Source organism: Vibrio sp. Vb1574 (genome assembly GCF_033338675.1).
In genome coordinates this window covers 57,198-107,287 of the sequence record NZ_JAWOTC010000013.1, presented here as the reverse complement: position 1 = coordinate 107,287, position 50,090 = coordinate 57,198, and the positions used below count along the sequence as shown (strand labels likewise).

Sequence of the window (50,090 nt, the reverse complement as noted above, 5' to 3'; positions counted from 1 at the left end):
TACGATGATTAACTGATGTAACCGATCAGATCGTAACTTCCTGATTTAGTTCCATCGAATTACGCAACAAAGCCTTGTAGGCCCACAGATACAGCGTAACGGCGAAATAATTGCCGACAATCTTGTTTATGTTGATGATCAATCTCAGAGTTATTTCAAATATGACGATACATCGCTTCATCGAGGCGGGCTCGTGCATCTGAGGTTCGTGTTTGAACAGTCCGGTGAAAGTAGTGTGTACCAACAAGATGTGCAGGTGTTAAATGTTCCGTAATCGTCAACAAGGCAATGTACTAATCGTGACTCTGTTTGTCATTCTTGTGATGGGCTATTTAGCGGCATCTTTGATGAAGGTGAGTTGGTCGAACCAAAGCGGAGTAACGCGGGAATTTTTGGGGACTAAAGCATGGTTTACCGCTCAGTCGAGTAATGACTGGCTGTTAACGCAGTTTTTCCCTTTAAGTAGTTCCGCTGCTGTTAAAACTCGTTGCGATGATATTGAAGCTAAAAGAGTTAAGCCTGACAGTGACTTGTTTGATAAAGCATGCAAAGTTACAACGATCGAATGTCAGGAGGCAGGTAAGCTACCAGGTGACTTTCCTGGTAAAGAAGTGGAGTTATATGTCGTTAAAAGTTTGGCTGTTTGTGGTTCAGGACTGTCTCAAGTACAGCGTCAGCAAGAAGTTTGGGTGAGGGAGTAAATGACCATGAACAGTATAAAGTTTGGCTCAGTTTTAACTTTTTTCTCGCTGATGATATCGTTTTCTGTTGGGGCGATACAGCCCAACCTTAAAGAGGTTAACTATGAATTTGGCTCTATTGAGGGTCTAGACTGTACTAATGGCTGTTCAATACCATTCCAATATGAATATGAGAATCCAGTTGTATTCTTAATGTCTACAATTGATCCTAATAATATTGAGAACTCACACCCAACTAAGACTAGTGCAGCAAGTATTTGGCCATCCAAAAGAGGAGCGACCATTGAAAGTGAAGGTGTCGTCAAGGATGAAAACGGTAAACTTAAATACGACCGAATGTCTCCCATTTATTATTTTGTTACCGAGCCAGGTAAAATAAAGTTCTTTGATACTAATGGGAATGAAAAATTCGGCGAGGTTGGGGTTGTAACAACACGTAAGTCTCAATGTACAAAGGGGTGTAATAAAAGTAATGATTGGGAGAATGTAAAGCTAAATTTAAACTACGACCGAAAACCAGTTGTACTCTCCCAAGTGCAAGGAAAAGATACTAATTGGTCAACAACAGCAGTATCTGGTGTTACCAGTAATAATTTTAAGTTAGCTTTGGAACGCGGAAGGCAAGGTCCTTTAAAACAGAATGAGTATACGAAAACTATCGCTTACTTAGTTATTTCAGAATTTTATGGAACTGATCGCGATAAAAAACACAATGTCGAGTTTGAAAGCCCCGATCGTACTTATGACCAAGAAAATGACCCAGGCAATCAATATTCAATAGTAAATGCATGTGAAGATAATATCGTAAACTTGCATCAAGGATTTGAAAAATATGGTGTCATTGCTAAAAAACAAACTCGTATAGGAGGACATGGAGGATGGTTGAGACGCTGTAAAACCAATTATGGCGATCAAGTCATCGCCCCATCATTTACTGTTGTATTTGATGAAGATATAGATAGTTTAAAAAATAGGCGTCATGCTGCAAATGAAAACATCGGGTATTTTGCATTTGAAATTCCGAAGCTAGCCATTGCAACAGAGAGTTGTGATTTGTTTCCCGAACCTATTCAAAGTTGGGAGCGCGATGATGGGAAGTTGAGTTCTCTATCCTTAGGTAACCCGATAAAAACCTATGGTTGGTCTCAAGATTACCTATCAAGATATTTGAAAGATAAAAACAAGGGATACGAACCGTACTACAAAAATGTCGGTGGTAGGGAATCAACAGAAAAGTATTTGCTCGTTGGGTTTGACGATACTCCTTCTGAATATCAATTATATGCAGAAGAAAACGTTGTTAATGAGATGGCTGGTGAAAAATATGCTTTTGATCTAGGAAATAACGATGGTCTTCAAACGTATCGAAAAGTTAAAAAAGAAAATGTGACTCCAGTTGTAAAAAAAGAAAATGTAAGATTTGATTTGTTAATCGAAAATTCTAGTTTAAATAATGTAAAATCTAAGTGTCATAGACATCCAAGTGACTGCCAATATAAGAAAGTTGGTGAGAATCATGAAGTAACAATTAAAGGCGATATTCGTGACCTTACCGTTAAGGGTAGTAGTGATGTTATTCGAATTGTTTTTTCTGGATCCCCTTATATCCAAGACTTTAAAGTAGAGAATAATAATAAAGTCGAGTTGGTATTTGAAGATGAAACCGAGGCTACTTTTGGTACATATCATGACCAAATGGCTAAAACATCTTATTTCTTCGGTAAGAGTGTTAGATTGAATATCATTGATAAAATTGAATTTACCAATTTTAGTGCTGCTCAAAATGATGTTTATCCAATTATTTATGCACCAGAAGGGAAAGTTATCTTTCATAGCGGTGAGAACCTTTTTAATGGCTTTATCTTAGGTGGTGAAGTTAGCATAAATTCAGCCGTTATTAATGGGGCGATTACGGCACAAAGCTTGAAATTTAATGGTGGTAATAACGTAATTAGGCATCCAATTGGTCAGTGCCCCACTCGACCTCCTCAAACGGGGATATTAAAGGTAACTCCTATTTCGCGAATAAGCCTGACGTGTGAAATGATTCCTGTTGAGTTTAAATTGATAGAAAAATATTCAGGTAAACTGATAAAATCTTCAGATAGTTTTACTCCACTTCCATCTTCTTCTGATGTTAAATGGTGTAATTCTGCGGATGATAGTAATTGTGATAACGGGTTATTTAACTTTGAACAAGGAAAGAAAACTCTATATTTAAGCTCCCAGATTATTCAGGAAATATATGTATCTGGTATGTACAATCAAGAGTTATCTGAGGCCACTTTAGTTAAATTTGTTCCTTATAGATTTTCTGCTGAAAATTTGCGAATGATCGCTGGTGAGAAGGATAGTAAAGTAACTGTTGTCGCATCTTCATGTAATGACGGTGAGGTATCACCAGTCAAAGGCTATAATCAGTCACTTAGTTTTGAAAGTGAGATATCTAAGTCCTTGAAAGTTCCAAACCAAAAAGGCGATATTGAAGAGTTAAAGATCAGTGATGCTTCAACTGAGAATAACGATGCACAGCTTAAGTTTGTTGATGGTGAAGCAACTATTAGTGTCGACTGGAACAATGTAGGACTCGTTGATATTACTTTAAAAGATCCTGAGTTTAGTTGTGAGAACTTTGGGGAGGATTGTCCAATTGATGGTAAAGCTGAGTTGGTCGGTTCATTCAGCATTAAATCAAGACCAGATAAGTTTTATCTTTGTACAGATACCGCCTCTGATGGTACCTCTAGTTCTGGTCATGGATTCGTCGCTTCGGGTGACGAGTTTAAACTTTATGTAAAACCAGCGGTGATTGGAGCTGACGTTAATAATGTTTGTAGCCGCAACATCGGAGTACCATCGAACTATCACCATATTGATACTAGTGTTGATTTTGATATTGAACTAGATAGCCCTCTAAAAGATAAAGGCGGAACTTTAGGTGCTTTAACTGGATTGCCGGAATTGATCTCTCCGAATGCTTACTTTGGTTACGAGCTAGAAAGTCTAGCGTATTCCGAGGCTGGAAGTATTAAAATAAAAGTTGATGAAGCTGGATTTTTTTCTAGTACCGTTGATAGCGATTGGAATGTGACGGGGAGCAAAACTATTGGCCGTTTTTATCCCAAGTACTTCCAAGTTACAGAAAGCGATTGGACCTATCCTAATGCTCAGAGTTTCTCTTATATGGGACAGCCCTTCGATGGCGTAACTTATAGTGTTGAAGCACTTAATTCCAATGAAAAATCTTTAAAAAACTATGCGCTGTTTGAATCTGGTGTTCAAGCTAAATTCAATATTGATGAGTTAGGTTCTCTAAGTGAGCGATTTGATGCTCCTAACTCAACTGGAAGATGGGATTTGCTTGATAAGGCGAAGAGTATTGGTTCATTTACGATAGATGGTAATTCATTTTGTGGAGCAGATTCTACGAACAGAGCCTTTGGTAGTGCATGCTTTATTAAAGATTTCGATAAGCTAAGTGATTCTAAAGATTATGCTGATGGCCCCTACAACATGGGAGGGGAGGTTACCAAGATTGGCTTAGTTGATGCTAAAAGTTCCGATCCAGTTTCATTCTTAAATGTAGATACTGTTAGTGACTCTCGGTTAATCTCACAGCCTGACATCCGTTTCGGTCGTGTTGACCTTGATGATGTAGGTGGACGTCAAGGGGACACCTTACATGTTCCACTACGTGTTGAATACTGGAATGGCAGCCGATTTGTTGTTAACTCAAATGATAGCCAAAGCGACGTAGCCGGTGTTACCGCTGCTCAAAGTCATATTTGGCCTATGGGAGCAAATGCTGATCCTAAAGCGGTTACACTAGGAGCTGGTGGTACCGTTTCTTCAGGTTCTTCTCGCTCTATTACTGCAACTCAAGCAGAACCATACCGTCAGCAAACACGCGTTTGGTTAGATCTTGATGACTCTGAAAATGGTTTACCATGGCTCAAATATGATTGGGACAATGATGGCTCCGAAGAAAACCCATCATCCGTCGTCACCTTTGGTATTCATCGTGGTAACGATCGCGTGATTTACCGTGGTGAGCCAGGGTTAACCGGACAGTAACAACTTAGGTTTTTGCCCTTAAGTTAGGAAACTGCAAGAAATTGAGGCTTTCTGCTCATGTTTGTGTACCAATACCTTGCTGTGACAGCGAGGCATTGGTACATTTAGAGCAATTTTTGTCTTCTATATTTTTGCAGGATGAGCGAAGAGTATGTTTAAGAAACTTCGTGGCATGTTTTCTAACGATCTATCTATCGATTTAGGTACAGCCAACACTCTAATTTACGTAAAAGGGCAAGGAATTGTCCTTGATGAACCTTCTGTAGTTGCTATTCGTCAAGATCGTGTAGGTTCTGCAAAAAGCGTTGCTGCAGTCGGTCACGCAGCAAAACAGATGCTTGGTCGTACACCTGGCAATATTTCCGCTATTCGCCCAATGAAAGACGGCGTAATTGCTGACTTCTACGTAACCGAAAAAATGCTTCAGCACTTTATCAAGCAAGTGCACGATAACAGCATCCTAAAGCCAAGCCCACGTGTTCTTGTTTGTGTTCCTTGTGGTTCTACCCAAGTTGAGCGTCGCGCAATTCGTGAATCAGCACTTGGTGCTGGTGCGCGTGAAGTTTACCTAATCGACGAGCCAATGGCGGCGGCAATTGGTGCTGGTTTACGCGTATCTGAGCCGACAGGTTCAATGGTGGTCGATATCGGTGGTGGTACAACTGAAGTTGCCGTTATCTCTCTAAACGGTGTGGTTTACTCATCGTCTGTACGTATCGGTGGTGACCGCTTTGATGAAGCTGTGATCAACTACGTACGTCGTAACTACGGCAGCTTGATTGGTGAAGCAACGGCTGAAAAGATCAAACACGAAATCGGTTCTGCTTACCCTGGCGATGAAGTTCAAGAGATTGAAGTTCGCGGTCGTAACCTTGCAGAGGGTGTGCCACGCAGCTTTAGCTTGAACTCAAACGAGATCCTAGAAGCGCTTCAAGAGCCGCTATCTGGCATCGTCTCAGCAGTCATGGTTGCACTAGAGCAGTGTCCACCAGAGCTTGCTTCAGACATTTCTGAAAACGGTATGGTACTAACCGGTGGTGGTGCACTACTTAAAGACCTAGACCGTCTACTAATGGAAGAAACTGGTATTCCTGTTGTTATCGCGGAAGATCCACTAACGTGTGTTGCGCGTGGTGGCGGTAAAGCTCTAGAAATGATCGACATGCACGGTGGCGATCTGTTCTCTGAAGAATAAAGGTTTAGGTGAAGCTCATGTCGGGCTTCACCTTCATTTCTGCTCTCTCTGTAATTCAAACATGCTCCATACCTAAAAGTATTTAGTTAAGTATTTTTAGGTTGCCAAGTAAGGCTCAATAATCATGGAAGCAATCAGGTCAAAAACAAGATGAAACCGATTTTCGGCAGAGGTCCGTCTCTGCAATTACGTCTGTTTTTTGCTGTCATCGTGTCGGCGAGCTTAATGCTGGCCGATAGTCGTCTAGATACGTTTTCCAACGTTCGATACCTACTAAACAGTATGGTTGCACCGATTCAGTACGCAGCGAATTTGCCTCGTAGTATGTTCGATGGCGTATTTGAACGTTTTAATTCTCATCAGGCATTAGTTGAAGGCAATCGCAGCTTAAAGCGAGAAGTGTTACGCCTGAAAAGCGAGCTTATCTTGCTCGACCAATATAAAGAAGAAAACCAACGCCTACGTAAGTTGTTAGGATCTTCATTTGTCCGTGATGAAAAGAAAGTCGTGACAGAAGTAATGGCGGTTGATACTTCACCTTATCGTCATCAAGTGGTGATCGATAAAGGCCGTATTGATGGTGTTTACGTTGGTCAGCCTGTTATCAACGAGAAAGGCATCGTTGGTCAGGTTACGTTTGTCGCAGCGCACAACGCACGTGTTCTGCTGCTAACGGACGCGAAAAATGCAATTCCTGTCCAGGTGATCCGCAATGATATCCGAGTGATCGCATCGGGCAATGGTGAAATGGATGAAATCCAACTGGAGCACATTCCAACCAGCACAGATATTCAGGTTGGTGATTTATTGGTGACATCCGGTTTAGGTGGTATTTACCCTGAGGGATACCCAGTCGCGACGGTTACCAATGTGGATCACGATACGCGTCAAGAGTTCGCTTCAATCAAGGCTGAGCCGGTTGTGGAGTTTGATCGCTTACGCTACCTACTGCTGATTTGGCCGAATGAAGACCGTCAACACAAAGTACTGCGGTCCAATGTAGATGAAGGGTTAGAGCAAGAACAAGAGGTAACCGATGGCCAATAATGTATTGAGTAGCCGAATGGTGATTGGCGTCAGTTTCTTCGTTGCGCTGGTACTGCAAACCATTCCATGGCCAGGTGTGTTAGATGTGTTACGTCCGTCATGGTTGTTCCTTGTCACGTGTTATTGGGTGTTGGCACTACCGCACCGAGTGAACGTCGGAACTGCGCTAGTGTTGGGCTTATTGTGGGATATCTTGATCGGCTCAACGCTTGGAATTCGTGGCATGATGATGTCGATCGTTATCTACCTCGTGGCGCTGAATTTCCTGTTGATTCGCAACATGGCTTTGTGGCAACAGTCGATTTTAATTGCCTTTTTTACTGCGTTATTGGAAGTTTTGATATTCTGTGGGGAATATTTGAACCAGGACGTAGTATTTAATCCATTATCTCTGTGGACGGCGGCAATAAACTGTATACTTTGGCCATGGATGTTTTTATTAATGCGACGAGTTCGTCGTGCATGGCACGTAAGGTAAAGCGGTGAAGAAAAGCTTATCTCTCGTTCTCGCATCGGGTTCTCCGAGAAGAAAAGAGCTGCTTGCTCAACTGGGTTATGATTTTGAGATCGTATTGCCTGATATTGAGGAAGCCAAACAGGCTCATGAGCAAGCACGAGATTACGTGTTGCGTCTTTCTTTGGAAAAAGCTCAGGCAGGCTTAGCGTTGGCTAAGCCTGATTCCGTTGTATTGGGCTCTGATACGGTCGTCGTATGCGATGACCGTGTGCTAGAAAAACCAAAAAGTTTTGAAGATTCAAAGCGTATGCTTACTGACTTATCGGGTCGTCGTCATCAAGTGATGACTGCGGTGAGCGTTGTATCATCGGAACAACAACATTCAGTGGTCGTTACCACTGACGTGTGGTTCAAACCACTGACTCACGAAGAAATCGAACAATATTGGCAGTCAGGAGAGCCATGCGATAAAGCTGGAAGTTATGGTATTCAGGGACTCGGAGGGCGATTTGTCACCCGAATCGAAGGCAGTTATCACGCTGTAGTAGGCTTACCTTTGTTCGAAACCGATCAGCTAATTCAAGAATTTTTATAATTGTTTTGAGGTGTGCACATGAGTGCAGAATTGCTGCTTAACGTGACCCCGAGTGAAACTCGTGTGGCCATGATTGAAGGTGGAGTACTACAAGAAATACATATCGAGCGCGAATCGCGTCGCGGTATTGTGGGCAATATATACAAAGGCAAAGTAAGCCGAGTGTTACCAGGTATGCAGGCGGCTTTCGTCGACATTGGTTTAGATAAAGCGGCGTTTTTACATGCGTCAGATATTGTTCCTCATACCGAATGTGTGGCAGAAAACGAAAAACAGCAGTTTCAAGTCCGTGATATCTCTGAACTGGTACGCCAGGGACAAGACATTGTTGTGCAAGTGGTCAAAGATCCGCTCGGCACGAAAGGTGCGCGTTTAACGACGGATATCACCTTACCTTCGCGTTATCTTGTTTTTATGCCGGGGGCCAGCCATGTCGGTGTTTCGCAGCGTATTGAAAGTGAAAAAGAGCGCGAGCGTTTGAAAAAGGTGGTGAACCATTACTGCGATGAGCACGGTGGTTTTATCATTCGTACCGCGGCAGAAGGCGCCGATGAAAAAGAGCTCTCTCAAGATGCGGCATTTTTAAAGCGTTTGTGGTTAAAAGTCATGGAGCGTCGCTCAAAATACAAAACGCGTTCAACACTTTACGGTGAACTCGGCTTAGCTCAACGCATTCTGCGTGACTTTGTTGGCACAGAGCTCGATAAGATCATGGTCGACTCCCGCCTTGAATATGAAAACCTGAAAGAATTCACTTCTGAGTATGTACCGGAGTTAACAGATAAGCTTGAGCTTTACGAAGGTGACAAGCCAATCTTTGACATGTACGACACCGAAAACGAAATTCAGCGTTCTTTAGAGCGCAAGGTCGAGCTAAAATCGGGCGGCTATTTGATCATCGATCAAACCGAAGCCATGACCACCATCGATATCAACACGGGTGCATTTGTTGGTCGTCGTAATCTCGAAGAGACTATCTTCAATACCAATATAGAGGCAACGCAAGCTATTGCGCGTCAGCTACGTTTACGTAACCTCGGCGGTATCATCATTATTGATTTTATCGATATGGCATCCGAAGAGCATCGTCAGCGAGTACTTACCTCACTGGAAACGGCGCTGGCGAAAGACCGAGTAAAAACCAACATCAACGGCTTTACCCAGCTTGGCTTAGTTGAAATGACGCGTAAGCGCACGCGAGAAAGTATTGAACATATCTTGTGTTCTGGCTGTCCTACTTGTGAAGGCCGTGGCAGCGTGAAAACGGTCGAAACCGTATGCTTTGAGATATTACGCGAGATTACTCGTGTGAACCGTGCTTACGACGCCGATAATTTTGTCGTGTACGCATCGCCGTTTGTTGCTGAAGCGCTATTGGGCGATGAGTCTCATGCGTTGGCTGAGCTCGAAGTATTTATTGGCAAGCAAGTGCGAGTTCAGGCTGAACCCCTGTACATTCAGGAACAGTTTGACGTCGTAATGATGTAATTTGGAACATTTGTGAATTCTGGTGTTAACCGTTTTGGGCGTTTTTGTGCGTGGAGTTTAGTTACTGTATTGGTGTTATTAGCCATATTAGTAACCACGCTTCGCGTCACACTGCCGCAACTTAACCACTTCCAAGATGAGATCAAAACCTGGGTCAAACAAGGCACAGGTTTTGACGTTTCTATTGCCAATGTCGCAGGGACGTGGCGCAATAATCATCCCTCAATTGCGTTACTGGGTTTAGAGGCAAATCTACCAAACGTGCAAGATGCGCGCTTCGCTGTTGAAGAAGTCCAAATTGAGTTCGACCTTATTCAATCTCTTTTTCAACTTAAACCTGTAGTTGCAGACCTTACCATTCATAACCTCGCTTTAGACATTCACACGGTAGACATTCTGCCGACTTCTCATCGTCAAGAATCGAAGCCTGAAGTGGATAAGAGCGAAGTGAAACTCATTGACCAACTCGACTCACTTCTTTTACGTCAGTTCGAAGACTTCACTATTAGCGATTCACGGATTTGGTATAAGTCGGTGTCTGGTGAAACTCGCCGTTTAGATATTGAGCACCTTCGTTGGAGCAATCAAGGGAAACGTCACGTAGCCGAAGGCACGGTTAGCATTGCCGATGTTCGCCTGAACTCGTTGTTAGTAAGCGCTAACTTTAAAGATCATGGCTCGTTGCGCGATGTATCTGGTGAGTTTTACGTGAGTGCTCAAGATGTCTCGGTCACACCTTGGCTGACCACTTACATGCAAGAAGAGTCAGGAGCAGAGTCGGGTAAAGTCAGCTTAAATACTTGGCTAACGCTCAAACATAGCCAACCGCATGATGCTTATGTTGAATTGCTGCCTTCCGAGTTGGTGTGGAATGAAGATGGACATCATGAGCTGTTTATTGAGTCTGGAATTTTCAATCTTCGACCAGATAAACAAGGCTGGAAAGTAAATGGCCACTCACTTCAGATCAGAACCGATAATACCCCTTGGCCAGAGCTAGACGTCGCGTTTGATTGGCAACCAAACGGCTGGATGCTTAATCTCTCTCAACTCGACATTGAAGCACTCATTCCGCTCATTAAGCTGGCTCCAGAGTCAGAGTCGACCAGTGACCTTATTAACAAACTAGCACCGAAAGGTCGGGTCGAAGATGTCCGATTGTCAATGAACGGTGGTTTAGACACCTTACGCTACTCGGCTGAACTGGATGAACTCGCGATGACACAATGGGAGCTTCTACCCGGGTTTCATCACGTAAAGGGCAGCGTATCGGGGGATGTGAATCAAGCTAAAGCAAAAGTCACCGTCATTGATGATGTATTTCCGTACGGCGATGTATTCCAAGCTCCGCTGAATATCAAACAAGGTGAAGTCGATATTATCTGGCAGCAAGATGAGAGCGGCTGGCGCTTGTGGTCGGATAAAGTGACGGCAGCAACGCCTGATCTTCAAGTCCTGGGGGCATTCCGTCTTGATTTTCCAAAAGAACAAAGCCCATTTTTATCGTTCTATGCCGAAGCGGATCTCTACAACGCGGGTGAGACATGGCGCTATCTACCGACTCTGGCACTTGGACAAGACTTGACCGACTATCTTTCGACCGCGATTCAGGGCGGTAAAGTGAACACAGCGAAATTGTTGTGGTATGGCGAGTTAGGTGATTTTCCTTACAAAGAACATAATGGCATGTTCCAAGCTTGGGTTGGATTAAAAGACGCGAAATTTAGCTTTGATACGGCATGGCCAACCATCACGGATTTGCAGCTAGACTTGCTGTTTGAAAATGATGCCATGTATTTGGATTCAAAATCAGCCACACTAAATGGCGTTCATGCCAAGCGTATCACTGGGCGAATCCCTGAGTTGGCAGAAGGTGGACACATCGAGATTGAAGCGAAAGCAAGCGCGCCGGGTAATGAAGTCCGTGACTACATGATGGCGACGCCATTAGTGGATTCAGTCGGTGCCGCATTGACAGCGCTGCAAGTGAGTGGTCCCGTTTACTCTGAGTTTCAACTCAATATACCGTTTGATTTTGAGAAAGAGTCTCGCGCTTGGGGTTATGCCGATTTAACAGAAAATCGTGTTGATGTTGAAGCGCCGCCAATGACGCTTGAAAACGCCACAGGGCGTATCACCTTCGACAATGATGTGGTTACCACATCGGGTTTGTCGGCCGAATTATTACAACAGCCTATCTCTCTTGATTTCCATGGAGAGAGTGCGGAGCAAGGCTACAACGTGACAATTAATACACTAGGAGATTGGGATGTCGAGCCTCTCAAACCCTATGTCGGTGAGCGTTGGTTAAACCTTGTTTCTGGCCATGCGCCGTGGCAAATGGACATTGACTTGCAACTCAATGATGTTGGTTTCACTTATCAGCTTGAAGTGCTGGCGCAGCTAAATCGTCTGGCTAGTCAATATCCTTATCCTTTAGCGAAACAAATTGGCGAGCCTGGGCAAGCGAAACTGCAAGCATCTGGCAATCAAGAGAGTATTTCAGCAAGACTACAGATCCCAAATGTGAAGTATCAAACTGAGATAGATATCGCTGGCGATGTCCCGGTTCTGACTGCGACTCATTTAATGGTTGGCAAAGGTGGCTTCCGGATTAGTCCTATTGTCGGGCACGATGCTTCGGTGCGTGTCGAAGAACTGAATTTAGACCAATGGGCGGAGCTTGCGCAGGTCTCTGAGAGCAAGCCTTCATCGTCTGTTTTGGCAAGCATGAAAACGCCGACCATTCCATTGCCGACACGCATTGAAGTTGAAACGCCAAACTTACAGCTCGGTGGGATTGAGTTTCATGATGTGGATTTTTCAGCAAGCAAGAAAAATTTGAGTTGGCAACTCGATGTGGACAGTCAAGAGGTTAAAGGGAAAGCTAACTATCTGAAACCCTATGATCTATCGGTCTCTTTAGAGCACTTGCATCTGTACATCCCAGGGTTTGAAGAGATGACCAAAGAGCGCAGCTCAATCTTTGCGAGTGAAGATCAAAACGCACCTTTGATTACCAATTTTGACCGCAAGTTTCACGCTGAGATGCCAAACTTAACTTTGAACATTGATGATTTTTGGCTGCAAGGCTACAAAGTGGGCAAAGTGAATGTTGATTTGCAGCGTCGCCAGAACCGCTTGGAGTGGAAAAATATCACCTTTAGTAGCGGCAAAAACCGCATTGATATGAGTGGTTGGTGGGACCTGACGAAAGAGAGTAGTCATTCCAACTTAACCATGAAAATGAAAGGTGATAACAACACCGATCTTATGGAGCGCTTTGGTATTACATCAGGCATTCAACAAGCACCATTTGAGATCAATGCCAATATGGAATGGGACGGCGCACCTTGGTCAATGAAGACACAAACCTTGCAAGGAAACGTCTCAACGGAATTTGGTAAAGGCGTGATCAGTGAAGTTAGTGGTGCGGCACGCTTGTTAGGCTTGTTCAGCTTGGATTCTATCATCCGTAAGATGCAGCTCGACTTTACCGATGTATTCGATAAAGGCATGGCATTCAACTCGATCACGGGAACGGGCAAAATCCAAGACGGTGTGTTTATCACCAATGATATCGTAATGGATGCGTTAGCAGGGGAAATGCAAATCCGCGGTATCGCTAATATGAACAGCAGAATGGTTGATGCGGAAGTGAAATTCACACCAGACATCACATCAGGCTTACCAATGCTGACTGCGTTTGCCGTTGCGCCTCAAACGGCTTTGTATGTCTTGGCCATCTCCACGGTGATATCTCCGGTGGTTGAGGTCTTCACTCAAGTCAATTATGAAGTGAAAGGCCCACTAGATTCACCAACGGTGAAAGAAATTTCGCGAAGTAAAGGTGAATACAAGCTACCAGAAAAACTGCGTGAACAGGCCAAATAATTCACCGAATATAATGGAATAGGGAGGAAACACATGGAACGTGTTGGCATTATTCAAATGACTTCGGGTCCGGATATTAACGCGAATTTGGACTTCATCGAAAAACAGTGTGCTTTAGCGAGCAAGCAAGGTGCCAAACTTGTCCTTACTCCTGAAAATACAGTGCTATTTGCCAGTCGCGAAGCTTATCATCAACATGCAGAGCCACTTGGCAGTGGCATGATTCAACAGCGGCTCTGTGAAATCGCAAGAAAGAACCAGTTAACACTGATTGTCGGAAGCATGCCCATTCAAACCGCAAAAGGTGTCACGACAACAACACTTGTATTGCCGCCGCACGGTAAATGCATTGCTCACTATGACAAACTGCATATGTTTGATGTCGACGTAGCCGATGGTTATGGTAGTTATCGTGAGTCGGATACGTTTATGGCGGGTAATCAAATAGTCGTTGCGGAAACTGATATCGGCAGTGTTGGATTGAGTATTTGTTATGATTTACGTTTCCCAGAACTTTATAAAGTATTGCGTCAAGAAGGGGCGGATATCATTGTGGTGCCCGCTGCGTTTACCGCTGTGACGGGGCAAGCTCACTGGGAAATACTATTGCGAGCTAGAGCGATTGAGACACAATGTTGGATTTTGGCAAGCGGACAAACTGGAACGCATCCATGTGGACGAAAAACATGGGGACACTCAATGGTCGTTGACCCTTGGGGACGTATCCATAAACAGCTTCAGGATGAAGTAGGCTTATTGGTGACAGAGATAGATTTGTCACAAAGCCAACAAGTAAGGCAGAATATGCCGCTGACTCAACACAGTCGCTTTCAAAATGAATTGAGACGGAAATAAAAGAGCTAACTATGAGCACAAACCAAATAGAACAGGCACTCCTTGCCCCAAATGGTCTGACAGAACAAGACATTGCTGACACGCTTGCCAGCATTGCTACGCGCCAGATCGATTATGCGGACATTTACTTTCAGTCCAGCTGGCATGAGTCTCTGGTTCTAGAAGACAGCATCATCAAAGATGGCTCTTTTAACATTGATTGTGGTGTTGGTGTCCGTGCAGTAACTGGCGAGAAAACCGGCTTTGCCTACTCTGATCAAATCCAGCCTGAAGGCCTGAAGCAGAGTGCAATCGCGGCGCGCGGTATTGCTCAGCAAGGGCAGAATGGTAAAGTCCAAGCGTTTAAACGCACCGAAAACCAAGCGTACTACGCCGCTGTGAATCCACTAGCTGAATGGGAAAAGCAGCAAAAAACAGAATTGCTCAAATCTCTAGATGCTTACATCCGCACTAAAGAACCATTGATTAAAGAAGTTTCGATTAGCATCAGCGGTGTGCATGAGCAGATGCTTGTTGCGGCAACAGACGGTACTTATGCAGGCGACATTCGTCCTTTGGTGCGTTTGTCTATTAGTGTGCTTGCACAAAAAGGCGAACGACGTGAACGCGGTAGTGCGGGGGGCGGCGGCCGTTTCGGTTACGATTTCTTTTTAACGGAAAGCAATGGTGTGAAACAAGCTTTTCATTACGCAGACGAAGCGATTCGCATGGCGTTAATCAACCTTGAAGCAGAAGCAGCACCAGCTGGCATGATGCCAGTGGTATTGGGTTCTGGCTGGCCTGGCGTGTTGCTACACGAAGCGGTAGGTCATGGCCTAGAAGGTGATTTTAACCGGAAGGAATCTTCGGTTTTCTCTGGCAAAATGGGTCAACAAGTGACGTCTTCACTATGTACCATCGTCGATGATGGCACGTTAAAAGACCTTCGTGGTTCATTGAATGTGGATGATGAAGGGGTAAACGGCCAGTACAACATGCTTATCGAGAATGGTGTGCTGAAAGGCTATATGCAAGACAAGCTAAACGCGCGGCTAATGGGTGTAAATCCAACGGGTAACGGTCGTCGTGAATCGTATGCACACTTGCCAATGCCTCGTATGACCAACACCTACATGCTTCCAGGTGAACATACGCCAGAAGAAATTATCTCGACGGTCGAGAAAGGGTTGTATGCGCCAAACTTTGGTGGCGGCCAGGTGGACATTACTTCGGGTAAGTTTGTGTTCTCTGCATCGGAAGCGTACTTGATTGAAAACGGTAAAATTACGCGCCCTGTTAAAGGTGCGACGTTGATTGGCTCAGGTATCGAAGCAATGCAGCAAGTCTCTATGGTCGGTAACGACCTAAGTATCGACAAGGGCGTTGGCGTATGTGGTAAAGCAGGTCAAAGTGTGCCAGTTGGTGTTGGTCAGCCGACCTTGAAGCTGGACTCACTGACAGTGGGTGGCACGGAGTAACTCAGTCGAATCGTTATAAAAAGAGCGCTCATTAGAGCGCTCTTTTGCTTTGTGAGTCGGTGTCAATTACAGGTTTTCTTCAGCAAATTCCGCCAAGCGGCTACGAACCACGCCGTTGAGGTGAATATTTGCGCTGCCTTCAAAGTTCTTGAAGCGCTCAACCATGTACGTCAATCCTGATGTCACTGGGGTGAGGTAATGAGAGTCAATCTGCGCCAAGTTACCGGAGCAGACGATTTTGGTTCCTTCGCCACAGCGGGTAATGATGGTTTTGATTTGTGATGCAGTGAGGTTTTGACACTCATCAAGCAGTACAAACGCATTTTGAATCGAACGGCCACGCATAAAGTTGATCGATTTAAATTGAATGTTGGCTTTATCGCAGATGTACTTCAATGAGCCTTCAGTGCAGTGATCGTGTTTATGTAGTGCTTCCAAGGTATCGGTCACCGCCGCTAACCACGGCATCATTTTCTCCTCTTCGGAGCCGGGTAAGAAGCCGATGGATTCACCGATATCTGGCGTGTTACGTGTTACGATAATTTTATCGAACATGCTTTTTTCAATGGTTTGCTCCAATGCTGCTGCCATTGCCAGTAATGTCTTACCACTACCCGCCGCACCCGTTAGAATCACCAAGTCAATTTCTGGATCGAGTAAGGCATCTAACGCCATTCCCTGGTAGATATTTTTAGGTGTGATGTCCCAAGCCTTACGATGCATTAGACGTTCGCGGCTCAGGTCGAGAAGCGTTAGCTTGTCTTCATTGATGGTTTCTACGCGACCAGCAAAGTCACTGTCTTCATCAATAACGTATTGGTTGATAAAGGTTGGGTCGAAGGGTTCGCGACTGAGTTTGTGGTAAGTTTTTCCGCCCAGAGCATAGCTTTCTACTTCCTCAATACCGCTCCAGAAATCACCTTCACGCAATTGAAAGCCTTTGGTTAGGTATTGAATGTCGTCAATCAGTTGGTCGGTTCTATAGTCCTCAACAAAGCGTACACCAGCCCCTTTGGCTCGCAGACGCATGTTGATGTCTTTCGTGATCAGTACCACTTCACGTGGTGCACGTTTATTTTGCAGATAAAGCACCGCGTTGAGAATACGGTTGTCACCGGCTTTGTCGGCGAAGGCTTTGACAGTTTCCTGCAGTTCAAAATCCGCCAAAATGGAAATAGTACCTTGGTCGGGGTTGTCTTTAGAAACAGGAATGCCTTCAGAGATTTCATCTGGCGTTGCTTCTTTAAACAAATCTTCCAAGGTGCGAATAGCCACGCGCGCATCTCTTGCAACGTCGCGCTTACTGTCTTTGATTCGGTCGAGTTCTTCCAACACGGTCATGGGGATAACGACATCGTGTTCTTGGAAAGAGAAGATGGCAAAGGGTTCATGAAGAAGAATGTTGGTATCGAGTACAAACAGTTTCCGATCGGTATCGCCCATAGCGTCTCCTTGCCGTAGTACGGCTCTGCATGCGAGTTGTTAGGTCGTTTCCAAATAGGTGTGAAGTGACCTAACTCTGATTGCTTGCAATAGAGGTTGTCGGGCTGATGTCGGCTAGTGTGCAACCGAGTAGCAAGACAACTTACTGCAAACCCGTGTTGATCCTAATCGTGTACTAACGCGCTTAAATCATATGCAATGGTTTTAAACGCCCCTCATTAGAAGTATACGTAATATTTACGTTCTACAACTTAATAATTGGCATGAGTATTTTACAATTTGATTGCATTTAGAGTTTGGGAAAAAAAGTTTCTGCTTGGTGCGGTTTCGGCGTGACCTAAATCACAGCTTCAAGTAAGATTATCGACCTTTTTCTGCGTATAGGCTATGTCCGATTTATCATGTTGAGCTGGCTTAAAAAATACTCAGTTCATACTGAAATGACGAATGCTATCGGCATAGCAGAAGCCAGAATCAGATCTAAACTATTATCCATGCCCACGGGCATGAGTAGACCAACAAGAAATACGAATCAAGAACTAATAACGAGGTAGTCAATTCATGACATTTGCTTTGGGGCAGCGCTGGATTAGCGATACGGAAAGCGATTTAGGTTTAGGTACCGTTGTAGCAATGGATGCTCGTACTGTGACATTGATGTTTGCAGCGTCAGAGGAAAACCGAGTTTACGCACGTAACGATGCACCTGTTACCCGAGTCACCTTTAATGTTGGGGATGTCATCGATTGCCAAGAAGGTTGGTCTCTAAAAGTAGAAGAAGTACTGGAAGATGAAGGTCTTTACACCTATTTCGGTACTCGTGAAGACACGCAAGAAACCGCTGTTGTTCTGCGTGAGATTTTCCTTAGCAACCAAATTCGTTTTAACAAACCTCAAGATAAGTTGTACGCCGGTCAAATCGACCGTATGGACAACTTTGTTCTGCGTTACCGTGCGCTAACCAACCAGTTTGAGCAGCATAAGAGCCCAATGCGTGGCCTATGTGGTATGCGTGCAGGTTTGATCCCTCATCAGCTTTACATCGCGCACGAAGTTGGCCGTCGTCACGCGCCACGCGTCTTGTTGGCGGATGAGGTAGGTTTGGGTAAAACCATCGAAGCGGGCATGATCATCCACCAACAAGTTCTGTCTGGTCGTGCCGAACGCATTTTGATTGTGGTGCCTGAAACACTGCAGCATCAATGGCTGGTTGAGATGATGCGTCGTTTCAATCTGCATTTCTCTATCTTTGACGAAGAGCGCTGTATCGAAGCTTTTGCGGATGCAGAAAACCCATTTGATACTCAGCAATATGTGCTGTGTTCTTTGGATTTCCTACGCAAGAGCCGCAAGCGTTTTGAACAAGCACTGGAAGGTGAATGGGACCTACTGGTTGTTGATGAAGCGCATCACCTTGAATGGAGCCAAGATAAACCGAGCCGTGAATACCAAGTGGTAGAAGGCTTGGCTGAACGTACTCCAGGTGTGTTGCTACTGACTGCAACGCCAGAGCAGCTTGGTCGTGAGAGTCACTTTGCTCGTCTGCGTTTGTTGGATCCAGACCGCTTCTATGATTACGAAGCATTCGTTGAGGAAGAAGAGCAATACGCGCCCGTAGCTGATGCGATTACTTCACTCTTTTCCGGTGAAAAGCTACCTAATGAAGCAAAAAACCAGATCACTGAGTTATTGTCTGAACAAGACGTAGAACCACTTTTCCGCATTATCGAAAGTGAAGCGGACGAAGAAGCTAAAGCGTCGGCACGCCAAGAGCTGATCGATAACTTGATGGATCGCCATGGTACAGGGCGTGTTCTGTTCCGTAACACGCGCGCGGCCATCAAAGGCTTCCCTACGCGTAACGTGCATCTGATGCCAATGGATATTCCACCGCAATACACTACATCAATGCGTGTTGCTGGGATGATTGGCGGTAAGATGAGTTCTGAAGCACGTGCGATGAAGAACCTTTACCCGGAAGAAATTTTCCAAGAATTTGAAGGCGATGACGCGAGCTGGTGGCAGTTTGACTCGCGTGTGAATTGGTTGCTTGAAAAAGTAAAAGAGAAGCGCAGCGAGAAAATCCTCGTGATTGCTTCTCGTGCGAGTACCGCGCTGCAATTGGAGCAAGCACTGCGTGAGCGTGAAGGTATCCGCGCCACTGTTTTCCACGAAGGTATGTCGATTCTTGAACGTGATAAAGCGGCGGCTTACTTTGCGCAAGAAGAAGGTGGAGCACAAGTTCTTATCTGTAGCGAAATCGGCTCTGAAGGTCGTAACTTCCAGTTTGCCAACCAACTTGTCATGTTCGACTTGCCATTTAACCCAGACTTGCTTGAGCAACGTATTGGTCGTTTGGACCGTATCGGTCAAAATCGCGATATCGACATTCATGTTCCTTACCTGAAAGGCACATCGCAAGCGATCCTAGCACGTTGGTTCGATGAAGGCCTGAACGCTTTTTCGGAAACCTGCCCAACAGGCCGTGCTGTTTACGATAAGTACTCCGATGATCTGATTGAAATTCTTGCCTCTGGTGATACCAGCACGCTAGATGAGATCATTGAAGCGTCAGCAAAAATGAATAAAGAGCTGAAATCCCAATTGGAGCAAGGCCGTGATCGCCTATTAGAAATGCATTCGAATGGCGGAGAAAAAGCACAACAAATCGTTGAGAAAATTGAATCAACTGACGGCGATACCAATCTGGTCACCTTCGCACTTTCTCTTTTTGACACGATTGGCTTGAATCAAGACGATAAAGGTGAAAACGCCCTGATTGTGACCCCATCTGAGCACATGATGGTGCCAAGCTACCCAGGTCTGCCATACGAAGGAGCGACGATCACGTTTGATCGTGATACAGCGTTATCTCGTGAAGATATGCACTTTATCAGTTGGGAACACCCAATGATCCAGGGTGGTATCGATCTTCTTATGAGTGAAGGGGTGGGGACGTCTGCGGTATCTCTATTGAAAAACAAAGCGTTACCAGTCGGGACTATTCTTCTTGAGTTGATTTACGCGGTAGATGCGCAAGCGCCAAAACGCAGTGGTATCGCGCGCTTCTTACCGAAAACGCCAATCCGTTTAATGATGGACTCGCGTGGTAATGATTTGTCTGCTCAAGTGGAGTTTGAAAGCTTTAACCGCCAGCTCAGCCCTGTAAACCGTCACTTAGGTAGCAAGTTGGTTACGTCGGTACAGAAAGACGTACACCGCTTAATTGAAGCTGGTGATGTTCTTATTGAAGAGAAGGTCGAAGAAGTACGCAAACAAGCTCATCAAGATATGCAGCACAGTTTGAATGCAGAGCTTGAGCGTTTGCAAGCACTGAAAGCGGTGAACCCAAATATTCGTGACGAAGAAATTGAAGCTATCGACGCACAAATTAAAGAGCTCACTGGTTACATCAACCAAGCTCAGGTTCAGCTCGACTCGCTGCGTTTGATTGTGGTGAGCCACAACTAAGTAAGTATTTATTGCTCATTAAAAAAGGTCTTCAGTTGAAGACCTTTTTCTTTATTTACGGTTTAGTTTCTTTAAGCGGAATGCATTAATCACTGATAGCTATCTCATTTACATCAACCACTTCCACCAGATAAATACAGCCAAGAAGCCAAACAAGTAAATCAGGCCTGCAATCGACAACCACTTTAGTTTAGGTCCAACAGCCAAAGGCTCAGGTAACTCAGTTTTGCTCACTAATGTGTAATTTAGCAGAGCAAAGAATGGCGTGGTCATAAAGGCGAGGATCATCGCAAAGTTCAGCATAGGCAATAACGCAGAAGCCCAGAAAACCACAATACCCAATGCAAGTAAGGAGACTACCAGCATGATCGCTGAAGTGGTTTTAGGGTTAGTGTCTGGTTGCGAGCGCAGTAGGCGTTGAGAATCCGAAATAACGCGCGAATAGCCATCAATAACGGTAATCGTGCTGCCAAAGATACAGAAAAACGCAATTACCGCGATCAAGTAACGAGACCATTCGCCAATCGTTGCCGCATATAAGCCAACCAATTGGTGGGAGAAGCCAACACCAGAGCTTTCAAGCGCAACGCCAGATCCATAAAGCATCAAAGAGCCTAGCGATACAAAGATAATGGCAAGAAACGCCGTGCCAATATAACCGACATTAAAGTCAAATAGAGCAGAGCGGTATGTTACTTCTTGCTGGCTTGATTGGCGTTTTAGCCACGCTGAGGTTAAACAGGAGATCTCAATCGGTGCAGGCATCCACCCCATTGTCACGACGATAAAACCAATAGCCGCAATAGACCAAGGTGATGGCGGCTCGAAGTTGGCTACTTGCTCAACAGGGTTTCCAACGGCGATAGAAACAGCGAGTAAAGTCGCGATGGTTAACACCGACATGATCACCTTAGATAGCGTATCGAGCGCTTTGTAATGGCCAGCAAATAATATAATCAGGCAGGTGACAATCACAATGATGCTGAGTGATGCCATTGATAGTGAAAACGGAATGAAGTAGCCCAGCAAGCTAGCGCTAAACATCAACAAAGCGGCGGTATTGATGACGGCCGATACCACGCTCAGAAATAGAAATAGCCATAGATAAGGTCGACCTAATTTCGCGTAGCCCTCAACCAAGGTGAGCCCTGTCCCCATGGTGTACTGTACGCCCGCTCGGAAAAAAGGGTATTTAAACAGGTTTACGAGCAGAATCAGTGCAGCCAATTGCCAACCATAAATCGCACCAGCCTTGGTTGATGCGACGAGGTGAGAGCCACCGACCGCAGCAGATGCCATTAATATGCCGGGGCCTAGCGAACGAAAAAATAAGGAAAGTTTGGATTGGGGTTTATCTATAACGGCGGAGTCCATTGCTTATTGTCCTTTTTATCTTATGTATCTTTCTAAAGAGATACATACCGCAGTACATGACAAGCTGAGCGCTCGCCCTATACTGCGCAACGGTAATGTCTTTTAAATGCTGTGTTTTGGTGTATTTATTTTAAGTATTCTTTGCGAATATCATGCTGTGTGCATCTAGCACTCTATTCAGTTATGCGTCTTGTTGTCAAACTAAATTTACAACGTGCTATTTTTAGTTTTTATGCTAAAGGATTGACTTTGTTTTATTGGGTTGAACTTTTCTTCAGAATCCTGCATCTGGGTGCTATTTGGGTATATAATCGCGGCGTTTTTATTTTGTAGAGATCTCCCATGGCAATGCTTGAATATACCCCTCCCACCGATCCTTGGGTCGATATCGTTTTTGAGGATGACGACATTCTGGCAGTGAATAAGCCATCAGGGCTGCTGTCTGTCCCTGGTCGCCTTGCAGAGCATTACGACAGCATGTGGAGCCGCCTCAAAGAGTTGCATCCAGAAATTCAAGTTGTGCATCGCTTGGATATGTCGACATCAGGGTTGATGCTGCTGGCGAAAAACAAACCCGCGGAGCGAGCATTAAAAAAGCAGTTCCAATATCGCCTCACTCACAAGGTGTATTACGCACGTGTTTGGGGGCATGTTGAGTCGCAAGAAGGGAATATTGATCTTCCATTAATTTGTGATTGGCCAAATCGTCCACGACAAAAAGTATGTTTTGACGACGGCAAACCATCTCAAACTTTATTCCAAGTAGTGAAGCGTGAAGTACACCCTGATGGCACCCATACGACCGTTGTGCGACTACTGCCCATTACTGGTCGATCGCATCAGTTACGCGTGCATTTGATGGCGATTGGTCATGCGATTGTGGGTGATGAGTTTTATGCAAGCGAAGAGGCGTATCAGTTTTCAGAACGTTTAGAGTTGCACGCTGCGGAGCTAAGTTTTTATCATCCAGCTACGGATCAGCTGAGCAGTATTTTTGTACCCTGTGACTTTTATTCTGAAGCCGAGGCGATGATCTTTAACTATTTTTCGCCAGAGCGTACATTGCCTGATTATAAAACGTTGCCACACCCTTAATGCCAATTGCACTCAACAGCAGTTCTTTCTAGTTCGCTATTTTTGGCTATTTCGTTACTGTGGTTGATGTATCCTGTCTTTCAGCCGTGAACAAGGAGTTGTTATGTCTTTGCCAAGCATCGTATTTTTAGACCGAGCGACCATCCCAGAACATATTGAGGTCCCACGACCTGGCTTTCCGCACCACTGGCGTGAGTACGACCTAACTGCGCCTGAGCAGGTAATAGAAAGGTTAGCAGATGCCGATATCGTGATTAGCAATAAAGTCCTGCTTGACCAACATGTATTAGAGCAACTACCAAAATTACGGATGATCGCGGTTGCCGCAACTGGTTTTAACAACGTCGATGTGAACTACTGTGCTAATCATGATATTGCGGTTGCTAATGTACGTGGTTACGCGACGCGTTCGGTGCCCGAGCACGTGATGGCAATGTTATTCGCTTTAAGACGGAATTTATTTGGGTACCACCAAGATATTGCCGCAGGTGAGTGGCAGCGTAACCAGCAGTTTTGTTTTTTTACGCACCCAATCGGGGATATTGGTGGTAGCACGTTAGGTGTTGTTGGTAGCGGGGCGCTAGGGCAAGCGACGGCGAATCTGGCTCAAGCGTTAGGAATGACCGTGTTGTTTTCTGAGCGTAAAGGGGCGGCAGAATGTCGGCCTGGTTATGTGCCGTTTGAGGAAGTATTAAAACGCTCCGATGCGCTGACCTTGCATTGCCCGCTCAACGATCATACTCAGAATTTAATTGGTCAAGCAGAGTTGCAACAAATGAAGTCCAACTCCATTTTGATTAATACAGGGCGTGGAGGTTTGGTGGATGAGAGCGCACTGGTGGATGCCTTAAAACAGCAAGAAATTGCAGCGGCTGGTTTTGATGTTTTTACACAAGAACCAGCTGATGAGAGCAATCCGCTGATTGCCAATATGAGTTTACCTAATTTGTTACTGACACCGCATGTTGCATGGGGCAGCGACTCTTCGATCCAACGTTTAGCGGAAATCCTGATTGAGAACATTAACGCTTTCGAGCGCGGAGACCGCGTTAATCGCTTAGTGTAACGCTGACTGTAAAATCAAAGATAAAAAAAGCAGACATTGACGTCTGCTTTTTGCGTTTAAATCGAATGCTCATTGCTTGAGCCGTCGAATTAAAACTCTTCTTCGTTTAGACCTTTAAGGATCTGAAAGATTTCGCGGTACGCTTTTGCTGGTTTCCCAGCTTTTTTCTCTTTCGCTGCTTGGCGAGCAAGTTGGCGTAGACGCTGACGATCCGCTTCTGGGTACATTTCCATTACGTCATCAATGGCTTTGTCACCTTCTTCCACTACGCGATCACGCAACGCTTCAAGTTTGTGGAATACAGCCGTTAATTGAGAGTGCTTATTACGAATTTTATCCAGTGCGGCTTGGATTGGCTCTGGATCTTCGTAACGCATCAATTTACCGATACGTTGCAATTGGCGACGACGCGCTTCATTTTTAAAGCGTTGCGCGTCAGCAATTGCTTCTCGCAAATCTTCGCTCAATGGAAACTTTTCTAGAACTGAAGGTTTGAGGCCGACAAGCTCCTCACCTAGCTTTTGCAGTTCTTCCATGTCTCGCTTCATCTCGGATTTACTTACCCAGATGATCTCTTCTTCTGGTTCCCATGGCGCTTTTTGATTCTTACGTGCCATTTCAGTTGCCTGTGTTTTGATTAATATTATGACTATTTTAACAAGAATCATGGGGAGAAAGCGAAATTCTTGTTATCCTATTGTTCATCAAAGACAAGATGTGAAAGACAATGGATATTAAACAGCAGGTTGCTGAGCAACGTACCGAGCTAGAGCAAGCCGTCGCAAGAGCCTTAAAGCTTGCATCGGCAAAATCTGACGCCGCCGAAGTCGCAATTACTAAAAGCACTGGTTTAAGTGTTTCAACTCGTATGGGTGAAGTAGAAAATGTCGAGTTCAACAGCGATGGTGCGCTGGGCATTACCGTTTACCGAGGTCAACGCAAAGGCAGTGCTTCCACGTCTGATTTAAGTGAAGCTGCAATCGAGCAAACCGTTATAGCGGCGCTAGATATTGCACATTACACATCTGAAGACCCATTTGCAGGCCCTGCAGCGAAAGAATACATGGTGCAAGAGATCCCTGAGCTTGATCTTTTCCACCCTGACGCACCCGATCCAGACTCTGCTGCCAATGTGGCGATTGCAGCAGAAAAAGAGGCGCTAAATTATAATAGTGCAATCAAACAAAGTGATGGCGCGAGTTATGATAGTCATTACGGCGTGAAAGTGTATGGCAATAGCCATGGCTTATTAGCTAGTTATGCGTCTAGCCGACATAGTACTAGCTGTTGTGTAATTGGCGTTGGTCAAAACGGCGAGATGGAACGTGATTACAGCTATACCGTGGCACGTCATCGTGATGACTTATGGACCCCAGAAACGGTGGGTCGTAAGGCGGCAGAGAATACGGTTAACCGCCTAGATGCGCAGCGTCTAAAAACAGGTCAATACCCAATCATGTTTGCGGCTGATGTTGCGACAGGCTTGATTGGCCATCTCGTTATGGCGATTAGCGGTGGTAACCTGTACCGAAAATCTTCTTTCTTACTTGACCATCTAGGCAAACAAGTGCTTCCTGAATGGTTCAATATCTCAGAACGTCCGCATGTATTGCGTGGTTTGGCATCAAGTCCATTCGATAGTGAAGGTGTGTACACTCAAGACCGTGAGATCATTACCGACGGTGTGCTAGCAACTTATCTGTTAACCAGTTATGCCGCACGTAAAATGAAGATGACGCCGACAGGTCACGCTGGTGGGATTCATAACTGGTACGTGAAGTCGACAGGCCAAAACTTCGAACAAATGCTTAAAGAGCTCGGTACTGGTCTTCTAGTGACTGAAGTCATGGGACAAGGTGTGAACGTGGTAACGGGTGATTACTCTCGCGGTGCCGCAGGCTTCTGGGTTGAGAATGGCGAAATCCAATACCCAGTATCAGAAATTACCATCGCAGGTAATCTAAAAGACATGTTCACCAAGATTGTGGCGGTTGGTAGTGATATTGAAACGCGCTCACAAATCCAAACGGGCTCTATCCTACTGGATACCATGAAAGTGGCGGGTGAATAAGCTTTTCTAGCAATTCAGAATCAAAAAAGCCTGATGTGTTCATCAGGCTTTTTCGTTTTTTCTGTTAGGTAATCAGTATTGTGGCAAGCCCTAAGAAGACAGATAAACCAATCACATCCGTCACCGTTGTTAATGCCATACCACCAGCTAAAGCAGGATCGATGTTCATTTTTTTCAATAGGATTGGAATCGTTACTCCTGCAATACCTGCGACCAATAAGTTGGTCAACATGGCGGCGGAAATGATTCCTCCGAGCATCCAGTTACCTTTCCAAGCAACAACAATACCGCCAATAATCAGCGCCCACATGATGCCGTTAAGTAAGCCGATCGAGGCTTCTTTCATTAACAGTTCGCGTTTGTTTGAGTCACCGATATGACCAAGAGCAAGACCACGAATCACTAGTGCGACGGTTTGGTTACCAGCGACACCACCCATGGACGGAACAATCGTCATCAATACCGCAATGGCCGCCATTTGATCTAATGTGGCCTCAAACATGTTAGAAACGGAAGCAGCAGCAAGGGCGGCTAATACGTTAGCGCCAAGCCAGATACTGCGTTTGCGAGCTGATTTTACAACAGGCGCGAAAGTATCTTCGTCATCGTCCATACCCGCCATACTCATCATCGAGTGTTCCGCGTCTTCACGAATAACGTCAACCACGTCATCGATGGTGATACGGCCGACCAAATGCAAGTTTTCATCAACAACAGGTGCAGATACCCAATTACGGCGTTCGAACAGACTCGCAACATCTGAGTCGCTAGTATCGACGGTGATGGCCTCGTCCGCGTCTTCCATTACATCAATGATTTTTACGTCTGGCTGAGTGGTAATAAGCGTCGTGATCGGCAGTTCACCGATGAGCTTACTCTCTTCATCGATCACATACAGGGCATCCGTAGCTTCTGGAAGCTCGCCTTTCATACGTAGATAACGCAAAACTACGTCCACATCGACGTCACCACGAATTGTGATGACGTCGGTGTTCATCAGTCCTCCCGCGGTGTCTTCTGGGTAGGATAGGGCAGTTTCGACCCGTAGACGGTCAGAGGAGTCCATTTGCGACAGGACTTCGCGTGACAGGTTGTCAGGCAAGCTACGCAGTACGTAAGCCACGTCATCGGTATCCATGCCTTCTGTCGCTTCTGCAAGCGCTTCTGGTGCCATTTTGGATACGAGGCTGTCTTTGACGTCTTCGTTCAGCTCGTCAAGGATTTCACCATAATCTTCAGGGTCGGTGAGTTGCCAAAGAACTTCACGGCTCTTACGTGGGGAGGCTTCTAAAAGGTGAGCGATATCCTCAGGTTCCATGTCCTGTAATTGACGACGAACATGGACGAAGCGGCCATTTTCTAGCGCTTCTGTGACTTCTTGGAGGGCTTGGTGAGCTTGGTCGAATTCAATTTGCTCTGCCATTCATTCCTCCCAATTCCTGATATTTACAATGCGTTGAATAATAACTTAATTCTAGGCGCCTTTTAATAACAACTTATGATACTAAGCAAATTTATTTATTAGGCCAGGGAAGAGAAAGATAATGGGAGGTAAGAAAAAAGCGAGTAAACTACTCGCCTTCATCAAATTTATCTTCGATCAAGTGGCAAACGGCATCCAGTGCTTCTTCCGCTTGCCCACCCGTTGCGTGGATCGTAACGTATTGCCCTTGAGCGGACTCTAGCATTAACAGGCCCATTACGCTGTCTGCTGTGGCGGTTTTGTCTTCTTCATTGTCGATGGTGATGACCGCTTCAAAGCTCTGTGCCAGTTCGACCAGTTTGACTGCTGCACGAGCATGTAAGCCAAGGCGGTTTTGAATCAATACTTTACGACTTAACTCCACGGCTACTCCTTAGCGTTTTTCTCTAGTGAGGTATGGCGAATTTGTACTTGGTGTCCTTTGTTGGCGAAGTATTCACCGATTTGCTGAGTTAAGTACACCGAGCGGTGCTTACCACCAGTACAACCGATTGCAACGGTCAGGTAGCTGCGGTTGTTTTTCTCAAGCAGAGGTAACCAATTCTCTATAAAGCTTTCAATTTGATATTTCAAACTTAACACCGATTGGTGTTGCTCTAAAAATGCGGCGATAGGAGCATCCAGACCTGTAAGCGGGCGTAGCGCTGGTTCCCAATGTGGGTTAGGTAAGAAGCGAACGTCGAATACGTAATCGGCATCGGAAGGCAGGCCGTATTTAAAACCAAAAGACTCAAATACCATAACGAGCCCTTTGCGATCTCTGCCTTCAACGCGCATACGCACGGTTTCACTCAATTCATGCAAAGACTGCCCACTACTATTTAGGACCAGATCTGCATGCGCTTTGAGTGGCGTCAAAATTTGCTTCTCTCGCTCGATGGCTTGATCGAGCGAGAGGGAGGTGCCACCTAAAGATAACGGGTGAATTCGGCGTGTTTCGCTGTAGCGTCTGAGTAGCGTTTCTTTATTGGCGTCCAAGAAAAGCACGGTCACATCAAGCTCAGTTTTTAACTGTTCTAGTGTACTCATCAGTTCTTTTAGCTTTTTAGGAATATTGCGAATATCAATGCTGACTGCAACATTCTGTTTGCTGTCAGCAACAGAATGAACAAATGCGTCCAGCAAGTTAACTGGCAGGTTATCAACACAGTAGTAACCTAAGTCTTCCAGTACACGAAGCGCAATACTTTTACCGGCACCTGAGTGCCCGCTAACAACGATTAGTCGCATGGAGTTAGTCCTGCTTATTGGTGAATCATGATGTCGTAAAGTTCTTCATCACTCTGAGCATTACGCAGTAGTTTTAATACTTGCTTATCGCTCAGACGTTCTGCCATAGAGGATAGAGTCTTGAGGTGCTCTTTGCACTGTTCTTCTGGTACAAGGAGCGCAAAAAGAAGATCGACAGGTCGATTGTCAATCGCATCAAATTCGATTGCTTCATCACATTGCAGTAAGACAGCAATGGCCTTGTCGCTTGATTGCATTCTCGCGTGAGGGATCGCAATACCGTTTCCGATACCGGTACTGCCCATTTTTTCTCTATTGAGCATGCATTCGAACAGCTCGGTAGAATCTTGGCCCGTTTGATCAGCAACGATACGGCTGATCATTTCAAGGGCGCGTTTTTTACTCGTGCAGTGGACCGCACTTTTGGTGCAGTCCAATGACAGTATTTCGCTCAGTTGCATGATTAATGACTGTTTAGTTTTTCTTTGTGCTTATTAAGTTGGCGAACCAATTTATCTACCAGCGAATCGATCGCGGCATACATATTTTCGTCATCGGCTGATGCGTGGATTTCGCCTTGATTTATGTGAAGCGTAGCTTCCGCGATTTGAGTAATTTTTTCAACTTTTAGTACAACATGCACTTGATTGATATGGTCGAAGAACCTTTCGAGCTTCTGAAACTTAGAATTTACATAGTCTTGCATTGAATCGGTAAGATCAACGTGATGGCCTTGAATATTGATTTGCATAGACTTTCCTTTTCAGTTAGTGCCTTATAATAGGCGTTTACGCTGACTTGAAGGGGCAATTCCCAAGGATTCGCGATATTTGGCTATCGTACGTCTTGCGACCTGAATCCCTTGGTCAGCCAGAAGAGCAGCAATCTTGCTATCACTCAGTGGTTTGGCAGTATTCTCTGCTGCGACCAGTTTTTTAATGAGTGCACGAATTGCTGTTGACGAACATTCTCCGCCGTTGTCAGTACTAACATGGCTAGAGAAGAAGTACTTCAATTCAAAAATACCACGTGGTGTATGCATAAACTTTTGCGTTGTTACACGAGAAATCGTGGATTCATGCATGTCCACAGCCAAAGCGACATCATTAAGCACCATTGGCTTCATGGCTTCCTCACCATACTCGAAGAAATCTTGTTGATGTTCAACAATACATCTTGCAACTTTGAGTAGCGTCTCGTTTCTACTCTCTAAGCTCTTAATTAACCATTTTGCCTCTTGCAAATTGCTGCGGATGTACTGGCTATCCGCGCTATTACCTTTGCCTAATTGAGCATATTGTTGATTTACTTTTAATTTTGGCACGCTATCCGGGTTTATAGAAACGGTCCATTTGCCATTGTCTTTAAAAACGGATACGTCTGGAATTACGTACTCGGTATCATCAGGAGTGATGCGACTACCTGGACGAGGATCTAACTGTTGGATAAGCTTTAAGACTTCACGAAGATCGGCTTCTTTCAGCTTAGTCTCTTTGATGACGAGCTTGTAGTCTCGGTTGCCTAGGTGATCAATGTGATCCGCAAGTATCATTTTGGCTTCAGCAAGCCACGGCGTGTCTTCTGGGAAGGTCGTCAATTGCAGTAACAAACATTCTTGTAAGTTACGCGATGCTACGCCAAGAGGATCGAATTGTTGAATGCGTTTACGAACGGCTTCTACTTCGTCTAAATCTATCTCTTCATTATCGAAGCTCTCATGAATCTCTTCAGGCGACAAAGTTAAATAGCCGTAGTCGTCAACAGCGTCAATAATCGCTAATGCAATCGTGCGGTCAGTTTCACTGAATGGTGTTAGGTCAAGCTGCCACATGAGGTAATCATGTAATGATTCAGTGGTTTCGCCTTGGTAGACGGGCATATCATCATCAAGAGCTAAGCCAGTGCTACCAGTATTCGCGCTGTAGACGTCATCCCAAGTCGTGTCGATTTCAAGCTCAGAGCTAATTTCTGATTTCTCTATCACATCGGAGCTATCTGGAACGTCAATTTCTGTTGGTTCGCTAGCACTGTTGCTATCAGCAGCCTCGACCGCTGACTTATCTTCACCGTTTGCTAGAGGCTCGTCTTGGCCTTCTTCAACTTCCAATAATGGGTTTGAGTCCAACGCTTCTTGGATTTCTTGTTGAAGATCGAGTGTCGACAATTGCAATAAGCGAATCGCTTGCTGCAACTGTGGCGTCATGGCTAACTGCTGACCTAGCTTGAGTTGTAATGAAGGTTTCATTCAGTGTTACTTACCTTGTAATGCTCAGAATCTTACCGTTCCTAATATAATCATAGACGGAATTGTTCGCCGAGATAAACTTGTTTCACCTGTTCATTATTGAGAACTTCTGCCGGAGTTCCCGATGCAATTAGGTGCCCTTGGCTCACGATATAGGCTTTTTCACATACGTCCAGTGTTTCACGTACATTATGGTCAGTGATTAACACTCCGAGACCACGATCGCGCAGATGCTCAATGATTTTCTTGATGTCATTAACCGAAATTGGGTCAACACCAGCGAAAGGTTCATCCAATAAAATGAACTGAGGGTTGGCCGCTAAAGCTCGAGCGATTTCCACCCTGCGTCGCTCACCCCCTGATAGTGCCATACCAGCACTGGTTCTGATGTGCTGGATGTGGAATTCTTCCAACAAATCTTCCAGTTTATCTTGGCGCTCTTCCCTCGTCATTTCTTGACGAGTTTCAAGTACGGCCATGATGTTATCTTCTACTGAAAGCTTACGGAAAATCGACGCTTCTTGCGGAAGATAGCCAATGCCAAGTCGTGAACGGCTATGCATCGGCAAAATACTGATGTCATTGTCGTCAATGGTAATGGTGCCTTCATCGCGAGGTACTAAGCCGACAATCATGTAAAACGAGGTGGTTTTACCCGCACCGTTTGGACCGAGTAGCCCAACAATCTGACCAGATTCAACTTCTAAGCTAACATCAGTGACGACTTTGCGTTTTTTGTAGCTTTTCGCCAAGTTTTTCGCACTCAGTACTGCCATATTAGTTCTCTATCTGATTGGGTTGCAAAATGGTCGTAACGCGCTCTTCCTTAGAGCTATCTGCGACTAGCTTTTGTTTACCAATTTGGTAACGAATCGAAGAACCTTTGATGGTGTTGTTGTCTTGCGCCAGCTGCGCTTGACCTTTCATGGTCAGTTCGTCTGTAGAAATACGGTAATCCAACTCCGTAGCTTGACCACTAAGTGTTTTACCATCGTCCATCAGCTGAGAAAACTTCGCAGGTTTACCAAATGCTTGAATCTGTTTAATTGCTTCGGTTTTAGGATCGCGAGTTACCACGATTCTATCAGCATCGATATTGATGCTCCCTTGCTTAAGAGATACATCGCCTTCAAAAACAACCTGGTTACTCTTCATATCCACCTGTTGGGTGTCAGAGTTTATGTAAACCGGCTGTTGAGTATCCGACTTGAGTGCCAGCGCTTGAGGCGCCGCCAATACCAGTGCCAGTAGGCTAAGGTGTAACGGTTTCATATCGACCTTGAACTTCATCTGTCAGAGTCGCAGTATGCTGTTTTAAGTTGCCTTGCATTGCGCCTCCAGTAGTTTCAAATTGTGGTCCAACCAACATCACTTGTTGGTCAGCTTTAAAATCACGATTGGTTAGATTAATGACCAATTTGTCTGTTGCCATGGTATCAAAACTCGCACCAGGCAGAAGATTTTGCATTAAGACTTTGTCATATAAAGTCAAAACTTGGTCTTCATCTAACACTGCTCTTGTGGCAGTCACCTTCCATTCAATGACGCTACCTTCACGGTAAACCATCAAAGTCGGGTTATTAAAAATAGTATCTCCACTCTTAGCATAATGGTCTAAGTTAGTGGAGCGAATGATGTAACTGCGGACACCATCTTCACCGTAGGTGATGTTTTCTAATCCAGAACCACTGAACATGGGCAGTTCAGAATCTGGTGCTACTTGAATTGCGTCGTTGCCTTTAGGGGTTAGTAGGTAATAACCGCACCACGCTACAACGAAGATCAAGAGCAAATAAATAAGGCGAGTAAAACTCATATAATGAAGGCCTATCGTTTAGCTCAGTACTTCCCTGACCATTGCCTTTATTCGTCTAATAAATGATTTAAATGTTTGTGCTGATATTACATCACGCCAGCTTTTAGTAAATCGTGCATGTTCAGTGCACCCACAATTTTTTCGTCTTTACATAAAATCAGAGCGTTAATGTTTTTATTCTGCATCAAGTTCAAACCTTCAACCGCCAGCATATCAGGGTGTGCTGTGGTTGGGTTTGTCGTCATGACCTCGCCAATTGCCGTCGTATGAATATCGATACGCTTGTCTAAGGTACGACGTAAATCACCATCGGTGAATATACCAAGCATAGCATCGTGCTCATCGACGATGGCTGTCATGCCTAGCCCCTTTTCTGAAATTTCAAGCAGGGCATCGCGAATTAATGCGTCAGGAGAAACTTTAGGTAACGCTTCTCCAAAGTGCATAATATCAGACAACTTAAGTAGCAGTTTTCTCCCCAGTGCACCACCTGGGTGAGATAGGGCAAAATCTTCGGCAGAAAAACCACGAGCTTGAAGCAGAGCTACGGCTAATGCATCTCCCATCACTAATGTGGCAGTCGTACTGCTAGTTGGCGCCAGGCCTAACGGACAAGCTTCTTGAGGTACCGTAATTTGCAGGTGTAAGTCAGACAGCTTGGCCATATTTGATTCTGGCTTACCTGTCATGCTGATGATCTTAATATTCAGGCGCTTTAATACTGGAAATAGAGACAGAATTTCGTTTGATTCACCAGAGTTAGAAATTGCCAGCACAATGTCACCAGGGCTAATCATACCCAAGTCACCATGTGCGGCTTCGCCTGGATGAACGAAAAACGCCGAAGTCCCAGTGCTTGCCAGAGTGGCGGCAATCTTGTTACCAATATGGCCTGACTTGCCAATACCCATAACGACAACTTTGCCGTTGTTGGAAAGGATAAGTTCACACGCTTTTTCAAATTGATCATCAAAGTAGGTATCTAGCTCTTGCAGAGCAGCAACTTCGATATCAAGAACTTGTTTAGCAGCAGCGCGAAAATCAAATTGATTGGACATATCAGATCTCTACTTATTGATCGTGGTAATTAAGCGGTCATGTTTGCGAATAAGTACACTTGGTAACCTAAGAAGCACACAAACAAGATGGCACCTTCAATACGGTTAATACTGCGTGATTTACCCAAACACATCGCGACAAGTAACAATGAAACGCCTAACATGACCCAGAAGTCACGTCCCATCGCGTACTCACTGAGCACCGATGGATTAATGATGCCAGGAATCCCCATTACCGCCAGAATGTTAAACACATTCGAACCGATAATGTTACCGACAGCCATGTCGTCTTCACCCTTTAAAACTCCCGCAAGTGATGCGGCTAGTTCTGGCAGGCTAGTGCCAATGGCGATAATAGTTAGACCGATAACAAGGTCGCTCATACCAAAGTGTTTAGCAATAATTACCGCGTTATCAACCAGCATGCTGGCTGCCAAAGGAAGCAGTATCAAGCCAATAACCACCCACATGATTGCTTTAGGGTTACTGACGCCTTCTGGGATCTCTGACTCTTGGTCATCAAGAAAAACATCACCTGATTTTTGCTCTTTGCGGCTGATTTGCAACATAGCAAATAAAAATGCCCCAAAGAGTACAAACAATAAGACACCCTCATAAAAACCGAGATGGCTATTCCAAAGCAGAATACCAGCGAGTACGGTTACGGCTATCATGAGTGGAAGTTCTCGGCGGATGACGGCGGAGCTAATCGACAAAGGCTTGATCAGCGCTGTAATACCTAGGATTAACGCAATGTTCGCTATGTTTGAGCCTAATACGTTACCCACCGCTGTATCTGTTTTACCATCCCAAGCAGCGGTTGCAGATACCATCATCTCAGGGGCAGATGAGCCCATCGCAAGGATTGTCATGCCGATGACAAGTGGGGAAATACCGACGTTGCGGGCTATCGCTGCAGAGCCAAAAACAAGTTTATCTGCACTCCAAACAAGCAAAACAAGACCGACTATAAGCAACGCAACGGCTTCGAGCATGAGAATTCCTAAGTATTAAATAAGTAAAATGAATAACCGCTAATTTTGACCTTTTGCGGCCTAAAATGGAAGATAAACGAAGAATAAATTAAAGGTTAGTAACGAAAATGTATGTAAATCTCACTCATTTAAATGAGCAATTCTGGTCTAGGATTTAAACACTTCGTGCTAATTCGGTCATAAACCATGAGAAATTGCAGGGATATACTCGACTTTATTTAATTGAACAGTGCTTTAAATTCAACGCCAATGTGCTTATGATTGCAGCCTAATAAATGTACCGACGTTACTTTATTAAACGTAGAATTCAACTCCGATGAGTATCTGCTTGATGATTCCGTGAGTTGCAACGCTCCTACAGTAGAAGAGATGATATGTCGAACAACGATTTAGTCACCGTGAACAACCTCACTTTTTCACGGGGAGAACGCATGATCTTTGATGATATTGATCTGCATGTTCCTGAGGGCAAAGTGACGGCCATTATGGGACCATCGGGAATTGGTAAAACAACACTGCTGCGTTTGATTGGTGGTCAGTTGTATCCCGAGCAAGGAGAGATCTGGTTTGATGGCGACAATATTCCCTCTCTCTCGCGTAAAAAACTCTACCATGCTCGAAAGAAAATGAGCATGTTGTTCCAGTCAGGGGCTTTATTCACTGATTTGAATGTTTTTGATAATGTCGCCTTTCCATTGAGAGAGCATACCGATTTATCGGAAGATTTGATTCGCACCATGGTGTTACTCAAGCTCGAAGCTGTCGGTCTGCGCGGCGCGGCGCAATTAATGCCGAGTGAGCTTTCAGGTGGTATGGCAAGACGCGCTGCTTTGGCTCGTGCAATCGCACTTGATCCTGACCTGATCATGTACGATGAGCCGTTTGTGGGGCAAGACCCAATCACTATGGGCGTTTTGGTTGAGCTAATTAGCAATCTAAACCAAGCGTTAGGTTTGACCTCTATTGTGGTTTCTCACGACGTACCTGAAGTCATGAGTATTGCTGACTGGGTATACCTGATGGCCGATGGAAAAATCATCGCCTATGGTACGCCAGAAGAGCTGACTCAAAACTCTGATCCTCGTGTCCAGCAGTTCTTACAAGGTGATGCCGACGGTCCTGTACCGTTTCGTTTCCCTTCTCAAAGTATCGAAAAGGACTTATTTGATGGTCGATAACTTCATTCACTTTGTCGCCTCGCTGGGTCGACGCACGCTTTCTATTTGCGGAGCATTTGGTCGTGCGACTTTCATGTTGATTGGGGCGCTATTTTCTAAGCCACAACCGATCAGAAGCTTTCCTCTGCTTGTTAAGCAACTTTATTCTGTTGGTGTTCAGTCGCTGGCGATCATCGTCGTATCTGGTCTGTTCATTGGAATGGTTTTGAGTCTACAAGGCTATGTTGTGTTGGTGGATTACGGCGCAGAAGGCAGTTTGGGGCAAATGGTAGCGCTTTCGTTACTCCGTGAATTAGGACCCGTTGTTACTGCACTTTTGTTTGCTGGTCGTGCCGGTTCTGCGTTAACCGCAGAGATAGGTCTAATGAAAGCAACGGAACAACTGTCTAGCCTTGAAATGATGGCGGTAGACCCATTGAAACGAGTGATTGCACCACGGTTTTGGGCTGGGGTTATCTCAATGCCTTTACTGGCTATGATTTTCATGGCTGTGGGAATTTGGGGAGCTCAGCTTGTTGGTGTTGACTGGAAAGGCGTTGATCACGGCAGTTTTTGGTCAGCGATGCAGTCCTCTGTTGAGCTAGGACAAGACATTGGTAACAGTATGATCAAATGTTTTGCGTTTGCAATTACGGTTACTTGGGTCGCTCTATTTAACGGTTATGATGCTATTCCAACATCGGAAGGGATCAGCCGAGCAACTACGCGCACTGTTGTGCATTCTTCTTTAGCAGTACTAGGATTAGACTTTGTACTGACCGCATTGATGTTTGGGAATTAATCATGCAACAAACACGTAAAACTGAATTATGGGTTGGCAGCTTTGTATTAGCGGGAATTTGCGCGATTCTTGTGATGATTTTTCAAGTTGCTGACGTAAAAAGCATTGGCTCTGGTGATACTTATACCCTCAAAGCCGAGTTCGATAATATTGGCAGTTTAAAAGTTCGTTCTCCCGTAAAAGTGGGGGGCGTTGTGATTGGTCGAGTAAGTAGTATTTCGCTTAACCCAGACAACTTATTGCCAGTTGTAACACTATCTATCAATAGCAAATACAATCAGTTCCCAGAAACGTCGAGCGTACAAATTTTGACATCTGGCCTGATTGGTGAGCAATACATTGGTTTAGTACCTGGCTTCGTTTTTGATGAAGAAGTCATGCTGGTGGATGGTGATACCATCGAAGACACCAAATCGGCGCTTGTGCTTGAAGACTTAATTGGTCAAGTACTATACAGCGTAGGTGGTTCAGACGACTCAAGTAAGGAATAACTATGTTAGCGAGATTACTACTTTCAGTTTGTGCTGTGTTTAGCGTCTTTGGAGCAACAGCAGCAGAGGTGGATAAAACTGAACCTTATAAGATGATGAAGCAGGTAGCTGAAGTCACGTTTGAAAGATTGAAAGCCGAACAGCCGAAAATCAAACAAGATCCAAATTTACTTAAAGTGATCGTTGAAGAAGAGCTAATGCCTTACGTCAACTACCGCTATGCAGGGTTAAAACTTCTTGGTCCAAACTTAAAAGGTGCTAAGCGTGAAGATGTACTTGAGTTTATCGATGCATTTCGTGCGTACCTGATTGCGTCTTATGCACAAGTGTTGACGCAATACTCTGACCAAAAAATTGAGTTTGGTCCTGAGCCTAGCATTGATGACTCTAAGCGTATTACAAGCATTAAAGTTGATATCATCGATACTCCGCGTCCAAACATCAAACTTGAGTTTAAACTGCGTAAAGACAACCAGTCTGGAGAGTGGGAAGCATTCGATATGATTGCAGAGGGCATTAGTTTACTTTCTAGTAAACAATCCGAATGGAACAGTAAAATTCGTCAAGAAGGCATTCTATCTGTTGCTAAAGACTTAGAAAAATTGGCCGCAGAACCGATCCGTTTCGAGGCGAAGAAATAATGGCCCAGACTCCCGTTCAGTGGCAATTGGATCAAAACATTCTTAAGCTAACAGGGGCACTTGATAGAGATACAGTGCCTTCATTGTGGGCGTATGCACAGCAATGGCAACCTGCTCAATCGGAGCTGGAATGCTCGCTAAAAGAGATAGAGCGCGTCGACTCTGCAGGAATGGTGATGTTAATCCACTTATTAGAGCATGCAAAAAAGCAAAACTGTCATATAATGCTCAGTTTCGTGCCGGCGCAACTGCGCACTTTGTTTCAACTGAGCAATGTTGAATCTTTAGTGGCCAAACACATACAGAATTATCAGGGGTAAATTGTGGATAGCGCAAAAGTACAACAGTTATTAGAAGAAGCACTAAACCTTCAAGAAGTGCATGTGAAAGGTGAAGGTAGCCACTATGAAGTGGTTGCTGTTGATGCTTGTTTCGATGGAATGAGCCGCGTTAAGAAGCAGCAGCTAATTTATGCTCCTCTGATGGAATACATCCAGCGTAACGACATTCACGCATTATCAATCAAAGCGTTCACACCAGAAGAGTGGGCTCGTGATAAGAAATTGATGTCGCTTTAAGGTTTATTGATGGAAAAGTTTCGAGTTATTGGGTCAGATAAACCACTAGTTGGTGAAGTGACCATTTCAGGTGCAAAAAACGCAGCACTGCCGATTTTATTTGCGTCTATCTTGGCGGAAGAGCCAGTAGAAGTGGCAAACGTACCACACCTTCGTGATATCGATACAACCATGGAATTGCTTAAGCGTTTAGGTGCGAAAGTAAGCCGCAATGGCTCTGTTCATGTTGATCCAAGCAGTATTACAGAATACTGCGCGCCTTATGATTTAGTGAAAACCATGCGTGCCTCTATTTGGGCTTTAGGTCCTTTGGTGGCGCGCTTTGGTCAAGGTCAGGTTTCTTTACCAGGCGGTTGTGCCATCGGTGCCCGTCCTGTGGATCTGCATATTTCTGGTTTAGAGCAGCTTGGCGCAACCATTACATTAGAAGATGGTTATGTGAAAGCAGAAGTGGATGGTCGTCTAAAAGGCGCGCACATCGTGATGGATAAAGTCAGCGTAGGCGCGACGATCACCATCATGTGTGCTGCAGCGCTAGCGGAAGGCACAACAACACTAGATAACGCTGCGCGTGAGCCTGAAATCGTCGATACCGCTGATTTCCTAAATAAGCTTGGCGCAAAAATCTCTGGCGCTGGCACAGATACCATTACGATTGAAGGTGTTGAGCGCCTAGGCGGTTGTAAACACAACGTGGTTGCTGACCGTATTGAGACGGGAACATTCCTTGTCGCAGCAGCAGTATCTGGCGGTAAAGTGGTATGTCGCAACACTAATGCTCATTTGCTTGAAGCGGTTCTCGCCAAGTTGGAAGAAGCTGGCGCGCTTGTCGAAACGGGTGAAGATTGGATCTCCGTTGATATGACCGACCGCGAGCTAAAAGCGGTAAGTGTACGTACTGCGCCACATCCTGGTTTCCCGACGGATATGCAAGCTCAATTTACGCTACTGAACATGATGGCGAAAGGTGGAGGCGTGATCACAGAGACTATCTTTGAAAACCGCTTTATGCACGTACCAGAACTCATGCGTATGGGCGCTAAAGCTGAGATCGAAGGCAATACGGTTATCTGTGGTGATGTTGAGTCACTCAGCGGTGCGCAAGTGATGGCAACCGATCTACGAGCTTCGGCTAGTTTGGTTATTGCAGGTTGCATTGCTAAAGGCGAAACCGTCGTTGATCGTATTTACCATATCGACCGTGGTTACGACAAAATCGAAAATAAACTGGCTGCACTTGGCGCAAATATTGAGCGAGTGAGCTAGGCAAGTTAAACTGCTCCGCAGGTAACTTGGATATCAAGAGAGCCGAAACCTGAGTTTCGGCTTTTTTATATCACTCTCATGACCATATTTTCCCTTTATGGAAAGAGAGATATTAATAGCTGTATCTGGCAAAAGCCGGTTCCTGGAGAACAAGAATGATTGCACTGTTACGTGTATTTGCTGTCGCTATCTTTGCGATTGTTATGTTTATTGGTGGTTGTGGTTACTGCCTATTAAGCCCTAGAAACCCTAAGCACGTTTTCACTTTTGGCCGTTTGTTTGCCAAGATGTCTCGTGTGTTTGGGATTAAGTTAGAGTTGCGTATCCCTGAAGATGCGTATTCACGCGGCCAACATGTTTACATTGCTAACCACCAGAACAACTGGGACATGTTTACTGTTTCTGCGGCTGTGACTCCGAAAGTTGTGACAGTAGGTAAAAAGAGCTTGGCTTGGATGCCACTGTTTGGTCAGCTTTACTGGCTTACGGGTAACATTCTGATTGACCGAGCGAATCGCTCTAAAGCAAAAGGTACTATCGATCAGGTCGTGAGCAGCATGAAAGAAAGTGATGTTTCGGTGTGGATGTTCCCAGAAGGCACGCGTTCTCGTGGGCGTGGTTTGCTGCCATTCAAAACAGGTGCTTTTCATGCGGCAATTGGTGCAGGTGTGCCAATCATTCCTATCGTATGTAGCTCGACGAATAAAATTAAGCTGAACCGTTGGAACAATGGTCATGTGATTGTTGAAATGCTACCTCCAATCAGCACTGAAGGCTATGGTAAAGAGGGCATTCGCGAGTTAGCGAATATCTGTCGTGAACAGATGAAAGAGAAGCTTGAATCGTTAGATGAAGAAGTCAAACAGCGTAATGCTGCTTAAGTTTTACTGCGATATCATCACGAAAAGACAATAAAAAACGGGTAGCCTGAGCTACCCGTTTTTTATGTTTGTCAGCAAGTACAATTATTTGCGAACTGCAATTGCTTCAATCTCGATGCCAACATCTTTTGGTAGGCGAGCCACTTCTACACAAGAGCGTGCAGGGTAGTTTGCTACGCCGTGCTCATCAAAGAACTTGCCGTAAACTTCGTTCACTGTGCCAAAGTCATTTAGGTCTTTAACAAAAACCGTTAGCTTTACAATATCAGATACTTTAAGACCTGAAGATTCAACTACAGCCTTTACGTTTTCTAGAGACTGACGAGCTTGTTCTGCGATATCAGCAGACACTTCACCTGTCGCTGGGTTTACTGGGATTTGGCCTGAAGTAAGAACCATGTTACCTAGATCTACGCCTTGAACGTAAGGACCGATTGCTGCTGGTGCAGACTCAGTGTGAAGTACTTTCGTCATTTGATTTTTTCCATCAGTTGTAGGGAATAAAGATTCTCAGTTTGCCTCTAAACCCTCGGTAGGTAAAGAGCAAAATACCCTGACATTGCAGGGTATTTTAAACGTATCACAGCCTAGTCGTGCGGCGTGTTTATCGCTCGGTTACGATCTCGCGTGAGAACACTTTCTCGCAGTATTTACACTTTAGGCGGATTTCTTGTTTCTTCTCGAACACGCTAAAGCTGCTTTCTACTGGTTCATTATGAGAAATACAGTTTGAATTCGGGCATTCAAATACATCATTGATGCGCTCAGGAAGCTCTAACGCGAGCTTTTTCACCACTTCATAATTCTCGATTTGATTCACGGTCGCGTGAGGAGCATACAACGCTAGCTTGCTCGCTTGCTCTTCATTGATAAACACATTTTCGATTTTGAGTAGATCTTTATGACCGAGTGCTGATGATGGCAAGTTCAGTCCAATCGTTACGCGTTGTGATGAATTGTGCATATCGAACAGTCTTAATACTTTGATGCCGATTTGCGCAGGGATGTGGTCGATGACCGTACCATTTTTGATTGCTTCTACCTGCAATTGAGTTTCTTTAGCCATGATTTTTCCCCTCGATTACAGTGTTTCGTTTAGAACAAGTGCCAGCAGTGCTTGGCGAGCATACACGCCATTTTGAGCTTGCTGGAAGAAGTAAGCATGAGGCGTTTTATCAACATCAGTTGTGATTTCATCCACACGTGGTAGTGGGTGCAGCACTTTCAAGTTCTCACGCGCGCCTTCTAGTAGTGCCGCCGTTAGGATGTAAGCCGACTTAATATGTGCGTATTCCGATTCGTCAAAACGTTCTTTCTGTACGCGTGTCATGTACAGAATATCCAGTTCAGGAATCACACTTTCCATGTCTGTGTGTAGGCTATATTGAATGCCAGATTCGTCTAGTTCTTCGCAGATGTAATCTGGCATTGCCAGCGCATCTGGTGCAACAAAGAAGAAGCGGATGTTGTTAAACTTTGCTAAGGCTTGAGTCAGTGAGTGCACTGTGCGGCCATATTTTAGGTCACCTACGAATGCGACGTTCAGGTTGTCTAGACGCCCTTGTGTTTCCGCGATGGTGTATAGGTCGAGTAGCGTTTGAGTTGGGTGTTGGTTTGCACCGTCGCCCGCGTTGATCACTGGCACGCCATTTGAAAATTCAGATGCCAAGCGAGCGGCGCCTTCTTGTGGATGACGCATCACAAAGGCATCGACGTAAGAAGAGATGACTTGTACTGAATCTGCGAGTGTTTCGCCTTTTTTCGCCAGAGAGGTATTACCATCATTATCAAAGCCAATCACGTCACCACCAATGCGCTGAATCGCTGTTTCAAACGATAAACGTGTACGTGTTGATGGTTCAAAGAAACAACTTGCAACGACTTTGTTTTTAATCAGTTCTGGTCGAGGTGCTTTTTTAAGGCTACCTGCTGTTTCTACGATAAGTTCCAGTTCTTCGCGTGAAAGCTCTGGAATAGAGATGATGTGCTTCTGGTAAAGCGAGTTCGCCATGATCTTCTTCCCTATAACATTGATGACTACATCCAAATAACCGAAAGGAATTTTGGACATAAAAAAACCTCCCCAATGGGGAGGTTTTAAAATTCAATAGAATTAACGAAAATAACACCACGTAAGCGTAGTCGCTTAGCGAGAGCAAATCGCGTTTTTACGTCAGCAATCAGCGTGGTCATTTCTTAATCCTCAGACAAATTGCCGAGCATTATACGCTTAACTTTCGTGAGCGCAAGCGATTACATCATGGTTTTTATCGGCTGTTTTTGCGCACTGGTTTAGCTTCCTAGCGTCGCAACCATCACGGCTTTGATGGTATGCATACGGTTTTCAGCTTCGTCGAATACGATGGAGTATTCCGATTCAAATACCTCTTCTGTTACTTCAAGGCCTTTCATACCGTATTTTTCAGCGACTTCTTTGCCGACGGTGGTTTCATCATTGTGGAAAGCTGGAAGGCAGTGCATGAATTTCACATGTGGATTACCCGTTTGCTCAATCACGTCCATATTGATTTGATAAGGTGTCATTAACGCTACACGTTCATCCCATGCCTCGGCAGACTCACCCATAGACACCCAAACGTCGGTGTATAGGAAGTCACAACCTTTCACACCTTCCTCAACGCTTTCTGTTAACGTGATTTTTGCACCGGTTTGTTGCGCGATAGTTTGACAAGTTGCCACGAGCTCTTCTTCAGGCCAGAACGCTTTTGGCGCGACAAGGCGAATATCCATGCCCATTTTCGCTGCGCCCACCATAAGTGAGTTACCCATGTTGTTGCGCGCATCACCTAGGTAAGCGAAGGTTATTTCATGCAGCTGTTTACCACGGCCGTGCTCTTGCATGGTCAGGAAGTCAGCAAGGATCTGGGTTGGGTGGAACTCATCCGTTAAACCATTCCACACTGGAACACCAGCATAAGTACCAAGCTCTTCAACAATGGATTGGCCAAAGCCTCGGTATTCAATCCCGTCGTACATACGACCAAGAACACGAGCGGTGTCTTTCATCGATTCCTTATGACCGATCTGCGAGCCAGAAGGGCCGATGTAAGAGACTTGAGCACCTTGGTCAAAGGCAGCGACTTCAAACGCACATCGGGTACGAGTCGAAGATTTCTCAAAGATTAGTGCGATGTTTTTACCTTGAAGTTTCTTCTGCTCTGTTCCTGCATATTTAGCTTTTTTCAGCTCTGCAGACAGTTCGAGCAAAAACTGGATTTCTTTGGTTGAGAAGTCCAATAGCTTCAAAAATTTGCGGTTACGTAAATTGAAAGCCATAGCTCGTCCCTTAGTACATGTGATTAGATTAATAGAATTCATTAAAACATATAAATGCTTTTATTGTGAATAATTATTTTCAAATAAAGCTAAAAAAGGTTGATGTATTCACATCAACCTTAGTTTTGATTCACCTAATGTAAAGGGACGAGTAAGTTATATATCGTCTCGCTCTATTGGACAGCTCATACAGCGAGCGCCACCGCGACCACGACCAAGCTCGTTACCAGGTACTGTCAGTACTTTGATGCCAGCTTTATCGTATTTTTCGTTGGTGTATACGTTGCGTTCGTAACCAATTACTACGCCCGGTTTTACAGTTAGAACGTTATTGGCATCATTCCATTGTTCGCGTTCCGCTTCATAGCTGTCGCCACCAGTGGTGATGATTTTCAGCTGATCTAAGCCAAGAGCGGACTCAATCGCGTGCAGATAGTTATGTGAGGCTTCAACATGCATTTCACCGTTGCCTTTTGGTGTTAAGCGCCATGTGTCGAGATCTTTGCGCATGATCTCTGGGTAGACAGAGAAAGTATCTACATCCATATGGGTCATCACGGTGTCTAAATGCATACATGAGCGGTGTTTAGGCAGATCAATTGCAATCACTTCGGTCGCTTGGCCTGCTTTAAATAGGCTCGCTGCAAGGTTCTCTACGCCTTGCGCGGTCGTACGCTCAGACATACCGATCAGAACTGCACCTTTACCAATAACCAACACATCACCGCCTTCGACATTAGCATTATCATAATGCAGATCATCGTCACCGAAGTATTTGATAAAATCTTGGCCAGCAAAAATTGGGTGCCAACGATAAATCGCACGTAGGTGGTTTGTTTCACGTTGGCGTGCAGGCATCATCATCGGGTTAAGAGAAACGCCGCCATAAACCCAACATGAGGTATCACGAGTAAAGAGGTGATTAGGCAGTGGCTCAATAACAAAGTCGAGAGGACGCTTCATTTTTGGCAGCATAGAAGATGAGGAGATCGGTAGCTCTGAGTATGCTAAGCCACCTAAAAAGATGCAGGCAAGATGTTCATCATCCATTTCTGAAAAGTATTGGCGTAGGTCTCGCGCAAATGTTGGCCCGTAGCGAAAGTCAGAAATCTGAGTGTTCAGCAGCCATTGTTTTGCTTCTGGAACAGCGAGGGTTTCGACCAATAAATCGTGGAGGAGAAGCACTTCAACGTCTTGCTCGCGCAGCGTACGTGCGAATGCATCGTGCTCTTCACCTGCCGCTTCTACAGCAAGAACGTCATCAAATAGCAACTCATGACAGTTTGACGGAGTTAAGTGGGTTAGGGCGCGTTCAGGGCGATTTAATAGAACTCGTCGAAGTTGACCAACTTCTGATCCAACGTACAGCTTGCTCATTTTGTATCCTTACAAATTTTCCAGCCATTAGTTATGACAAGCTTCCTAGAAAGATGCAAGTTATCAAGCTTTGTTTATATTCTGGTGTTTCTGGTTTTGTGAGTTTTTTATTTTTATTTTGATTCTTATGAAATTTATTATTAGATATAAATGCTATTTTACTAAAATTAGAGTGCGTGCGTTTTTATTCTAATTTTCCCGTTGAGAAAGAATACACGCACAGTGCATAAAACGTGCATTTTTATTCTAAATTATGCATTATTAAAGTGAATTTATTCGTTATGCTTCTTCGTTTTACACGTGAGTGTATTCAAGAAAGCATCATAAACACGCATAGAAAGAGAAAATAACCACATTAAGTGTCAATTAGGATGTTCTGAATATTAAAAAATGCCATTCTTTGTTAATTTTTTGTTTCTTTGTGTGGTCGGTTTAATATTTAGATTCAAATAACCGATAAGAATCGCAGTGGTATGATGTTTGTTTGTGGCTTTTCATCGCAATCCATGCCATATTTCACCGGATCAGCATACTCAGTATCGGGTATTGTGTTTCCATCAAGTAACTAATCTGGAGCCAAAACATGTCTCACGAAGATGAATATCTATCAGTAGAAGAATTAATTGAGATTCAAAAGGAAGAGACTCGCGATATCATTGCAGCATTGCTAGAAGATGGCAGCGATCCAGATTCGCTATACGAAATTGAGCACCACCTGTTTGCAGAAGATTTTGACACGCTAGAAAAAGCGGTAGTTGAAGCATTCAAGATGGGCTTTGAAGTTCTTGAAGCAGAAGAAACTGAAGATGAAGATGGTAACAAGTTGCTTTGCTGTGATGCGACTATGGAGTCCGCACTAGACGCAGAAGCGATTGATGCGCAAGTTGAAAAATTGATTCACTTGGCAGAAAAATACGACATCATCTATGACGGTTGGGGTACGTACTACGAACACCCCTACGATTCTGATGAATATGTGGAACCCGACGATTTTGATGATGAGTAAAAGTGAGAATAAATGAGAGCCTTGCCACATGGTGAGGCTTTTTTTTGTCTTTTTGTTGGTTAATGCAACTATACACCTTTTAATGGTGAGAATGTGTGATAAGGTGAATATCAGTCTAGGGATAAAAATGGCAACTAATAAATGGCTGAAATCATTTACGACATAAAAACAAAAACAATAAAGCACTTCACTTATCGAAAACCATCAGTATTCATTGATGAAAATGGTGAGCCTCAATACAAATACTCTCCAAACAAAGACAATCATACTCACATTAAGAAGGTTATCTTCCTTAGTCTAGTTGGTTACGAGAAGGTAAATCTTCTAGATGAGAACGATAAACCAATTAAGGATGAACACGGTAATCCGATTTTCGTTAAAGGGGATTTAGTTTCCTACGAACCAATGAATTACGTAAATGAGTTCATCCTTGCTAAACATGTTGTCGATGAAAAGGAAGATGCTCAGCAAGCCTCTAAGGCTCTCACCCATTATTTCAGGTTTATATTGGACGCTCAGACGAAATGGGACGATAGATACGATAACGAAGATTACGATCCTATATTTGACCCTCCTCGCCCTGCTTGGGATAGCTTTTCTCCCAGAAAAAACCTACGTGTCACCACTATGTATAGAAATGCTGTCAAAAAGACCACGCTCGATGGCACCGGATTGGCTAAAACTACTGCAATGTCATACGTGCGCTCAATGGTTGATTTTTACAAGTATCACCTCAGGCAGGGCATGAGATTTAACAACCCACCATTTGAATTTGAAACCCTCCTGATTGACTTGGAGACCAGCGGTACGGACATGAAAGCTCGCAAACGCAAGGAGATTCAAACTACCGATCTTAAATTGACTTTTCCTAAGTCGAAAAAGAATGACGGTGGAAAACTACCTAATGCTAATCGCGAGTTAAAGCCGCTTACGAATAGTGAGTGGAGGGAAATTAAGAACACTCTTGTTAAAGCTAGGCGAGTCCTCAAGAACGTTAAGGGTGAGGAAAAGCTCGTGAGTCTACCTGAGGAATATTGTTTGCTATTTCGTCTTCTTCGCTACACAGGGCTTCGTAAGGAAGAAGGCACTAGTTTGCACTTAGGGCAAATTATTCGACCTAATACGAAAGATGCTATGTTGAGGCTGGGTGTCGGTAACCAATATGGCTCTCTGACTAAAGATCCTAATGGCGGCTATAACAATAAATCTCGCCGTACAATTATCCCTAGCTCATTGATGCTTGAGCTTTACGAATACAGCCATTCAGCAAGATACAAAAAGCGCCTAGAGAAATTTAGGGAGAGGTGTGTGGTCGAGAGAGAGGTTGGCAATGATGCGTATTTTGATGGTGTTGATGGCGTCGATGAGGGCAAACAGTATCTATTTATTAGCAACTCAGGAGTGCCGCTCTTTAAAAAGCTTGAGGAAATCAACACCCGATGGAATGAGGTAAGAAAAACCGCAGGGGTTAATCTGATTAATGATATTGACGCAGTGGTTCATAACCTTCGCGCTACTTTTGCTGTCTCTATTTTTCGGACGTTGTTGAAAAAAATGAACGCTGATGATGCGCTAAAACGAGTATCAGCACTCCTTGGGCATGAAGACCTATCTACCACCTTGCTGTACTTGAAAATAGCCCAAGATCAGCCGACAGGTGATGAAATTTGGGAGGATGTACTGGATTATCTCGGTGTGTTCGATGAGGAAGAAGAATTAGATAACCTCCCTGAGGTTGAAGAAACATACAAACATGAGGCATCCCTATGAGTCGTAAAAATCGCTCTAAATCCGTTCAGCTTGATGACGATTTTTATGGGCAACCAGCCGCTACGGTTGAGCCTCTACATTTGTCAGAATTAAAACTGAAGTGTAATGGGGTTACATCCCATATTGATCAACTTGTTTATAAAGGTGTACCTAACTACTCCCAAAAAGGTGAAAAGATAAATGGGGTGGACTACATCCCTGTTGTGGGCAGAGAGCGATTTGTTCGGGATGTCTATATTCTGCTAAAAACAGACTTCAATAGCACTAAGAGAAGGCATGTTGAACAATTGAGGCTTTATCTTCGTTGGCTCGATAATGCTCAACGAGAGCCGATTGAGGGCGATTATTTTCACCCAGACCTCTATAACGCCTACATGGACTATCACCAAGAGAAATGTAACCGAGGTGAGCAAAGGTTGAGTACGTGGTCTAATGGAAGGGGGATGTTGAGTTTCTTTCTTAAATCCCAGAACCGCAGTCATGAAGCGAAGGGACTAAAGTCCATCAAAGGGGTAAGAAAAAACACTGAATCCCACAAAGGTATTGATGTTTCTGGTGAGTTCAAACCGCTGGTTCGATGTTTCATTGCGGCTTTTGGTCAATTTAGAAAGCATTTTTTAGAGGGAACTCTGCCTGATATTCATCCTTTTTGGGATGAAGTGAGATTTAATGAGTTGGCAGAAGAGAAGGGGTGGACTGCCAGAGAGAAAGGGCACCAAAAGAGAGCTTTTAAATATGTTGTGAAAAAAGAGAATACTACCCGTAATCATTTTTCTCGATTGTCTTCCATATTGGCATTCTGTTTTACAGGGCAGAACACTACCCCTCTCTTAAATCTTCGTTTTAGCGATGTGAGATTTACAGATGAGTCACATGGAAAAGTGTACTTTGATATGACCAAAGCCCGCGCCAAACACCTAGGTTTTGACACCTCTATGGGGTTTCATAAAAAGACTCAAGAGTTCTTTCATCAATGGTTGGAAATCTCTAAGGAGCTTCAGAAGGAGTCAGACACGGATTGGGTTTTTCCTTACTTTACGGAGTCGGGTGAAGTAAAAGGGTGTGTTGAAGCGGGGCAAACCAAGCCTCAACAGAGGATTAATAAACTTACGAAAAAATTAGGGCTTGTCCATATTAATCCTTCGATATTGCGCCAAACCAAGATTGACACGTTAATGAGGGTCACTGAGGATATTTACTTGGTCTCTATGTCGGCGAATAACGACGTTAAAACGATTAAGGCTAGTTATGCTCATGGCAACGAAAGTGACCATAAGCGGGATCTTGCCGCGTCAAATGAAGCCTTGTATGACGTTGTGAAAAATGGAACAGACCCTAATGAGGCAGCAAGTCAGGCAAAGTACAACTTCGCCGATGTGTTGAGTGATTACAACTATAAGCGTCTGCGTAAAGAAGAACGGGAAAATGATAGGCTAACGTCCATTGGCACCCGCTGTAAAAATGCTACGAAAGGTGCAGCAAACACCATTAAGAAGAATCTAGAGAAAATGGGTATTAAACAGCCAGAAGAAACTGTTTGTACGGATTTTCTGGATTGTTTTGAATGTGAACATCATCGATTGGTGTCTGAGGTCGAAGATATTTGGCTGATGATGTCCTTTAATGACACGTTACAGCAAATGAAAGACTATCCAGCAATTAATAGCCTGCCGACGGATAAGTTTCACAAGCTGTGCAACACCATAGAATCGAT

General features: G+C 44.5%; 45 protein-coding genes (1 of these 45 only partly in view). 25 read left to right on the top strand and 20 right to left on the bottom strand.

Going from position 1 to position 50,090, the window contains the following annotated elements:
• The first annotated feature begins 263 nt into the window (after positions 1-263).
• The 10 genes from R7O12_RS11600 (at position 264) to tldD (ending at position 15,763) form a co-directional block, all read left to right on the top strand.
• Positions 264-701, top strand: a complete 438-nt coding sequence (locus R7O12_RS11600) for an MSHA biogenesis protein MshP (protein ID WP_318125855.1) — start codon at positions 264-266, stop codon at positions 699-701.
• A 6-nt stretch (positions 702-707) separates the two neighbouring features.
• On the top strand, positions 708-4,775 hold the full coding sequence (locus R7O12_RS11595; protein ID WP_127891158.1) for a DUF6701 domain-containing protein: 4,068 nt from the start codon (positions 708-710) through the stop codon (positions 4,773-4,775).
• Positions 4,776-4,926: 151 nt separating this feature from the next.
• Entirely contained in the window at positions 4,927-5,970 is a 1,044-nt protein-coding gene (locus R7O12_RS11590) for a rod shape-determining protein (RefSeq protein ID WP_005381144.1), read from the top strand.
• Between the two features lie 150 nt (positions 5,971-6,120).
• Positions 6,121-7,017: a rod shape-determining protein MreC gene (gene mreC, locus R7O12_RS11585; protein ID WP_005381142.1), complete on the top strand. Its 897-nt coding sequence runs from the start codon at positions 6,121-6,123 to the stop codon at positions 7,015-7,017.
• Positions 7,007-7,495: a rod shape-determining protein MreD gene (mreD, locus tag R7O12_RS11580; protein WP_005381141.1), complete on the top strand. Its 489-nt coding sequence runs from the start codon at positions 7,007-7,009 to the stop codon at positions 7,493-7,495. Before mreC ends, mreD begins: the two co-directional genes overlap by 11 nt.
• 4 nt (positions 7,496-7,499) lie before the next feature.
• A complete protein-coding gene (locus R7O12_RS11575) occupies positions 7,500-8,069 on the top strand; it encodes a Maf family protein (RefSeq protein WP_005381139.1) in 570 nt (189 codons plus the stop codon).
• Between the two features lie 18 nt (positions 8,070-8,087).
• Positions 8,088-9,557: a ribonuclease G gene (gene rng / locus R7O12_RS11570; RefSeq protein WP_005381138.1), complete on the top strand. Its 1,470-nt coding sequence runs from the start codon at positions 8,088-8,090 to the stop codon at positions 9,555-9,557.
• 12 nt (positions 9,558-9,569) lie between these two features.
• A complete protein-coding gene (locus R7O12_RS11565; protein WP_318125852.1) occupies positions 9,570-13,451 on the top strand; it encodes a YhdP family protein in 3,882 nt (1,293 codons plus the stop codon).
• A 33-nt stretch (positions 13,452-13,484) separates the two neighbouring features.
• Positions 13,485-14,306 (top strand): carbon-nitrogen hydrolase family protein, encoded by an 822-nt coding sequence (locus R7O12_RS11560; RefSeq protein WP_085570016.1) that lies wholly within the window; start codon positions 13,485-13,487, stop codon positions 14,304-14,306.
• Between the two features lie 11 nt (positions 14,307-14,317).
• Positions 14,318-15,763 (top strand): metalloprotease TldD, encoded by a 1,446-nt coding sequence (gene tldD, locus R7O12_RS11555; protein ID WP_318125850.1) that lies wholly within the window; start codon positions 14,318-14,320, stop codon positions 15,761-15,763.
• A gap of 66 nt (positions 15,764-15,829) precedes the next feature.
• Here the strand turns inward: tldD and R7O12_RS11550 are convergent, their stop codons facing one another.
• Complete coding sequence (locus R7O12_RS11550; RefSeq protein WP_005381133.1) at positions 15,830-17,206, bottom strand: PhoH family protein; 1,377 nt, start codon at positions 17,204-17,206, stop codon at positions 15,830-15,832.
• Positions 17,207-17,767: 561 nt separating this feature from the next.
• On the opposite strand from R7O12_RS11550, the gene rapA reads away from it, so the two are divergent.
• Positions 17,768-20,677, top strand: a complete 2,910-nt coding sequence (gene rapA / locus R7O12_RS11545; protein ID WP_025767610.1) for an RNA polymerase-associated protein RapA — start codon at positions 17,768-17,770, stop codon at positions 20,675-20,677.
• Positions 20,678-20,785: 108 nt separating this feature from the next.
• Here rapA and R7O12_RS11540 read toward each other — a convergent pair whose 3' ends face one another.
• Positions 20,786-22,051 carry an NRAMP family divalent metal transporter gene (locus R7O12_RS11540; protein WP_054575321.1) on the bottom strand — a complete coding sequence of 422 codons (1,266 nt, stop codon included), beginning with the start codon at positions 22,049-22,051 and terminating at the stop codon, positions 20,786-20,788.
• A 342-nt stretch (positions 22,052-22,393) separates the two neighbouring features.
• Here R7O12_RS11540 and R7O12_RS11535 point away from each other — a divergent pair, with 342 nt between their 5' ends.
• Complete coding sequence (locus tag R7O12_RS11535) at positions 22,394-23,146, top strand: pseudouridine synthase (protein ID WP_005381128.1); 753 nt, start codon at positions 22,394-22,396, stop codon at positions 23,144-23,146.
• 103 nt (positions 23,147-23,249) lie between these two features.
• Complete coding sequence (locus R7O12_RS11530) at positions 23,250-24,212, top strand: D-2-hydroxyacid dehydrogenase (protein WP_130545239.1); 963 nt, start codon at positions 23,250-23,252, stop codon at positions 24,210-24,212.
• A gap of 89 nt (positions 24,213-24,301) precedes the next feature.
• On the opposite strand, the gene yjgA is transcribed toward R7O12_RS11530, so the two are convergent.
• Positions 24,302-24,829 (bottom strand): ribosome biogenesis factor YjgA, encoded by a 528-nt coding sequence (yjgA, locus tag R7O12_RS11525; protein WP_005381124.1) that lies wholly within the window; start codon positions 24,827-24,829, stop codon positions 24,302-24,304.
• A 110-nt stretch (positions 24,830-24,939) separates the two neighbouring features.
• Here yjgA and pmbA point away from each other — a divergent pair, with 110 nt between their 5' ends.
• Complete coding sequence (gene pmbA / locus R7O12_RS11520) at positions 24,940-26,283, top strand: metalloprotease PmbA (RefSeq protein WP_318125849.1); 1,344 nt, start codon at positions 24,940-24,942, stop codon at positions 26,281-26,283.
• A 64-nt stretch (positions 26,284-26,347) separates the two neighbouring features.
• Here the strand turns inward: pmbA and mgtE are convergent, their stop codons facing one another.
• The 11 genes from mgtE to R7O12_RS11465 all read right to left on the bottom strand — a co-directional run bounded on the left by mgtE (position 26,348) and on the right by R7O12_RS11465 (position 35,110).
• Complete coding sequence (gene mgtE / locus R7O12_RS11515; protein WP_005381121.1) at positions 26,348-27,706, bottom strand: magnesium transporter; 1,359 nt, start codon at positions 27,704-27,706, stop codon at positions 26,348-26,350.
• Positions 27,707-27,854: 148 nt separating this feature from the next.
• Complete coding sequence (locus tag R7O12_RS11510) at positions 27,855-28,130, bottom strand: HPr family phosphocarrier protein (protein ID WP_005381120.1); 276 nt, start codon at positions 28,128-28,130, stop codon at positions 27,855-27,857.
• Between the two features lie 2 nt (positions 28,131-28,132).
• Entirely contained in the window at positions 28,133-28,996 is an 864-nt protein-coding gene (gene rapZ / locus R7O12_RS11505; protein ID WP_318125847.1) for an RNase adapter RapZ, read from the bottom strand.
• A 14-nt stretch (positions 28,997-29,010) separates the two neighbouring features.
• Positions 29,011-29,457 carry a PTS IIA-like nitrogen regulatory protein PtsN gene (ptsN, locus tag R7O12_RS11500; RefSeq protein WP_005381116.1) on the bottom strand — a complete coding sequence of 149 codons (447 nt, stop codon included), beginning with the start codon at positions 29,455-29,457 and terminating at the stop codon, positions 29,011-29,013.
• Positions 29,458-29,459: 2 nt separating this feature from the next.
• Positions 29,460-29,747, bottom strand: a complete 288-nt coding sequence (hpf, locus tag R7O12_RS11495; RefSeq protein WP_005381114.1) for a ribosome hibernation promoting factor — start codon at positions 29,745-29,747, stop codon at positions 29,460-29,462.
• Positions 29,748-29,771: 24 nt separating this feature from the next.
• Entirely contained in the window at positions 29,772-31,241 is a 1,470-nt protein-coding gene (locus R7O12_RS11490) for an RNA polymerase factor sigma-54 (RefSeq protein ID WP_017636186.1), read from the bottom strand.
• Positions 31,242-31,291: 50 nt separating this feature from the next.
• Positions 31,292-32,017, bottom strand: a complete 726-nt coding sequence (gene lptB, locus R7O12_RS11485) for an LPS export ABC transporter ATP-binding protein (protein WP_005381111.1) — start codon at positions 32,015-32,017, stop codon at positions 31,292-31,294.
• 1 nt (position 32,018) lies between these two features.
• Complete coding sequence (gene lptA / locus R7O12_RS11480; RefSeq protein WP_005381109.1) at positions 32,019-32,513, bottom strand: lipopolysaccharide transport periplasmic protein LptA; 495 nt, start codon at positions 32,511-32,513, stop codon at positions 32,019-32,021.
• On the bottom strand, positions 32,494-33,057 hold the full coding sequence (gene lptC / locus R7O12_RS11475) for an LPS export ABC transporter periplasmic protein LptC (RefSeq protein ID WP_005381106.1): 564 nt from the start codon (positions 33,055-33,057) through the stop codon (positions 32,494-32,496). Before lptC ends, lptA begins: the two co-directional genes overlap by 20 nt.
• 86 nt (positions 33,058-33,143) lie before the next feature.
• Complete coding sequence (gene kdsD / locus R7O12_RS11470) at positions 33,144-34,115, bottom strand: arabinose-5-phosphate isomerase KdsD (protein ID WP_005381104.1); 972 nt, start codon at positions 34,113-34,115, stop codon at positions 33,144-33,146.
• A gap of 29 nt (positions 34,116-34,144) precedes the next feature.
• Entirely contained in the window at positions 34,145-35,110 is a 966-nt protein-coding gene (locus R7O12_RS11465) for a calcium/sodium antiporter (protein WP_005381102.1), read from the bottom strand.
• Between the two features lie 374 nt (positions 35,111-35,484).
• Here R7O12_RS11465 and mlaF point away from each other — a divergent pair, with 374 nt between their 5' ends.
• The 8 genes from mlaF to R7O12_RS11425 all read left to right on the top strand — a co-directional run bounded on the left by mlaF (position 35,485) and on the right by R7O12_RS11425 (position 40,926).
• Entirely contained in the window at positions 35,485-36,288 is an 804-nt protein-coding gene (gene mlaF / locus R7O12_RS11460) for a phospholipid ABC transporter ATP-binding protein MlaF (protein ID WP_005388422.1), read from the top strand.
• A complete protein-coding gene (mlaE, locus tag R7O12_RS11455; protein WP_005381100.1) occupies positions 36,278-37,069 on the top strand; it encodes a lipid asymmetry maintenance ABC transporter permease subunit MlaE in 792 nt (263 codons plus the stop codon). Before mlaF ends, mlaE begins: the two co-directional genes overlap by 11 nt.
• Before the next feature lie 2 nt (positions 37,070-37,071).
• Positions 37,072-37,560 (top strand): outer membrane lipid asymmetry maintenance protein MlaD, encoded by a 489-nt coding sequence (mlaD, locus tag R7O12_RS11450; protein ID WP_115386306.1) that lies wholly within the window; start codon positions 37,072-37,074, stop codon positions 37,558-37,560.
• A 2-nt stretch (positions 37,561-37,562) separates the two neighbouring features.
• On the top strand, positions 37,563-38,201 hold the full coding sequence (gene mlaC, locus R7O12_RS11445) for a phospholipid-binding protein MlaC (RefSeq protein WP_005381098.1): 639 nt from the start codon (positions 37,563-37,565) through the stop codon (positions 38,199-38,201).
• A complete protein-coding gene (locus tag R7O12_RS11440; RefSeq protein ID WP_054728869.1) occupies positions 38,201-38,521 on the top strand; it encodes a lipid asymmetry maintenance protein MlaB in 321 nt (106 codons plus the stop codon). Before mlaC ends, R7O12_RS11440 begins: the two co-directional genes overlap by 1 nt.
• A 3-nt stretch (positions 38,522-38,524) precedes the next feature.
• On the top strand, positions 38,525-38,779 hold the full coding sequence (gene ibaG, locus R7O12_RS11435) for a BolA family iron metabolism protein IbaG (protein WP_005381092.1): 255 nt from the start codon (positions 38,525-38,527) through the stop codon (positions 38,777-38,779).
• A gap of 9 nt (positions 38,780-38,788) precedes the next feature.
• Positions 38,789-40,045, top strand: a complete 1,257-nt coding sequence (gene murA / locus R7O12_RS11430) for a UDP-N-acetylglucosamine 1-carboxyvinyltransferase (protein ID WP_005388419.1) — start codon at positions 38,789-38,791, stop codon at positions 40,043-40,045.
• Positions 40,046-40,200: 155 nt separating this feature from the next.
• Entirely contained in the window at positions 40,201-40,926 is a 726-nt protein-coding gene (locus tag R7O12_RS11425; RefSeq protein WP_005381088.1) for a 1-acylglycerol-3-phosphate O-acyltransferase, read from the top strand.
• 84 nt (positions 40,927-41,010) lie between these two features.
• Here the strand turns inward: R7O12_RS11425 and R7O12_RS11420 are convergent, their stop codons facing one another.
• The 6 genes from R7O12_RS11420 to arcA all read right to left on the bottom strand — a co-directional run bounded on the left by R7O12_RS11420 (position 41,011) and on the right by arcA (position 45,600).
• On the bottom strand, positions 41,011-41,400 hold the full coding sequence (locus R7O12_RS11420) for a RidA family protein (RefSeq protein ID WP_005381087.1): 390 nt from the start codon (positions 41,398-41,400) through the stop codon (positions 41,011-41,013).
• Between the two features lie 130 nt (positions 41,401-41,530).
• On the bottom strand, positions 41,531-41,992 hold the full coding sequence (gene pyrI / locus R7O12_RS11415; protein WP_005381086.1) for an aspartate carbamoyltransferase regulatory subunit: 462 nt from the start codon (positions 41,990-41,992) through the stop codon (positions 41,531-41,533).
• Between the two features lie 15 nt (positions 41,993-42,007).
• Positions 42,008-42,937, bottom strand: coding sequence for an aspartate carbamoyltransferase (gene pyrB / locus R7O12_RS11410; protein ID WP_137282515.1), 930 nt, complete (start codon positions 42,935-42,937; stop codon positions 42,008-42,010).
• 86 nt (positions 42,938-43,023) lie between these two features.
• Complete coding sequence (locus R7O12_RS11405) at positions 43,024-43,119, bottom strand: hypothetical protein (protein WP_005381084.1); 96 nt, start codon at positions 43,117-43,119, stop codon at positions 43,024-43,026.
• A gap of 99 nt (positions 43,120-43,218) precedes the next feature.
• Entirely contained in the window at positions 43,219-44,223 is a 1,005-nt protein-coding gene (locus tag R7O12_RS11400; protein ID WP_318125845.1) for an ornithine carbamoyltransferase, read from the bottom strand.
• A gap of 156 nt (positions 44,224-44,379) precedes the next feature.
• Positions 44,380-45,600 (bottom strand): arginine deiminase, encoded by a 1,221-nt coding sequence (gene arcA / locus R7O12_RS11395; RefSeq protein WP_005381082.1) that lies wholly within the window; start codon positions 45,598-45,600, stop codon positions 44,380-44,382.
• A 583-nt stretch (positions 45,601-46,183) separates the two neighbouring features.
• Here arcA and rraB point away from each other — a divergent pair.
• The 3 genes from rraB to R7O12_RS11380 all read left to right on the top strand — a co-directional run.
• A complete protein-coding gene (gene rraB, locus R7O12_RS11390; protein WP_225468004.1) occupies positions 46,184-46,606 on the top strand; it encodes a ribonuclease E inhibitor RraB in 423 nt (140 codons plus the stop codon).
• 141 nt (positions 46,607-46,747) lie between these two features.
• Complete coding sequence (locus R7O12_RS11385; protein ID WP_140200263.1) at positions 46,748-48,376, top strand: site-specific integrase; 1,629 nt, start codon at positions 46,748-46,750, stop codon at positions 48,374-48,376.
• Positions 48,373-50,090: the 5' portion of a hypothetical protein gene (locus R7O12_RS11380; RefSeq protein WP_262583982.1), read on the top strand. 127 nt of this gene lie beyond the right edge of the window; the window shows 1,718 of its 1,845 coding nt (coding positions 1-1,718); it begins with the start codon at positions 48,373-48,375; the stop codon falls past the right edge of the window. The genes R7O12_RS11385 and R7O12_RS11380 overlap by 4 nt, the downstream gene beginning before the upstream one ends.

Bases quoted from the DNA above. Each gene is read 5' to 3' on its own strand.
- pmbA (WP_318125849.1), top strand. From the start codon at position 24,940: ATGGATATTAAACAGCAGGTTGCTGAGCAACGTACCGAGCTAGAGCAA.
- R7O12_RS11550 (WP_005381133.1), bottom strand. From the start codon at position 17,206: ATGGGCGATACCGATCGGAAACTGTTTGTACTCGATACCAACATTCTT.
- rapA (WP_025767610.1), top strand. From the start codon at position 17,768: ATGACATTTGCTTTGGGGCAGCGCTGGATTAGCGATACGGAAAGCGAT.
- kdsD (WP_005381104.1), bottom strand. From the start codon at position 34,115: ATGTCCAATCAATTTGATTTTCGCGCTGCTGCTAAACAAGTTCTTGAT.
- R7O12_RS11425 (WP_005381088.1), top strand. From the start codon at position 40,201: ATGATTGCACTGTTACGTGTATTTGCTGTCGCTATCTTTGCGATTGTT.
- tldD (WP_318125850.1), top strand. From the start codon at position 14,318: ATGAGCACAAACCAAATAGAACAGGCACTCCTTGCCCCAAATGGTCTG.
- mgtE (WP_005381121.1), bottom strand. From the start codon at position 27,706: ATGGCAGAGCAAATTGAATTCGACCAAGCTCACCAAGCCCTCCAAGAA.
- R7O12_RS11405 (WP_005381084.1), bottom strand. From the start codon at position 43,119: ATGACCACGCTGATTGCTGACGTAAAAACGCGATTTGCTCTCGCTAAG.
- R7O12_RS11400 (WP_318125845.1), bottom strand. From the start codon at position 44,223: ATGGCTTTCAATTTACGTAACCGCAAATTTTTGAAGCTATTGGACTTC.
- mreD (WP_005381141.1), top strand. From the start codon at position 7,007: ATGGCCAATAATGTATTGAGTAGCCGAATGGTGATTGGCGTCAGTTTC.
- R7O12_RS11530 (WP_130545239.1), top strand. From the start codon at position 23,250: ATGTCTTTGCCAAGCATCGTATTTTTAGACCGAGCGACCATCCCAGAA.
- R7O12_RS11385 (WP_140200263.1), top strand. From the start codon at position 46,748: ATGGCTGAAATCATTTACGACATAAAAACAAAAACAATAAAGCACTTC.
- rraB (WP_225468004.1), top strand. From the start codon at position 46,184: ATGTCTCACGAAGATGAATATCTATCAGTAGAAGAATTAATTGAGATT.
- murA (WP_005388419.1), top strand. From the start codon at position 38,789: ATGGAAAAGTTTCGAGTTATTGGGTCAGATAAACCACTAGTTGGTGAA.
- rapZ (WP_318125847.1), bottom strand. From the start codon at position 28,996: ATGCGACTAATCGTTGTTAGCGGGCACTCAGGTGCCGGTAAAAGTATT.
- R7O12_RS11440 (WP_054728869.1), top strand. From the start codon at position 38,201: ATGGCCCAGACTCCCGTTCAGTGGCAATTGGATCAAAACATTCTTAAG.
- lptB (WP_005381111.1), bottom strand. From the start codon at position 32,017: ATGGCAGTACTGAGTGCGAAAAACTTGGCGAAAAGCTACAAAAAACGC.
- R7O12_RS11540 (WP_054575321.1), bottom strand. From the start codon at position 22,051: ATGGACTCCGCCGTTATAGATAAACCCCAATCCAAACTTTCCTTATTT.
- lptC (WP_005381106.1), bottom strand. From the start codon at position 33,057: ATGAGTTTTACTCGCCTTATTTATTTGCTCTTGATCTTCGTTGTAGCG.
- pyrB (WP_137282515.1), bottom strand. From the start codon at position 42,937: ATGGCGAACTCGCTTTACCAGAAGCACATCATCTCTATTCCAGAGCTT.
- R7O12_RS11590 (WP_005381144.1), top strand. From the start codon at position 4,927: ATGTTTAAGAAACTTCGTGGCATGTTTTCTAACGATCTATCTATCGAT.
- mreC (WP_005381142.1), top strand. From the start codon at position 6,121: ATGAAACCGATTTTCGGCAGAGGTCCGTCTCTGCAATTACGTCTGTTT.
- R7O12_RS11595 (WP_127891158.1), top strand. From the start codon at position 708: ATGAACAGTATAAAGTTTGGCTCAGTTTTAACTTTTTTCTCGCTGATG.
- ptsN (WP_005381116.1), bottom strand. From the start codon at position 29,457: ATGCAACTGAGCGAAATACTGTCATTGGACTGCACCAAAAGTGCGGTC.
- R7O12_RS11535 (WP_005381128.1), top strand. From the start codon at position 22,394: ATGGCAATGCTTGAATATACCCCTCCCACCGATCCTTGGGTCGATATC.
- pyrI (WP_005381086.1), bottom strand. From the start codon at position 41,992: ATGGCTAAAGAAACTCAATTGCAGGTAGAAGCAATCAAAAATGGTACG.
- hpf (WP_005381114.1), bottom strand. From the start codon at position 29,747: ATGCAAATCAATATTCAAGGCCATCACGTTGATCTTACCGATTCAATG.
- mlaF (WP_005388422.1), top strand. From the start codon at position 35,485: ATGTCGAACAACGATTTAGTCACCGTGAACAACCTCACTTTTTCACGG.
- lptA (WP_005381109.1), bottom strand. From the start codon at position 32,513: ATGAAACCGTTACACCTTAGCCTACTGGCACTGGTATTGGCGGCGCCT.
- yjgA (WP_005381124.1), bottom strand. From the start codon at position 24,829: ATGGCACGTAAGAATCAAAAAGCGCCATGGGAACCAGAAGAAGAGATC.
- R7O12_RS11465 (WP_005381102.1), bottom strand. From the start codon at position 35,110: ATGCTCGAAGCCGTTGCGTTGCTTATAGTCGGTCTTGTTTTGCTTGTT.
- R7O12_RS11420 (WP_005381087.1), bottom strand. From the start codon at position 41,400: ATGACGAAAGTACTTCACACTGAGTCTGCACCAGCAGCAATCGGTCCT.
- arcA (WP_005381082.1), bottom strand. From the start codon at position 45,600: ATGAGCAAGCTGTACGTTGGATCAGAAGTTGGTCAACTTCGACGAGTT.
- R7O12_RS11600 (WP_318125855.1), top strand. From the start codon at position 264: ATGTTCCGTAATCGTCAACAAGGCAATGTACTAATCGTGACTCTGTTT.
- mlaD (WP_115386306.1), top strand. From the start codon at position 37,072: ATGCAACAAACACGTAAAACTGAATTATGGGTTGGCAGCTTTGTATTA.
- mlaC (WP_005381098.1), top strand. From the start codon at position 37,563: ATGTTAGCGAGATTACTACTTTCAGTTTGTGCTGTGTTTAGCGTCTTT.
- mlaE (WP_005381100.1), top strand. From the start codon at position 36,278: ATGGTCGATAACTTCATTCACTTTGTCGCCTCGCTGGGTCGACGCACG.
- rng (WP_005381138.1), top strand. From the start codon at position 8,088: ATGAGTGCAGAATTGCTGCTTAACGTGACCCCGAGTGAAACTCGTGTG.
- R7O12_RS11490 (WP_017636186.1), bottom strand. From the start codon at position 31,241: ATGAAACCTTCATTACAACTCAAGCTAGGTCAGCAGTTAGCCATGACG.
- R7O12_RS11560 (WP_085570016.1), top strand. From the start codon at position 13,485: ATGGAACGTGTTGGCATTATTCAAATGACTTCGGGTCCGGATATTAAC.